Below are 55,525 nucleotides of genomic sequence, written 5' to 3' on the forward strand. Positions count from 1 at the left end.
GTCGCGGGTTCATATCGCACTCCTGCTCAGTGAAAACAAAAGCAGGTTAGAGCTCGCCAGCCAGCCCGGAAAGTACGGTGCCGTTTGAGCGGTTACACTTCTATGAAGACAGCGGACTGATCTGAGTAGGTCAAGATCAGGGCAACCACGCGGCAAGCCAGTCATCGAGGCGATTCTCCAATAGCCAATGGGCGCGCACCTGTTTCCGTAATCGGTCGCCCGTCTCCGCCAGCGCCTGCCGATCGGCGATCGCTTCGCGGATAGCCTTCATCCAATCGCGATAGCGGTTACTCACCCGCACTACTGGAAAATCCCCCTGGTAGGGATATACATCGGAACAGACCACAGGATAACCGAGAATTCCATATTCCAGGAGCCGCAGATGGCTCTTTGCCTCGTTGAAGGGATTGTCTTCCAGCGGCGCGATGGCGAGATCCAGATCCAGACTGGCGAGTTTGGCAGGATACTGCGGCAGAGGCACCCCGGTATGAAACTCCCGGACATAAGGCTTGAGGGCGTCCGGACAAAGCCCAAAAAAGATCCAGTCCACTTCTTCGGCGAGGTCACGCACCACGTCCGCCACCATTTCGAGGTCACCAGTGTGCCCCACCCCACCAGCCCAGCCCACGCGCGGTTTATCATTGCCGCGGCGCTGTGCCTGTAGCGAACCCCAAACGGCATCCTCGATACAATTGGATTGTACCCGGACCTCATCGCTAAAGCCCTTGTAGGCTTGTGCGAGCGGTTCCGTTGCCACCACCAGCCGGTTACATAGCCCCGCCGCTTTACGGAAACGCTTGGCGATATCCTTGTGAATGTGCGCCTTATGCAGGCTTTTGACCGGCAGATTGGTGATCAGGTCGTCGATCTCGAAGACGCGGAAGGCCCCGCTCAAGGCCTTGTGTCGCTCCAGCGCCTCGATCTGCGGCCACTCCATCTGTCGCTGCAAAACAATACTGTCGGGCTGCATCCGCTCCATTTCGGCAGGCTCGAAGATACGCATGGTTTCCCAACCCTGCGTTCGCCCTGCCCGGTTGAGCGCGCGCATCGGCGCGATGATGCGATACTCGCCGCAGCCTTCGCGATCCGCCGGATGCACCAGAATGCGCGGCCGCGGACGCCAATCGGGATCCCAGGTCAGGGCCGCCTCACTTTCGATGAGAAAGTCGGTACTCGCCAGGCTCAACTGGCGGTTAAAAGCAGGATCAGCAGCGATCTGCGGGAGCCATTTCCGGTAGAAGGCCATTTTCTCGCTGGCAAAGCGCTTTTCCTTTTCGGGGCTGGGCTTTTTCTCCACTTCGCCGCGCTGACTGGCGGAACCCTCGTGCAACAGGATGGCCCATGGGGTGAAGACGATTTTTTTGCCGCTCTCCCGAACCTTCAGGCAAAGGTCGATATCATTGTAAGAGACCTGGAATTTCTCCTCATCCAAAGCTCCAACCTGCTGGTAAAGTTCCTTGGCAATCAGCAGGCAGGCACCAGTCACTGCCGAGAGGTCTTGCGTGAGCATCGCCCGACCGTAGTAGCCTCGGTATTCTGCCGGTTGTCCGATGAAGGAATGTTCCGCCGGACCTTTCATCCCCAAAATTACGCCGGCATGCTGGATCTTGCTATCTGGGAACAATAATTTGGCGCCGACGATGCCGACTTCCGGCCGCAAGGCCTGACTGACCATTTCGTCCAGCCAGTCCTCATGCAGGGCTGCCGTGTCATTGTTGAGCAGCAGCAAATAGTCGCCGCGCGCCTGTTCAACCGCCCGGTTGTTCATCGCTGAGAAATTGAAGGCGCCAGGGTGCCGCAGTACCCGCAGGCGTCCGCCGAGGCTTTCTTCCTGCGCCTCCAGCAACTGCAGATAGTTTCTGGTTTCCTCGTCGTCACTGTCATTGTCCACGAGCAGAATTTCGTAGTGGGGGTAGCGCGTCTTCTCGATGATCGATTCCACGCAGCGTTGCAAAATGCCCAGCTGATTGCGCGTCGGGATGATGATCGAGACGGTGGGAGTTGCTGTCAGGGGATAGCGCACCCGGGTCGAGGGCGGGAATGGTCCCGGCAGGACCTCAGCGGCAATCTGCAGGCGCTGCAGGTGACGCTCCAGAGCTGCCTTGCTCGCCGCCAGAATCTCCTCGATGGACTGGCTGCAGTGTCCGCCTCCCTGCAGGCGGTGATAAAGGACAGCGGGAATATGTCCGATACCAGCATCCCCCGTTCGCTCCCAGGCTCGTAATACGAGATCGTAGTCCTCCGCCCCATCCGCCGCGGGGTGAAAGCCGCCCAGAGCCTCAAAGAGCTCCTTCTTGATGACGAGCAAGCCCCCCACATACGGCAGACTGCGCAGGTAATCGATATTAAAATCCGGCTTGCAGTGCGGGTTCACGTGTTGCCCGTCTGCAGTCAACGAATCTTCGTCGGTATAGATCAGCTGCCATTCGGGGTGCGTGGTAATGGACTGCTGTATGCGGAAAATCGCGTCCGGTGCCAACTCGTCTCCAGCATCCAGCAACGCGATCCATTCGCAGCCACTGGCAAGGAGCCGCTCGTTGAGGCCAGCAAGCCAGTTTTCGCTCGCGGGCGGAAGTTCCAGCAGCTCCGCCCTCGCCCACTGTGCCTTGATACTGGCAGTCGTGGCCGCCGCAGAACGGGAGGGATGCAGCAATACGCTAAGCGTAATCCGGGGAGACTGCGCGCTCGAAGCCTTCTCGGCCTCCGATACCTCCTCGGCCCAGCGACGCTCCATCGGTAGCCAACGCGCTTCGGGGAGCCAGGGCGAGATCTGACGCACCGGCTCCACCATGAGCGCGCCTGCGCTGTCGCGGACTTCAAACCCCGCTCCCTCGGCACTAAGGGTGAACAGTCGCTCGATCGCATGTGCCAAGGTGCCATCGACTTGGCCCGCTTCTTCCTCAAAATCGGTGAACTTGAGGTCAAGTGCAAGCAGCGGATCCAGCGCCTCTGGTCGGCACCAGAACATCGACCCGGCAAAATAGCCGTGCCGCGACAGATCCGGAGCGAGCCCGAAACGCTGCGACAGAGACGCAATTTGCGGCAAATTACCGTCGTTGTGCAGATGGAGCCAGAACCCGCGTGGGCCGACCAGACCTAGCTTGGGCTGCTGCGCGAACGCCTTCAGCGCGCGCGGCGCAGTTTCCAGCAGCTCGGCCAGTAGCTCGCGCCGCCAGCGGTTGCCGTCCTTGTGCTGCAGAAAGGGAATGTGGATGTTTTCCACATCGCGCAGATGCGGCGATTTCTTAGTGTGCAGAAACAGCAACTGGCTGTAGCTGCGCTGGCGGGCCATGCGCAGCAGGGCAAGACGCGGGGCAATGTCGCGCCCCCGGTTGGGATGGCGAATGACTACCGCTTCGGGCATGTCGCGCACGATGTCGGCCAGCACATCTTCGCGGCCTTCGCTCAGAGAAATATAGACATCGCAGGGCGGCGGCAGGGCCTTGAGAAAAGTCTGAAACTCGGGCCACAAGTCGGGGTAATATAGGTGCAGCAGGACGGCAGTGCCAACGCCTTGATGTTTGCCATTTGATAAAATTTCCAAGTCATATTGCAACTCGGAAATCTTTCCCATACTTTTCAACTTATCAGTAGCAAAACTTCTGCCCAAATCCAGCGGGGTTGCAGTATCCGAATATCTTGTGTTTACTATTTCTAGACGAGTTTGTATTCGACGGAGAATAATTTCTGAATTTTCTGACGGATACTTTTGACACAATTTTTCAAAGGAGTTTATCCACGTAAGGAATCCTACCCCATGTGTCAGCGATTTTTTTTCGTCCACTCTTTGCCTGATTTTGACAAGAGCATCATCGGACTTAACCACCGTACGATTCCGCGTCAATCGAAGCAAAAAATCCCAGTCCTCATACACTGGAAGGCTAACATCAAAAAACTCAGAAAAACTTTCAACCTTATAAGAAACAGACGGAAAAGGGATATAGTTTCCGCCAAGTAACCTTTCATAATCAAAAGGCATCCCGGCATATGGATTAGCGCGCCCAACCTCACTTCGAGTACCAGACTCAACCCTCTCATAAACATAACAACTTCCACAGATAAAAACATCAGAACTTCTTAAGTTTTCAACTACATAAAAAAAATAATTCTCCTCAAACTCATCGTCATCATCAAGAAATACAACAATTTCAGAACGCAATATTCGAAGTGCTGTATTTCTAGCTTCAGAGACACCATAACTTCGGTTGTGATCAATTAACCTTATCCGAGAATCAGAGAACTCGCTGAGCACATGCGAAATATCCAACCCACCATCATTTACCACACAAACCGTCCAATTGTTGTATGTCTGAGAAACCACAGATGATATTGCATCACGCAAAAATAATGGCCTATCTTTTGTCGCAATAACGACGCCAACTATCGGGTTCCAATCTTTATTTGACATATCTAAATCCAAAAAATAATCTATTATAAGATAAAAATCATTATTCTGAAATCCAGGCTTCAAAGAACATAGGCAGCCAATCCTCGTCCTAAAAAAGCTCAGCTATATATACTGGAACAAACTCAACCCCTGCACCTGCATAAAGGCCTTTTGTGCAGCCTGCAGGGCGGTAGAGCTTTCCTGGAACTGGGTAATCACCTGGGGGTAGCTGATGTCGGACAAGCTACTTTGGGTGGTCTGGAACTGCGTGGTAAGGCTACTATTCAGGGAACTGACCGATTGTGCCTCCTGCAAATTGGAACCGATCTGCGCCTGCACGCCGAGGATTTGTGTTTGTGCTTGACTGAGATTCTGCAAGACATTGCTGATGCCCTGCGCACGCTTGGCATTGGCGCCCGGGGAACCGCTCCCCGCCTGGAAGGCCTGGATAAGCTCACTAAAGGTCTGGAAGAGACTTTGCGGCTTGGATGCCGCCAGGGTAAAGCTTTGCGTCTGGCCATCGGCAGGCTGTCCTTGGGCCTGCACCGAGGCCATGGGGCTGCCCCCAGGGCCGGGGATGTTGATGCTTTGCCCGGGCGTGTAGACACCGGAGCTGACCACCCCGGAAGCCGTAAGACCCCCGCCGCCACTGGCGGTCCCACTGCTCACGGTGTAGCTCAGGGCACCACTGGCGTTGGCGCTGATGCTCACCTGGTACTCCGCACCCTGCGCCACAAAGGCATTGCTGGCCGCGCTCTGATCGATCACCGCACCGGGCCCCAAGGTTGCCGTGCCCGATCCCGCGCCATAGTTGCCACTATCTGCTGTCACCGAAAAGGTCCCATTACCACCTGGGATATTCATAAAGACCTGATTCCCGGCCTGCGATACCGGAAGATTCAATGAGGGGCCGATCTGCAAACTTTGCTGGCTGCTGTCGCCCTGATACAGCACCGTATTGTTGCCCTGTAGGGCAAAGGGCTGCTGATCGGTGGTGGAACCGCCATAGATGTATTGGCCGTTGCCATTTTGCGTATTGGCGAGCTGCACCAGCTGCTGCAGGTTGCCCTGCATGGTGGTGATGGCGTTCTGCAGATCGCTGGAGTTGACAGTGGCATTATTCATCTGCACGGCGAGCTGTTGGACCTGATTCATGAGCGTGCTGACGCTCTGCAAGGTACTCGAACTCAACTGCAGGTTCTGCTGCGCGTACTGATTGCTCTGCTGATAGCTCTGCAGATTGGCGATACGCGCGCCCAGATTGAGCGATTGCGAGTAGGCTGTTGGGTTATCGGCAGGATTGGTCAGGGCATTGCCCGTGGAGAGCTGCTGACTGAGCTGATTCAGCGTGCTCTGCTGCTGCAGCATGCCACTCAAGCCGGCTTGAAAGATCTGTTGTGTACTCACGCGCATCTTGCCTCTCCCATCACAATGCCTGGATCAGAGACTGAAACAGGGTATTCCCTACCGAAATCGCCTTGGCTGCAGCCTGATAGGCCTGCTGATACAGAATGAGATTGGCCGCTTCCTGATCCAGATTCACCCCGGAATACGACTGCTGCGCCGACTGCGCCTGGCTCAGGACGCTCGCCTGTGCCTGCGCCTGGTTCTGCGCCTGATTGGCCTGCGTGGTGACTTGGGTCAGCAGTTGCGCCGCCTGCGCGTTGGCATTGTTCGTGCCGCCATTGAAGATACCTTGCGTCGACAAAGCGGCCATGGCCTGCGCATTGCCATTACTGCCCGCCCCACCGGCGCTGATGGTAATGGTATCCTCCTTGCCTACCAGGGTACCCGAGAGCAGCATCTGGTAATAGCCGCCCGGCGGATCATTGGGGTAGGCAATGTCGATGGCGGTTCCCGAACTGCCCAGAGCGACCGTGCCGCTGGTAAGGATGGTACCATTGGCTTTAATGGTGAAGGCGGCGGAGCCACTACTGGCCCCACTGCTGAACTGCAGCTCTGCGCTCCCTGACATCGGGAAGCCGAGTCCATTCACCACCACTGCACCCGCGCCGCTGCTACTGACAAACTGGCCGGCGGAGAGCATCATGTTGCCCAGGTTAGTATTGACCAAAGCGCCGCTGGTCATGACGCCAGGGCTGCCTACATACGGGCTGGCGGCCGCAATCTGGCTGGGGTCGCTCATGACCGTCTGCATCCCGGTGGCGCCCAGGCGCGTCGGCTCCACCAAAAACTGATCACCTTGGGCAACCGTACCCGACACCTGCACCTGAAAACCTTTTCCAAAGTCGAGGGTCGTGACACCACCGCTGCTGACCGTTCCCGAGCTCGTGCTTATCACCGCCCCGGTACTCGCGTTGCTCAGTTGCCAGACGCCACTGGCACCCTTGCTCAGCACGTAGTCGCTACCCGTCAGCTGGCCGATATTGGTGATGGTCCCCTGGAGCACAGCGCCTGATGAGCCACTGCTGTTGCTGCTATTGGCAAAGATCTGCACACCACCCGTCTGAAAAATGGCGGTACCGGAGCTTCCTAGCAGATTTAGCCCCTGCGCCTGCTGCCCATTCACCTGCGCAGCGATACCATCCGCCAGCAAACCGAGGCCATTTTCCGCCGGCTGCAAGGATTGGGAACGCAGCTGTAGCAAACCACCGAGGATTCCGCCGCTCAGGTTTTTCGTGATGTCCACACTCCCCTGCGCACCCTCGTAGGCGACATCCAGATTTTGCTGATTATACGGACTCGGCTGGGTCTTCAGGGAAAAGGCCGTGGATCCGGCAACCAGCGTCTGCCCATTGGAAAGAAAGACATTGATCTGGCTGTTGTTCTGACGAACGACCTGGACCCCCACCTGAGTATTCAGCTCGGTCAGCAGCTGGTCGCGCTGATCCAGTAGGTCATTGGGAGTGCCATTACCCAAACCTGCTGAGTTGGCAATCTGCTGGTTCAACTGGGCGATCTGGGTGCTCAGCTGATTGATGCTGGACACACTCTGCTGCATCTGCTGATTGATGCCTTGACCAATCTGATTGAGCTGCTGCCCGAGGGACTGAAAGGTATTGCTCAGGGTCTGCGCATCACCCAACATCGCCTGGCGCGAAGGGATATCGCTGGGGTTGGCGGCCACCTGCGCCACCCCGGAGAAAAACTGCTGAATTTGCGTACTCACGCTACCACTACTGAGCACACCCAAGATCTGCTGCAAGCCTTGAGACAGGGTCGCCGCACCGCTGGAACTCGCACTTGCGGACCAAACCTGACCCTGCAGGAAGCTGCTGTACACCCGCTGCACATCGGCAATCTGCGTGCCATTCCCGTAGAACTGACCGCCTAGGTAGCTAGGGGTGGTGGTCGATTGGATGACGTTTTCCTGGCTATAGCCCGGAGTGTTGACGTTGGCGATGTTGTTACCCGTCACCTGCAGGGCTTGCTGTGCCGCCTGCAAACCACTCAGCGAGGTATTGATCAGACCGGAAACACCCGACATCTCACGCACTCCCCAAGGAATGACCGCGCCCGATGCGGTCGGCAAAACTCTCACTGGAAGACTGGGTCTGTGGTTCCAGCCGCGCGCGGATCTCCGCCATCCCCACCCGCAAGGCATGCTCAAAAGCGGCGACGACATCCTGCAATTCCAGTACTGCGGCCTGCAGGGCGGGACTGGCTTCCCGAGCTCCGGCTGCTGCCCGCAGATCCAGCAAATGCGCGAACAATTCCTGCTGCTCTGCCAGGCTAGTGGGATCACTTGGCGTTCCGGCCTGCAGCGCGGCCCGTGCCTGCCCCAGCACCGTCGTCAGACGTTGCAGGGTCTGCAGTTCTTCGCGTTCGCTGGCTTCCATGCCCATCTCCGTCGCTTCATAACGCTATTAACGTCACGCTGCTGGCAAAACTCAAGGGGTGAGCCCCGTGCCGGCCAACGCCGCCTGCATCACCGGTCCTTGCGCAAGCGCGGTGATCTTGGCCGCGTAGTTGGGATCGGTAGCGTAACCGCCGTTCTGCAAAGCCTGGGCAAAGCCGGCGATATTGCCGCCCTGCCCCAGGGCCGCGCGATAGCGGGGACTGTTCAACAGCAGTTGCGTGTAGTTTGCCACACTGGCGGCAACATTCTGGTACGCTCGAAAGCTCGCGTCCTCTACCGTGTTCACGCCATCGACAAATTCATGGGTGAGATTCTGCAGGGCACTCCCACCCCAGCCACTCTCCGCCTTGATACCGAAGAGGTTGTTTCCGGGCGCATGCGCCCCCCAGCCGGTCTCTAGTGCCGCCTGGGCGAGGATGGCAACCGGCGAAACATCCAATTGCACCGCAGCCTGCCGCACCGCAGGCAGAATGCTCTGCACAAAGGCCTTGGCTCGCTGCAGCAGGCTCTGACCAGGCTGACTCCAGTTGGGCGTGCCGGCGCTCTGGGTATTGGCCGTCGGTGCCGCGGGAATCGTATCTGGGGTATTCGCCGCCTCCGCCTTGGCCGCGGTTTTCGCATCCCAGTGCAGGTGGTAGCGGGTGGCGATCTCCTGTGCCAGGGTACTCGCCAGGCCAATGCCATGCCCCTGCGCCACCGTTTGCGCGATCTGCTGGGTGAATAGCGACTGAAACATCGGCCCACTGCTCTTGCCGAGCAGATCCGAACCAAAAGTAGTCTTACTCATCGAAGAGAGCATCTCATCAAGCAGCATCGCCTCAAACTGCTTGGCCGTAGCCAGGATAGCGGCAGGATTTTTGTCTTTGGCTTCCTGATGCAGCTGCTGAAGTTGGGCAAAATTCAGGGCATTGCTGCCGACCGCTGCGGCCGCGTGGCCATTCAGATTGACCGCCCGCGCCTGGGCGTACAAAGCGATGCCGTTGCTCGCACTCATCAGATCACCTCGAGCTGGGCATGCAGTGCGCCCGCCGCCTTCATGGCTTGCAAGATGGCAATTAGGTCTGTGGGGGTGGCGCCGACGGCATTCAGCGCCCGCACCACCGACTCTAGGTTCACTCCTGGCTCAAACATCAGCAATTTGGCCTGCGGTTGCTTGATTTTGACATTGGCCTGCGGCACAACCGCGGTCTGCCCCGCTCCCAAGGGATTCGGCTGACTCACCAGGTACTTCTGCGAAATGGTCACCGAGAGATTGCCATGCGCCACCGCGCAACTGCCCAGCGTGACATTTTGCCCCAGTACCACCGTACCGCTGCGCGCATCGATCACCACCTTAGCCACTGGAGTTTCTGGATCCACTTGCAAATTCTCTATCAATGCCAGAAAGTTGACACGCTGCCCCGGATCACTCGGCGCCCGGACCTCGACCACCCCGGCATTGAGGGCCTGGGCGGTGCCAGCGCCAAGACTGCGGTTGATGGCATCGACAATGCGCGCCGCCGTGGTGAAACTGGGGGTGTGCAAGTCGAGCTGGAGCGGTCCACCATTGTCGAAGCCGCTGGGCACCGCCCGCTCGACATTGGCACCGTTGGGGATGGTTCCCGCAGTAGTGACGTTCACCTGCGCCGAGGCACCGTTGCTGCTCGCACCAAAACCGCTGACGATAATACTCCCCTGGGCGACGGCATAGGTTTGCCCATCCGCACCCTTCAGTGGCGTCATCAGCAGGGTGCCACCCGCAAGGCTCGAGGCATTGCCCACCGCCGAGACGGTGACATTGATGGTCTGACCCGGCTGGGCAAAGGGCGGTAGATGCGCGGTCACCATCACTGCCGCTACATCCTTGGGCTGCAGATTGGTGGCCACCGAGGGCGGCAAATTGATGCCGAGGCGCTGGAACATGTTCAGCAAGGACTGCGTGGTATAGGGTATCTGCGTCGCCTGATCGCCGGTCCCGTTCAACCCTACCACCAGACCATAGCCTACCAGCTGGTTGCTGCGCACCCCCGACACCACAGCGAGGTTGCGGATGCTTTCTGCATTACTCGGCAATGCGGCAGCCAGCAACAAGGTGGCACTGAGAAGAGGCAGCAAGCAGCGAATGACCAGACGCGATTTCATCGACAATCTCTCCATACTCAGAATGGCCAGAGAGAAAGAAAGAATCGTGCCAACCAAGGCATTCGCGCCGCCGCGTAGATACTGCCGTCACCACTGTATTCCACCCGCGCGTCGGCAATCTGTGTGGAAAGAACGGTATTTTGCGGCGTTACATCGGCGGGGCGCACCACTCCGGCAACCCGGATGAACTCGTGCCCACCATTGAGCAATACCTCTTTGGAGCCCTCGATCACCAGATTACCATTGCCCATCACCCGCACCACGGTGGTTTCCAGGGTGGCGGTAAAGGTATTACTCTGGGACGTAGCACCGGTACCGCCAAATTTTTGGCTACTGTTCGCACCCATAGAGGGGCTGATCTGCGAGCCGCCGATATTGCCAAAGGCAGGTGTCAGGCCAAAGAAGTTGGTCAGCGCCGCACTCAGGGAGTCGGAGCGGTTGATGGCAGTATTCGTGTTGTTCGAGGCGCTGGAGTTCTCCTGAATCAGCACCGTGATCAGATCACCCACGCGGTTGGCGCGATTATCGGCAAAGAGGGAGACGTTGGTCTCCGGCTGCCAGATAGCGCCATTGGCGGGGTGCGCGTTCAGCGAGGCGGGCTCGGCGGGGATGGGCAGCGGTTTGATCGGCTCCATGCTCGGGTGCTGCATTTCCGCACAGGCAGTCAAGCCCAGCACCAAGAACAGCACAAAGAGCAGACGCCAGAGTCTTTGCAAGCGAAATCCAATCATTCCCCGCATGGCTAACCTCTCGTCAGATATTCTGGATGGCGTAGCCCAACATCGAATCCGAGGTCGAGACCGCCTTGCTGTTGATTTCATAGGCGCGCTGAGTGGCGATCATATCCACCAGTTCTGAAACCACGTTGACGTTAGAGGATTCGAGGTAGCCCTGCTGCACCGTGCCCAAGCCATTCAGACTGGGTTGGCCAGTCTGCGGCGCACCCGAAGAACCCGTCTGCAGGTAGAGATTGCCGCCAATGCTCTGTAGGCCGGTGGGATTGATGAAGTTGGCAAGCTGAATGGTACCCACCTGCTGCGGCGCCGCCTGCCCTGGCAGTACGACCGAAACCGTACCATCCTCGCCGATGGTGATGCTCTGCGCATTCGGCGGGATGGTGACAGGTGGCTGCAAGAGATACCCATTGGAGGTGACCAGCTGCCCCTGATTGTTCAACTGAAAGGTTCCGTCGCGGGTGTAGGCAATGGTGCCGTTCGGCTCCAGTATCTGAAAGAAGCCCTGGCCGTTGATGCCGACATCGAGAGCGTTACCAGTCTGCGTCAGGTTGCCCTGGGTCATCAGTCGCTCGGTAGCCACGACCCGCACCCCAGTACCCAGTTGCAATCCCGACGGATACTGGGTGGTCTGCGACGACTGCGCGCCGGGCTGTCGCAGATTCTGGTAGAGCAAATCCTGAAACACTGCCCGCGATTGCTTGAATCCGGTAGTATTTACATTCGCCAGATTATTGGCGATGACGTCCATCTTGGTCTGTTCCCCTTCCAGACCAGTGGCCGCCACATAGAGAGAGCGCATCATAAAATTTTCTCCTTATCGTCAGGAAAGCACGAGGATCTGGTTGGCCGTATTGCGATCCTGATCGATAGTCTGGATCAACTTGGTCTGCATTTCGAACTGCCGACTGTCCTGCAGCATCTGGATCATGCTGTGGATGGGATTGACATTACTACCTTCCAACGCACCCCCTTCCAGATCGACGCTCGGATCTTCGGTTGCCGCTTTTCCGTCACTCGTGCGGAACAGTCCATCGGCGCCCTTGCGCAGATCTTTTTCTGGTGGATTCACCAGCTTGATCTGGTTGATGACGAGCAGGCCGTTCGGCTGATTGCCTTGGGGTACGCCAGAAATCGTGCCATTGCTGCCAATGGTCAGGCCCGTCATGGGGGGCAAGGAGATGGGGGTACCATTGACGCCGAGCACCGGATGACCGGTAGTGGTTTCCAGGATACCCTGTCCGTTCACCTGTAGATTTCCGTCGCGGGTGTAAGCCTCTTTGCCGTCCGCACCCTGCACGGCAATCCAACCCTGCCCGTTGATCGCGACATCCAATGGCCGTCCGGTATGCACGATCGGCCCGCTCTGGAAGTCCCAGCTGTCATCGGTGGTTGCGGTATAGACCCGAGTCGGCAGGCCCGCCCCGGAACCGTACACCGGCAGAGCTCGGGACTCGGCGATTTCCGCGCGAAAACCGCTGGTATTGGCATTGGCGAGATTGTTCGCCACTACGTCCTGCCGCTGCAGCAAGGTCTTGGCGCCCGTCATAGCGATATAGAGCGTATCCACGACGATCTAACCCCTTTACAGACTGAGTAGGGTCTGCACCACGGTATTCTGCGTCTTGATGGTCTGCGCATTGGCCTGATAGGCCTGCTGCGCGACAATCAAATTGACCAGATCCTTGGAGAGATCGACATTGGATTGCTCTACTGCCCCGGACTGGAGAACGCCTAGATTGGTGCTACCCGGCGCGCCACTCAGCGGCTGTCCCGAGGCGTAGGTCTCCGCCCAGTAGTTGTTACCCAGATTCTGCAGACCATTATTGTTGGCAAAGCGGGTCAGACTGATCTGCCCCATGACTTGCGACTGGCCGTTGCTATAGCGCGCGTAAATATTGCCACTCGGATCGATGGACAGGCCGGAGAGCTGGCCTACACCGTAGCCATTGGTAGTGGCGGCAATCACTGCGTTCGGGGCGTTGTAATTGGTGCTACCGCTAAAATTCAACGCCAGGGTGGAAGGATTGGCACCATCGGCCCACTGTAGGTTGATGGTACCACTGCTGGGTGGCTGCACCTGCCCGGTCGAGTTGAACTGCAAAGTACCGAGCGAACCGCTACTGGTCGTACCGCTGGCAGTGCCCGTCGCCGAATAGTACACATTCCAAGTTTGACCACTGGTTGGACTGCTGGATGCCAATTGATAATAGGTAGTCACTAGTTGCGGAGTACCCAGGCTGTCGTAGACCGTGCTGGTCGTGGAGTAGTTGTAACTGTTCGGATCGTTTGTACTGAAAGGAGTGCCGCTGGAAATGGGGGTGTTGGTGGAATCCAAATTCAAAGAATAGCTCAAACCCGAAGATGCCTGTGGCGCCAGTGCTGCCTGGCTGATGGTGAGTGGGCCGCTGAGGCCGGTCAACTTGCCATTTTGCGCCTGAACACCGATCAGTTCGCCGCCATTGCCATCGACGATCACCCCACCGGAATTCAGCTGCAATTGTCCATTACGGCTATACACCGTCGCACCATTGTAATTGAACTGGAAAAACCCATTCCCATTGATCGCCACATCCAGCGGATTGCTGGTAGTCTGAATATTCCCCTGGGTAAATTGCTGCGCCACCGTCATCACCTGCGTACCAATCCCCACCTGCCCATAAGTAGGTGCGCTATTGGTCATGGCCGAGGCGTAGGCATCGGCAAACTCCGCGTTAGAGGACTTGAAACCCACAGTATTGGCATTGGAAATATTATTGCCCAGCACCTGCAAATCCGTGTTTGCCGCATTCAATCCACTCAAAGCTGTTTGGAAAGCACCCATGACCATCTCCTCAAATGATGTTTTGCACGGAACTGAAAGGAACCGAACCTTGTTGCCCGCTCAATTGTAAAGTAGGACCGGAGCTACCTAGGGTAACGCCATTCACCACGCCCAAACTGTAGGGCGTAGCCGTCACTGCTTGCGAACCATTAGCCGCCTGGACAACGAATTGATAATTTCCTGCTGGCAGCTCAACACCGTAGTTATCGGTGCCATTCCAGGTGAAGCTCTGCATACCAGAGCTTTGTGCCCCCTGTGGCAATACTGCCAGGGTCTGCCCCGCGGAGTTCTGCACCAGAACATCGACATTGCTGGCATCCGCACTGAGCTCATAGCCACCGGTTGCGCTACCGCCACTCAATTGTAGGCTGTTGCCCGAGGTGCTGACGGTTTTCCCAATCAGTGACGCAGCCTGCAATCCCTGATTTTGATTGATCTGCGCCATAAGGCTGCTCAGGGAGCCTTGAATAGCATTGACACCATTGGCCACACTGAACTGTGCCAGCTCGGCGGAAAGATCCTGATTACTCAGGGGATTCAATGGATCCTGATTGGTCAGCTGGGTTACCAGCAGATTGTAGAACGTGCTTTCACTGGCCAGACCACTGGCACCGGAACTGGCCGAGCCAGAACTGCTGGCACTATTGCTTTGCAGAGAAGCATAAAAAGGATTTACGGCAGAGGTAAGCGAATTGACACTACTCATTTTCAGGCTCCTAGGGTCAAGGTCTTTTGCAGGAGGGTCTTGGTGGTTTCCATCACGTTCACGTTGGCTTGATAGGCGCGGGACGCAGAAATCATGTTCACCAACTCATCCACCGGGTTCACATTGGGCATTTTTACGTAGCCCTGAGCATCGGCCAGAGGATTCCCTGGCTGGTATACCAATTTGAACGGCCCGGGTTTTTCGATGACTCCGGCAACCGCTACCCCATCGACGCCAGCCGGATTACTGCTCTGCGGTTGTGCAGCAAAGACTACTTCTCGCGCCCGATAGGGCTGACCGTTGGAACTGGTGGCCGAATTTGCATTGGCAAGATTACTAGCCACCACATTCAGACGATAACTTTGCGCCGTAAGCCCGGAACTCGCGACATTGAAAACCGAAAACAAGGACATGGCTTTTCCCTCTAGGCCAGGATCACTGCGTGGTGCCAGTGATCGCAGACAACAAATTTTTGATCTTTCCCGTCAAGAAAGTGACATCGGCCTGATACCGCACGCCGTTTTGCGCAAACTCCGACTGTTCACGGTTCATATCCACCGAATTGCCATCCAGCCCCACAGCACTCCCTCGCTGATACTGCACATAGCTCGCCAAGGCGAGGGAGCCTGGCGCGTCGCCAAATTGCCGCGCCTGATCGGTTTTCATGGGGAAGCCCATGCCCTGCCCTGCCTGCACCGCCCGCAGCGTCTTGGCAAAAGGGATATCCACCGCCTTGTAATTTGGCGTATTGGCATTGGCGATGTTGGCAGCAAGCAATTGTTGTCGATATCCAGACACGCGCAGGGCGTCTGCCAAAGGATTCAGGGTTTGATCCAAGAGACTGGGCATAGCATCAGGCCTCTACCGAAGATGACGTTGCACCCAAGCAAACGCCGTGCCTACCTAAGGGACTGCCTGCGCCACAGGTTCCTCCCAAATTTTATAGAGATCATCGGCGACAATGTTCCGCCGGCCACGGAATGCGGCAAGATTTTGCCGCCGATCAGAGATGTTTCTATGCAGAGTTCAAGGTCCACCCTGACAAACTTTCTGGCCTGGCTTTTGCTAATGATCCGCAACGCATCTGTAGCGACGAATGGGGGATTCTGGTGTTCCGATCTTTGCGCAACTTGGCCATTGCCGCTGCCCTGGTCTCTTACCTAGCACCCATCAATCAAGCCGATGCAGGTGAGAGCATGGCAGCCATTCATAGCGCCGTCATCCAGTTTGTGCGACAACACCTAGCAGGCAGCATGCGCAACAGCGAGATCGCCGTAGATGTACCTGCGGCAAGCGTCAACTTTCCGACCTGTACGCGGCTGCAGCTCGGGTACTTCGGCTACGCCAACCCCTTTGGCAATCAGACCGTAGCGGTGCATTGTCAAAATCCGCAGGCCTGGACCTTGTATGTGCCCATACAGATCCGCCAAGGAAGCAAGATCCTGATTGCGGCGCACAGTCTGAGTGCCGACAGTATCCTGCGCGCCGGCGACATTGCCGAGAGCGTGGCCAATCCTGGAGAACTTTCCGGTGCGCCGCTGCATGATCCGGCCCAAGCCATCGGCCAGCGCCTGCAGTATGGTGTCATGGCCGGGCAACCGATCCTACGGTCTATGTTGCAGCAGCCGGACCTGGTACATGCCGGGCAATTGGTAACTCTAGTTGCCCAAGGGGACGGGGTACGCATAGCGACCACCGCAGAAGCCATCGAGAATGGCAAAGAGGGACAGAGCATTCTGGTACGCAATGTACAATCTGGACGGGTACTGCATGCCATCGTGACTGGTAATGGGAATGTACGGGTATCCTTTTGACGTTGCGAGAAAAGGTTTCTTGCACGATTCAAGAGATTCTGCAATTGTGCCGTTATCCGTGAGATGAGCCGAGAGGAAAGCAGCCATGGATCCAATTCAGCCGAAAAGCGCAATTACACCGGTAACGGCCGACGCGCCGCGCGGCCAAACATCCGCAAAAACCGGTAGCAGTACACCGAGCAGCGTGCCGCAAGAGCAAGTGACGCTCTCGGCAACTGCGCAAGCCCTGCTGCAAGCCAGCGGTAACCAGAGCGAGTCGAGTCGCATCGAGGCCCTGCGCACAGCCGTGCAGAACGGCAGGTATGTCGTCTCACCAGCCAAAATCGGGCAAGGCCTACTGCAGGATCAGCAGCAACTGCTGGCGCGACCAACGCCCGGTGCACGGGCCTGATCCGTGTCTTCCAACGCCGAGATCATTGCTCTTCAGGTTGCCCGTCTCGAGGCATTGCGGCAGGTGCTGGAAAGCGAATCCGAGGCCTTGCTTCAAGGGGACTGGGTACGTGTGCAGGGGGCTGCCGCGCAAAAATTACAGTTATTCCGGGAAATCAGCTCCCTGGAAAGCCTGCGCCGGGGGCAGAGTGGCAGCCCCGACGAGTTACGCCAGCGCCAACGGCTACTCCAGGAAATTGACCAGATCAATCGCCGCAACGGCGCCAGCATTCAGGCCCTCGGCCGCTTCCAACAGGAGGCCTGGCAAGTACTATTTGGCACGGAAAACAAGCTCTACGACGATGCCGGCCAGATCGGCAAGGGCAACAACGGACACCGTTTGGGGAGTGCCTGATGCTGGTCCTGACGCGCAGAAAAGGCCAGGCCATCCGCATTGGTGAGGATATTCGCATCGTCGTCACACGCATCGATGACGGTCAGGTTCGCCTGGGTCTGGAAACTCCAGCGGGGATCTCGATCCTGCGCGAGGAGTTGTTTGAAGCGGTACGCAGTGACAACCAGGATGCCGCACAGAGCCAGCCCGGACAGCTGGAAGTCTGGCTCGCGGAATACGGCTCGGGTCAGACACAGGAGAATTCATGAGCGAGTCCCTCTATCCCACGCGCTTCGGTCAATTGCCGATCCGTGATGAACAGATCTGGCAATGCTCTCTGCCACTCTCCGGATTTGCCGACCTGCAGCGCTTTGCGCTGCTACACGTTGATAAGCAGGGACCCTTTTTATGGCTACAATCCCTCGACGACCCGCTAATCGCCTTTCTTCTCTGTGCACCCGAGCATTTTGGCCTGCACTATGACCCACCGGAGCCCTCCTGTGCCGATGGAGTGAACATGCTGCTGGTGATCCTCCCGCAAAAGGCTGAGGATCAGTTGCGGGTGCATCAGCTCGCTCCTCTTTATTTTTGTCCTGAACAACGATCACTGCGGCAGTGGATCGTCGAACAGGCACAGCCAGCCAGCGGTAGGGGCTCCGATTTACCCCCGGATTGCCTGCTGGCGCATGCTGTCCGTCTTGGTACCCTTAGCGACGCAGCGTCACAGCCGGGCTCGATGTAGGGCCTCGCGATCATAGCGCAGGGCATACTGCAGGAGTTGTTCCTGCAGTGCCTGCGGTGGCGACGCAAACGCCAGGCCTAGTTCCTGCACCACTGCACCCGCCACTCGCCGAGGACCGCCGAGATGTCGCAATGTCGCCGCAAGCGCATAGCGTTCTCCAGCAAAAGAGAAGCTGACCGCAGAAAAGCGCTCTTCAACGCTCAACGCATAATCTCGTGGCGGAGCTACGCGCACACGCAAGCCGCCAGCCCCCAGATCCAGCAGCTCCATAGGTAAGGCGCGTGCCCCTAAGCGCTGAATCTGACCGCGACAGTCGGCAGGCGCCGGGGCGCGTAAAAAGCCACGTCGTTGCCACTGATAGACCTGTTCCGGCATGGTCAAATGCACAGCGGGATAGCGCCGCCACTGACTCATCCCCAGGTAGCGCACTATGAAACCGGTGGGAATGCCGGCTAGGGCGCCAACGAGCAACAGCAGTTCCCCAACTCCCTCCAGCCGATCGGGAAGACCAGGCCAGGGATCAAATAGCAATCCGCGCCCCTCGGGCAGGATGTCGAGAAGCTCGCTTTCTGCCGCCCGCCCTGAAGTTCCTGCAAGAATGGTCCAACTTGGCTGCTGCAGGAGCGCAGTACTCAGTCGCCTGGCGGCGGTTTCCCCTTGCCGATATTTTTCCTGAAACAGCGTCTCGATGAGATGATGCTCTACTGGCATGACCGACCTCCGAAGAAAATTCTCATTTGCCAAGCAGCATCCATGCCGGCATGATCTTTGTGGTCGGACGAACGGGTTCAAGCATCGAAAAACGGAGGGCGAAATGGCGAGACGTTCTCGCAACAAAGAAGAGGAATGGGAAAATCACGAGCGCTGGTTGGTCTCTTATGCCGACTTCATCACGCTGCTTTTTGCCTTCTTCGTGGTCATGTACGCGATTTCCTCGGTCAACGAGGGAAAATACAAGGTCTTGTCGGAAACCTTGGTTTCCGCCTTTTCCGGACACCCATGGTCACCGACACCGATCCTTCAGAAGCAACCCAGCCAGGACGCAACAACGACTACAGCCGTGCAATTACCCCCACTCCCCCGAATTGCCAACACCATTCCCGTGCCAAAGCAGGCAGCGAGCCCAGTCAAAAGTCCCCGCGTTCCCCCACACGATTCTGACGCCGGCCGACTGGATACTCTACAACAGGAAATGGAAGCCCTGCTCCAGCCTCTCATCAAAGACGGTAGCGTAGCGATCCATCGCAGCGACCTAGGGGTGGTCATCGATTTGAACGCGAAGATTCTCTTTTCCTCGGCGCAGGCCAGCCTGACCCCGGCGGCAGAGCAGACCCTGACCCAGATCGCGAGAGTTCTGAAATCGGTTCCCTATCAAATCCAGGTCAATGGCTTTACCAACGACCTCCCCATCAACACTCGGATCTATCCTAGCAACTGGGCCCTCTCTGCAGCACGGGCCGTCGCCGTGGTGGAACTCTTCAGCGCCCATGGCGTCGACCCGCGGCATCTGGTTGCCGCTGGCTACGGCAAGTATCATCCGGTTGCTCCGAACGACACTGCCGAGGGATTGGCCATGAACCGTCGGGTGAGTATCGTTGTCGTGGCGCCACAGCACCCAGCCAAGGCTGGCATGGACCCCATCATGGCAGGGGCCATCGATCAGCGCGGCTAATAGAGGAGAGGGAGATGACGCAGCAATCGTCAAAAAACCAGCAGGCAGTCGCCAGGACGCTGCGGTGGCTTTTCATTTTACTTTTGATTGTCGTCATTATTTTGGCGCTCTTTCTCTACTTGGGTACGGCGCGGCAGCTACGGGCCGTGGGCATCCATTCTGTGTATCTGCAGCTGCCAGCTACAGTGACCCCCAGTAGCAGCAGCACGCCAGCGAATCCTACCGGGGCGACCGCGAGCCCCACATCTGCGGCGCCGACCGCCACAGTGAGCGCCATTACTAAAAGCGCTGCTCCCGCCAAACAGGCCACCCTGGCGCTACCGGGAACCAACTGCGAGGTGGCCGGATGGTATGTACAGCTAGGCGCTTTCGGCAAACTCTCGCAGGCGCAGAGCCTCGCGCAGGAGGTGCACAAGGCTGGTTTTCCGGTCTGTGTTGGCAACCTTGCCAACAACAAACTGTATCGCGTTCTGGCCGGACAGCCCCAAAAAAACCGCTTGGACGCCAACCTGCAGGTGCAAAAACTGAAGTCTGCCAAGGTCTCGCCAGCCGACAGCTATCCGCAGTACTGGAGCAACCTCTCTCCATCCTGAGTCTCTCAAGTTTTCCCGCCACCGTGCCGTATTGAAGTTAGAGAGGGTACGGCGCATGGCGGGAATGTCTTTTGCTTGCGCCTACTGAAGTGCTTGAGTGATTCATTTCCGGAGGCGGAGCCAGCCCATGGGCATAGACGCAGTAGACAAAAACATCAGCATTCTCATTGTCGACGATTTTTCGACCATGCGGAGGATCGTTCGCAATCTTCTGCGCGAAATCGGATTTACCAACTTTGACGAGGCAGAGGACGGCGTGCAGGCGCTACAGAAGCTGCATGGTCGTCCCTTCGATTTCGTCGTTTCGGACTGGAACATGCCCAATATGCAAGGCATCGACCTACTCCGTGCCATCCGCGCAGATGGCCAGTTGCGCCACATTCCGGTCCTCATGGTCACCGCCGAGGCCAAACGCGAGAACATTCTCGAGGCCGCCCAGGCCGGGGTAAACGGCTACATCGTCAAGCCCTTCACCGCCGAAACCCTGCGCGAAAAACTCGACGCCATCTTCAAGCGGCTGCAGGCAGCCCAGGGGGCGAGCCAATGACGGGTCAGCCGGCAGAGCGTTCCCTGAACGAAATCGAGCTGCTACTCCGCGAGGGGCTGCGGCGCATCGCCAACACCGCCGGAGAGGATCTCGCTGGCGCCAAGGATCCCCTGGAAGAGGCCTTGCGCCTGACGGAAGAGCAGACCATGGCCACACTGGTTGCAGTGGAGTTGGCGCAAGGCGCTCTCCAGCGCATACGTAGTGCCCACCATACCTTCATCGACCCCGAACTGGGGCAGATCGATCAGGCATTGCAGCGCATCGTCGCCAGCCAGCAGGGGCAGGACCTTGCCGGACAGCGGCTGAAAAAGGCCATCAACCTGCTGCGCGCCGTCGAAAACCGCATCAGCCAGACTCTTCTTGAGATGGGTATGGAAGGGCAGTCGTCCGCTGCCACCGAGCCGGGCGAGAACAATCCGGACATCGATCAGGATGGCGTCGATGCCCTTCTAGCAGAATTGGGGATTTGATCATGGATATGGATATTCTCCAGGACTACCTCGCCGAAGCCCGCGAGCTTCTGGAAAAGGCACAGGAAGAAATCCTCTGCCTGGAAGACCAGCCGGAAGATGACGAGCTACTCGCTAGCCTCTTCCGTGCCTTTCATACCCTGAAAGGCGGAGCCGGCTTTCTGGAGGCACAGAATCTGGTCGACTGGACACACCACCTGGAAGACCTGCTCGACAAACTACGCAGCCATCAACTCTGCGTCAGCAGTGACATGATCGACGCCATCCTGCGTGGACTGGACGTGATCGATGGCATGCTGCAGGAGCTAGCCCAAGGTGACGACCCAGCCCCCGGCCCCGAAGATCTCGGGACCCGGATCCGCGACTTGGCCGCTGGGGTTGCCACGCCACAAAGCAGCCCTCCTCCAGAAGCGTCTGAGCAAAATCTGGCATCCGCCTCCGTGGAGCCAGCCCCTTCCGGGACCCTCTATGCCGAGCAGCGCCTCGACGAGCAGGGGAAATCCGGCGTGTACGTTGCGCAACACAATGAAAATTGCGACACGCCGGAAGCTACTTCCGAGGATGAAATTTCACAAAGCGAGTTCGAGGCCGTTTTGGATCAACTCTATGGCACGCAGGCACCGGGGATGGACGCGCCCAAGTCCGCTACAGACAATATCTCCGAGAGCGAGTTTGAAGCCGCCCTCGACCAGCTGTATGGGCCCGGAGGAGCGCCCGGCCTGCCCGCAGCAGACACCACCCAGCAAAACAATCCGGCGGCCAGGATGCACGATGTGCCGACAGCAGAAGCGGCGTCGCCTAGTCCATCTACAGCTCCAGCTGCAAGCGCCGGCGAGGCGCCAAAACCCCTTGCGGGGGGCAACCCCAAAGCGGCGCCGCGGACCGTGACGAGTGCCGCTAGCGAAATGGAGAATACCCTGCGCGTCGATGCCGCGCGTCTGGATGCGGTCATGAATCAGGTGGGTGAGCTCGTATTACTGCGTAACCGCCTCGGCTCCGCCATCAGCAGACTGCTCGACGAAAATGAAGATCTTGGGCGCATCGCCCGGGAGTTAGACCTGAGCGTCAATGATCTGCAGGTCAATGCCATGCGCCTGCGCATGCAACCCTGTAAGCGCATCTTTCAGCAATTGCCGCGGGTGGTGCGGGATGCCTCGCGGCAACTCGGTAAAAACGTGCAGCTCGAAATCATCGGGGAAGAGGTCGAGATCGACAAGGCAGTGGTGGATGCCCTCTCCGGCCCCATGACCCACCTCATTCGCAATAGTCTCGATCATGGTATCGAAACACCGGAACAGCGCCGCGCGCTCCACAAGCCGGAAACGGCCACGATTCGCGTCGCCGCCATTCATCTGGGTGACCGGGTGCGCATCGAAGTCAGTGACGATGGCCGCGGGATTGACCGGCAGATGGTCGTACAGAAGGCCATAGAGAAAGGTGTGCTCAGCTCTGAACAAGCAGCGCGCCTATCCGAACAGGAGGCCCTGGAGCTGATCTTTCGTCCAGGCTTCTCCACCAAGGAGCAGGCCACCGAACTCTCCGGGCGCGGAGTGGGCATGGATGTCGTGAAAGAGACCGTGCACAAGCTGCGCGGCCAGCTCGATATCCGCACCAACCTGGGGGCAGGTACCACGATTTCCATGGAATTCCCGCTTACCCTGGCCATTCTGCCGGTTTTGTATCTGCGGTTGCGACGAGAGATCTATGCGCTTCCGGTAAGCGCCATCGCCAGCCTGGTCGAGATCCAGGAAACCCGTATTCACCGCATGCAAGGGCGCAGCTTGTATCGCCTCGACGACGGTGAAGTCACCCCGATGATCGATTTAGGGGCCCTTTTGTATGAACAAAACTTGCAACTCGCCAGTGAATCGGTGGAGGGGATTCTGACCGAGCGGGGTCTGCTCCTGGTTTCCGAGGTCCTTGGCAACGAAGATTCCGTCGTCAAACCCCTTGATTTTCTAGACAAAGAGAACTGGTATCAGGGAGCTACCATTTCCGGACGCGGGAGTGTGGTCTTGATTCTCGATGCCCAGGCTTTGAGTCGCCATGCAATCGAACGGATGGGAGCAGCACGATGACTCCAGAACAGCTCATACGCCAACAACAACGGGTCATGGAGGTCGTCAATGCCTCGTTTCGGGCACGGCAAGACATCGATCGCGCCTTGCGCGACATCGATCGCCGCGCCCTCAATGCCATGGTTCTCGTCAAAAAACATGGCAACGCCCTGGCAGGTTACGGTGTCGTAGCGCAGGCCTTCCGTGAACGTGCCGCGCTGTTGCGTGAGTCTGCCTCCCATCTGCAGGAAAACATCGCGCCGCTGATCGAAGCGCAGATGCGCATCCTGCAGCAACAGCGCCTGCTCCAGAACTTCGAGCAAATGACGCAAAGCCATGGCGAAGCCCTGCACGGCCGGTGTGTAGGCCTGAAGAACACCCGACAGGATTTTCAGAAAATCATTACCCAAGAGCGGGAGGATGCCCGCCGGATCCTTCGTCTTTTGCTGGAGGAGGTGCGCATTCTGCAAGAGGGGGTGGAGGAACAGGAATATGTGGTGACGAACGGCCGCATCGAGGCCGCGCTCGTCGAGGGGAGTGGCGTGCCGCTGATGCGGGTGTCGCGCGACATGGGGGAAGCCGTACGGATCGTTGCGCGCGCCGTACGCGATTATCGTCAGCAACTGGAGCGGTTACAAAATGAAAGCTACTAAAGTCTTCGAGGCCAGGGATCATCGCTGGTGGATTCTCTACGACCAGGAGGAAAGTCGTGTCATTGATTCCAATGTCTATGTCATGGAATCCCAGGGGCAAGCCTTCCTCCTCGACCCCGGTGGTTTTGAAATTTTTCCGCAGGTTTTTGCTGCCCTCGTGGAAGCCGTCCCACCCGCCAGTATCCAAGGCGCCTTTGTCTCGCATCAGGATCCGGACATTGCCTCCAGCCTACCGCTGTGGCACGCCTGTAACCCGAAAATCCAATGGCATATTCCCGCCCTCTGGGAGGGTTTCATCCGCCACTATGGTGCCCTGGAAGCCCCGCTGCAGGACATTCCCGACGCCGGAGGCAACATCCTGATTGGCGGACGCCGGCTGGAGTTCATCCCGGCGCATTACCTACACTCGTCTGCCAACTTTCATGTCTACGATCCGGAGGCGAAAGTACTCTTCAGCGGCGACGTCGGTGCGGCCCTGCTGCCGCCGGGCCACGGTGCCTGGGTGGATCGCCGCGATGCTGACGGCAAGGCCTTTGCCGCCCACATCGAGAAGGCGCGCTATTTCCACCAGCGCTGGATGCCCTCCAACCGCGCCAAGAACGACTGGATCGAGCGGGTGAGCAAACTGGAAATCGACTACCTCTGCCCGCAACACGGCGCCATCTATAGTGGTCCTCAAGTACAACGGTTTCTGGACTGGTTTGCCGCCCTCCCCGTGGGTAGCGGCATTGCATGAAAAGCTCCCGGGCAGAGCAAGGAGAAAAACCATGCACGATCGTCATTCCCTTTACCGTTTTCCGAGGAGCTAAGTCATGTCAATAGAGATGCCCAGTGATTCTGTGTTGCAACAGATCTGGCAGAGCCTGGACCGAACGAGTGCGTTGATCGTTTTCACCCCCAGCGGCATCGTCCAGGATGCCAATGAAAACTTTCTGCATGCTGTAGGATATCAAAAAGCAGAGATTATCGGACAACACCACCGCATCCTCTGTTTCCCTGCCTACGCGCAAAGTCCCGAGTACCAGCAGTTTTGGCGAGATCTCGCGGAGGGAAGGCCGCAACACGGTATCTTTGAACGCCGCACGAAAAGCGGAGTCTCTCTTTTTCTGGATGCAGAATATCTTCCCGTTCTGGATGCAAGCGGCAAGGTAGAGCAAGTCATCGAGATTGCGAAAGACGTAACGTTCTCCAAACAGCAGAGCAATCTGATTGAGAAAATCGTACAAAGGATTAGCAACGATGCCAAAAAAAATAGCAGTACATTGACCGCCACCAGCCAAGAGACACTGGCGTCCATGCGCAATGTGGAAGCATCGGTGCGCGAGATTGGCGGAATCCTGCGACAAAACCAGCAGGCGACGGAGAACCTGCAGAAGGATGTGGGCACAATCCAGGGGATTGCCCAGACCATTCGGGAGATTGCCTACCAAACTAATCTGCTGGCTTTGAATGCAGCGATTGAGGCGGCCCGGGCCGGGGAACATGGACGGGGATTTGCCGTGGTAGCGGATGAGGTACGAAGTCTTTCCAAACGCGTTCAGGAGGCCACGGAAGATGTGCAAAAAAACATTGTTTCGATTCAGACCTCCTCGCAAGGCATTAGCGTTTCCAGTCAAAAAGCAAATCAGCAATCGCAAAATGCCGAGGCCGTGACGCAGCGCCTCTCGCAAACACTGGAAAACTTCCGGCAGATGTCCGTGTTGCTCTCCACGGAGTCTGCCATTGCAGATCACGAGCTGTTCGCTCTGCAAATGGAAGAAGACCTGAGTCGTTCTAGTTCAGATCAGCTTGTTTCCGATGTTCCTGACGAACACCAGTGCGATTTTGGTCGATGGTATGACGGTGCCGGTCAGGAGCTGATGGGAAATAATCCACAGTTCCAGGCGATTGCGGCTCCCCACGCTGCTCTACATGCAGCGGCCAAGGCGCTGAAAGCCGCTGCGGAACGCGGAGATCAACAAGCAATCGAGCGGCAACGGAGAGCGCTGGAAGAAGCGAAGGATCAAACCATCCAGGGCCTGGAGAAAATGGCTTACGAAGCGGCGGAGAAGCTTGGAGATGCAAAATGAATGGATCGACCTTACAAAACGTAGATGAACGGACCCAACTGGCGGGCACCAACAAGTTCGAGCTGCTCGTTTTCCGCCTCGGAGCCGACGCTGCCCTGGGCAGTCAGGAGCTCTTCGGCATCAATGTCTTCAAGGTCCGCGAGGCCTTGGTCATGCCGAAGATCACCCCCATGCCGGGGGCGCCGGAGCATGTCCTGGGAGTCGCCAACATCCGTGGGCAAATCCTTCCCGTCATCGATCTGCCCAGTGTCGTCGGTTGTCAGGCGAGCGGACTAAACATCCTGTTGGTCACCGAATATGAACGCTCCGTACAAGGGTTTGCCGTGGAGGACGTCGAGGAAATCGTTCGCCTCGACTGGAGCCGGGTGCTTTCCGCCGAAGGTGCGGCGGTCGGCGGGCTGGTCACCAGTCTCGCGCGACTTGACGAAGACGAGGAAAAGGCCCGGCTGGCATTAGTACTCGACGTCGAACATATCCTGCGTCAGGTATTACCCTCCCGCTTCAAGAGCGGCGATGAACTCGGTCAACAGCACCACGTGGAAATCCCGGCAGGCTCAGTCATTCTCTACGCCGATGATTCCGCAGTGGCCCGCAGTCAGATCGAAAAAACCCTTCGCAGCCTGGGCCTCCCCTTCATCGGCACCAAAACCGGCAAGGAGGCCTGGGAGCGTCTGCAACAGCTGGCCAAGGACGCGCGCGCCGAGGGCCGCGCCATCACCGACAAGGTCGCGATGCTCCTCACCGACCTGGAAATGCCAGAGATGGATGGTTTCACCCTGACGCGTCGCATTAAGGAGAACGAAAACCTGCGCGCGCTGCCAGTGGTCATCCACTCCTCACTCTCGGGTAGTGCCAACGAGGCCCATGCCCAGAGTGTGAACGCCGATGGCTACGTGGCCAAATTTATACCCGATGACCTGGCGCGGGCCATCACCAGTGTCATCCATCGCCGATAACACGAGGCCAGAACCATGATAAACCATCCAGACTCTCTCGCTTCCCTACTCGATGCCTGCCTCGATGGTGATCCCGAAACCATCCGCTTGCTGCGCGAAGATGAGGAATTCCAGAGCTCGATAACGCCGATCTGTGAGCAACAGCGGCAACGACTGCAACAATATTGCCAGGTGCTCGATCAGCAGACGCTGGCTTATCAGGGAACAAACAACATCCATCTTCTCGGGTTGGCGTTTCAGAAAAGCCTGCAACGCGCCGAACTCGACAGCCAGTCTCTGCTCGATCAGGCACAGGCGCTCATTCGCGCGGTCAAGGATTCTGCGGCTGCGGTAGCGGCCAACCAGGACCTCGCCGAACACACCCTGCGCGATGTACAGTTGGGAAATGAGCGTCTCTCCGAACTCATCGGTGAAATGGATCTCGTCGAGCAGGCGGTGAATGGCATGGGCAAAACGGTCCAGGCCTTTCTGGAGCAGACCCGGACCATCACCACCCTGGCGGTGAAGGTGCAGGAGATTGCCAAACAGACCAATCTGCTGGCGCTCAACGCAGCGATCGAGGCCGCCCGCGCTGGCGAACATGGGCGGGGCTTTGCCGTCGTGGCAGACGAAGTCAAAAAGCTGGCGCAGAGCTCCTCTCGGGCCGCGAGCGACATCCGTAATGCCGCCACCAGCATCAATGAGGGCGCTGCCGAAGTCGAGGATCGGGTGTCTTCCAGTATCCAGCACCTGCGTCGTGGCGGCGATTCTCTCGAGACGGTTGCCGAGGTGTTGGGTATGGCCAATCATTCCGCCCAGGGAACCCAGGACAATATACAGAACATCATTGCCGGCAGCGCCCAGGAAATCGCCGCCGCCGAGGCGATGGGTGTGCACATGCAAACACTGGGTAGATCGATGCGCGACTTCGATGACAGTTTCAAGGAAATTCGAGACTGCCTCGGAAAGGTACAAAATGACCTCGAGCAGGCCGCCGAAGACGCCACGGCAGGGCACGTGCCCGTTGCCGTGCGTCTCAGTATCGCCAAGAGCGACCATGTGCGCTGGGTAGGAAAGGTTCTCGAAGCCATCAGCACCGGTGATACCAGCCTCGGGGCAGACGAGCTCAAGGACGAACACGCCTGTAGTTTGGGGAAATGGATGGACAATCTGAACGATGTATCACTGACACAGAGCACGGAGTTCGCCGCCCTGCAGCAGGTGCACCCACAGGTACACAAGCTGGGACTACGCCTGGTCCAATCCGTGCGAGAAAACGACACCGCCGAGATTGGCAAGGGCGCGGAACAACTGAAAAGCCTGAGTCAAATGGTACAGACTCAGCTCGACAAGTTGCGCGACAAGGTTCTGGCCGCAGTAGCGGGGATCTCTGGGGAGTAAGTTCGGGTGGCAAAACAGGAGCTGGCGGCAAATGAAGAGGCAGAAGTCGCCACTGCCCCAGTACCACTTTGGCCAAAATTCCGCCTTTGGGCTATTGCCCTCGCTGCCGCCATTGCCGCCGCCAGTGGTACCTCGCTGCTTCCCCCGGCAATTTCTTCCACAGCACCATTTTGGGCTCCCTATCTTCTCGACGCCCTGCGTTTTCTGGTCCTGTGGTATGTCGCCAGCGTCGTCGTACGTAGCCTGTTTTTCCTGGCGGAATGGCTGCTCGAAGCGCTGCTGGCCACTCGTCCATTCAGCTCGTCCAGCGACTGACCCGCTGCGACGGGGCGGTCAATGACGCGCCGTCCACCAATCGCGCCCCAGACCAAAAATCGTGACTACCAGTGCCAGCAACAGCAGATTAGCAATCCAGCGCCAACGCACCCAGTTACAAATGGCGGCCAAATGGAGCAAGGCGTCCACGCCTGCGGTCGACCCATGTAACGCAAGCTGTGCCTTGGCGTTGGTCTCGAATACCACCCCTAAATAGCGCATCACCATTAAAAACAAGGCGATGGCAAAGAGACTCAGGCCAGTATAGATCCAGGAGGAACGACGGCGCCAACGCATCGGCTAGACAGATTTCCAGAAATGGAGTTGCTGCATCGCTGCCGCCAGCAGCGCATCCGCACGCTCTGCCGTCGCTGCCTCTACATAGCAACGCAACTCCGGGGCATTACCCGAAGGACGCAAATGGAGAATCTCATCGGCATCACTCTGCATCCGAACTCCGTCAGTCAGGTCCATTGCCGTGCCGACAAAACCCAAGCCCGAGAAATCCTCATTGAAGGCCGCCAGATTGCCGCCTCCCTCTTGGTAACGGGCCAGCAGTTCGCGGCTCCGCTCCGTGGGGAAATTCTGCACCCGATCACTACTGGTATAGCGCTGTGGCAGCTCCTGCAGAAGGCCGGAGAGCGGCGCACCAGCTTGCGCTGCGGCGATCAGAGCGGCGAGCATGGGCAAGATGGCATCCCGAGTGGGGAGGGGTTCTAGCCTGCGGCCCTCTTCCCGCAAAGTAGAGGCGAGCAGAAACCCGCCATTCGCCTCATACCCCATCACCCGGGCGTAGCCCTCTGCCAACAACTGATCCATACCGGCAATCACATAAGGCGACCCGATGCGGGTGCGTAAAGTCCGCCGGAACTTTCTACTGCTTTCGAGTCCGGTATTGCTCGAAATGGGTGTCACCACCCCGTCGGCACCCAACAACGCCGCACAAATTTGCCCCAGCTGATCGCCACGCCACCAAGCCCCAGTCTCGTCGGCCAGCATCGGCCGGTCGGCATCGCCATCGGTGCTGAGTAACGCCTGCAGGCCATGCCCCGACACCCAGTGTTCGGCCAGGACACGATCTTCCGGGCGCAGGGCCTCGGTATCCATGGGCACAAATTCCTCCGAGCGCCCCAACAGCACCGTTTCTGCACCCAGGGCCTGCAGAAGCCCCGGCAACAGGTCCCGCGCCACTCCCGAATGCTGGTACACACCGATCCGCCAGTTGCGCAGAGGTTCCCCTACAAAAAAATCGAGGTAGCGACGGCGGTATTGAGTAAGCCCGAACTCTTCGGCATCGGGCAACTGCGACCGTTGGCGCAGCGCCCCTGCTGGCGTGAACTTCTCTGGGTCGGAAGAAGGTAAAGCCCTCAGGATCCCAGCCTCGTCGGCCTTACTGAGCTCGGCTTTTGGCCGATTGAACTTGATACCATTACGGTCGAAGGGGATATGGCTGCCAGTCACCATGAGCGACGGCAGCCTGGCCTGAAAACCGGCAAAGGCCAGGGCCGGCGAAGGGATACGTCCGAGATAGCGCGGCGTTCCACCGGTTTCCAGCACGCCCTGCCAGGCCGCTTCGAGGATGGCGCTCGTGCTAGGGCGCAAATCTCCAGCCAGAAAGACCTCCGCACCTGATTCAAACTCTCCCAGCGTCTGCAAATACCGCAGGAACGCCGACACGTACCCAACCACCACTGCGTCGGTCAACTCCGTCACCAATCCCCGCAAACCACTCGTACCAAATGCCGCCATAGTTTTCTCCCTAGATTCTCTGGCAAGCATATCATGCTAGGCGGATCCCATACTCCGCCAAGCCACTTTTGTTAATCCAAAGACGTAATGTCCTCTTTGTCCAATTGTAAAATATCCCCTTTTGGTTTTGGGGGCGGTGACAGAGGAGATCATTACGATGACGCAGAAGGCGGTGGACCGGCTGGAGGTGATGCAGCAGTTGGTCAGTCGGACACTACGGCAGCAAGAGGCGGCACAGCAGCTCGGGCTGAGCGTGCGGCAGGTCAAGCGCCTGCTGATCCGATTTCGAGAGAAAGGGGCGCCTTATATCGGGCGCAATCCTTCTTGTCGGGCCGACACTTGGGATGGCGCGTTACGCTGTTCGACGCCTATCGCCCTCTGGCGGTTCAGCACTTCATGGTCTGGAATCTATGCCCGACTCGCCCCCAAAGTATACCGCTTTGGGGGGATTCCCGATCCGGATCCCTGCTGTCCGCCGCCCCACAGCACGGGTGCCGCCATAGACTGTAAACTGGTGGATGGAGAAGGTCGGGATATACCCATGCGCGGTCCTGTCGATGACTTTTGGTCTCGGTCATGACCCAGGCGGGGTTTGCGCAGCATGTTGGAGAATGGTGGCACTTCTCCATCGGAGGTCAGATGTGGGCGCATGCGATGGGCGCAAAGCACGCGCTTTATGGACGAATCCTCAGCTGATCTTATCATCCGCCACATGATAACGCGGGTCTTCTGCCACGTTAAAGACGACCAGATCCTTTGCCTTCTCCAGCAAATCCCGACAGTCACCGCTCAAATGGCGCAGATACAGCTTCTTGCCCCGCTTCTTGTAGCGCTCCGCCAGCGCATCAATAGCCTCGATGGCGGAATGATCGACAATCCGTGCCCCGCCGAAGTCGATGATGACCACGTCCGGATCTTCCGCCGGGGTAAAGAGATTACGGAAGGCGCTCACCGAGGCAAAAAACAGCGTTCCTTGCAGGGTGTATATCTTATGCCCCTCCGTATCGATGCTAGTTTTGACTTCAATCTGCTTGGCGTGCTGCCAGGCAAAGACCAGCGCCGCGATGATGACTCCCGCCACTACCGCCAAGGTAATATTGACCAGCACCGTAATGGCGGCGACCAGAATGCCGATGACTATGTCCGTACGCGGCACCTTGCCGAAAAAGCGCAGACTGCTCCATTCAAAGGTCTTTTCCACCACCACGAACATCACGCCGACCAGTGCGGCAATGGGCACCTGGCTAATCCAGTCTGAGGCCAGCACAATAAAGGACAGCAAGAAAATAGCCGTGGTAATGCCCGAAAGGCGTTTGATGGCGCCGTTACCGACGTTGATGATGCTCTCCCCCAGCATGGCGCAGCCGCCCATGGCGCCAAAAAAGCCGCTGACCACATTGGCAAGACCCTGCGCCATGGACTCCCGATTCGGCTTGCCGCGGGTGTCGGTCATCTCGTCAATCAGATCCAGGGTCAACAAGGTTTCCACCAAACCGTTGGCGGCCATAACCAGGGCGTAAGGGAAGATGACAACCAGCGTATGCCAGGTCAATGGCACTTCCGGCAAATGAAAGCTGGGCAGACCGCCGGCCAGCGATGCCACATCGCCGATGGTCACCGTAGGAATCTTGAAGACGACCACGAGGAGGGTGGTCACTAACGCACCTGCGAGCGTTGCCGGGATCGCCTTAGTGATGCGCGGCGTCAGGTAAATAGCTACCATGGTCAGGGCGACCAGTCCGATCATGATATAAAGCTGCGTACCCTGCATCCAGACCATGGCGCCTTGGGCATCCTTGACCTTGAAATGCTCTAGCTGCGCCATGAAGATCACGATAGCGAGGCCGTTGATGAAACCGAGCATGACCGGGTGTGGAATCAGTCGCACGAATTTACTCAGCCGCGCCGCCGCGAAGAAAAGTTGCAGCAGGCCCATCAGGACGACGGCAGCAAACAGGTATTCTACCCCGTGGGAAACCACCAACGATACCGCCACCACCGCCGTAGCACCGCTGGCGCCGGATACCATACCTGGTCGCCCACCCCACAGCGAGGTGACAAACACCAGGATAACCGCCGCGTACAAGCCGGTTAACGGCGAAACATGGGCGACAAAGGCGAAGGCGATGGCTTCCGGCACCAGAGCCAGCGCCACAGTAATGCCGCTAAGGATATTGATCTTGTTTTCTTCAAATCGGGACAGGCTTTGCATCGGACTGCTCCACTTGAGGCAAATGCGTCTCCATGCCGGGTTGGGCGCTTAGGCCCGCAGTGCGGCAGGAAGCAGCAGTAGAGTTCGAAAATGAGAAAGGCGAAAGCTTCGCCTGAGTGCGGTTAGCAGTGACCGCAATAAAGAATGGGGTTGAAACTCACATCGGAGGATGGCACTGATTCATTGGCTTAATGACTAAATACCGTACCAGAGTCCTGATTTATAATCAAACCTGGTTTGCCTCCCATGTTAGGCTTTCCGCAGGGCCAGCCCCGCGGTGGGAGAAAAGCGCATTCAGTGGGCAAGAACGAGCACAATGATGGTCGCGTTCCACCACAGCTGCAGAAAGATTCGCAGCTACATGGCGAACGGGCGCACCGGAGCGCACCGGAGCGCTTGACAGCAAAGTATACCCATCCTACATTCCGCAACTCTGTTGCGCTGGTACGCATGCATGCCTGCCTTTTCTGTCTCGACTGATCCCGTTCTGGAAGTCTCCAACCTGGGCGTACGCCTCGGCGGCAGACAGGTATTGCAGGACATCTCTTTTACCCTGAAGAAGGGGAGCGTCTCCGCCCTGATTGGTGAAAATGGTGCGGGCAAAACCACCCTCTTGCGCAGCATCCTGGGCATTCAGACCTGGCAGAAAGGTAGCATCCGAGTGCTGGGCAAGACAGCACGCGGACAACTTTCGCAGATTGGCTATGTTCCGCAAAAGATCGCTTTCGATCCGTACCTACCCCTGCGCACCCGAGATCTGGTGGCTCTGGGGCAAACGGGCCGTCACTGGTGGCAACGGTCGGATACTGCAGCGGTGGCTGACGCGCTTGCCGCGGTGCAGGCCGAAAGCTTTGCTGAACAACGGGTAGGGATGCTTTCGGGCGGGCAACAGCAGCGCGCCGTCATTGCCCATGCCCTCGCCCGTCGACCGCGCCTGCTTCTCCTCGATGAGCCTCTTGCCAACCTCGACTTCGCCAGCGCCAGCCGCCTGGTGGAGCTACTGGGTGTACTGGCCCGTAAACAAGGGATCAGCGTCCTGGTCACGGCGCACGACATGAACCCCTTGCTGCCCATACTCGATCATCTCGTGTATCTGGTCGGTGGCCGGGCTGCGGCGGGCAACGTGGCCGAGGTCGTGCGCAGCGATGTATTAAACCGGCTCTATGGTTACCCAGTAGAAGTATTGCAGCATCGCGGACGCCTACTGGTCCTGCCCGAAAACCCGCAGCAGGGCCTGGAAATCCCCTGCCACGTCCACGAACATCTGGATCAGCATGACTGATCCCCTGCATCTGGCGAGCTTTCTGCACAATTCCGCGGTGCAGACTGCCCTATGGATCGGTGCACTGGCGGCAATCCTGAACGGCAGCATAGGGATCTTTACCGTGCTGCGGCAGCATAGCTTTGCCGGTCACGCCCTGGGGGACGGTAGTAGTGCTGGAGGAGCGGTGGCAATCTTTCTTGGGAGTGCCGCCCTGTGGGGATTCCTCGGCATGGCCTGGTTGGCGGCCCTGGCCATGGGGGCATTGGGCCTGCGACGCGCCCGTGAACGCGATCTGGCCACCGGTGTAGTGCTCGGGGCGACACTGGGAATTTCCGCACTCTTCCTCTACTTGGACGTGAGCAGCACGCAAGCCAGCGGCGCCACAGTGGAGGTCATGTTTGGGTCGATCTTTGCGTTGGATCCGCAACTGCTCTGGCCAACGATCCTTCTCGTGGGAGTCGCCATTGCTTTGATCGTCCTGCTCTACCGCCCGCTCTTGCTGATTGCTGCCAACCCCGATCTCGGGCGTGCCGCAGGATTGCCCGTACGCCGCCTGGAACTGCTCTACCTGCTGCTGCTCGGTACCGCGGCGGCCCTGTCGGCCCTCTCCATTGGCGTCATCCTCGCCACCGCGCTGCTGCTCGGCCCTGCGGCAAGTGCGTTGCGTCTGGCCCGCAGGCCCTGGCAGAGCTTCCTCTACGCCCAAGGAATCGCCCTCACCGCCGTGCTGGGCGGCATCTACCTCGCGTTCATGAGCTATTATTGGTCGGATGGTGCCAGCTGGCCGGTAAGCTTTTTCGTCGTACTCCTGATTCTCCTGCTGTACCTGGCCAGCGCAGCTCTGGCCTCCCGGCGACGGACCAAGCGCTGATGTTTTCCAGTTTTCTCCTGCACACCTGGATTGCCGCCACCCTGCTGGCCATTGCCGCCGGCAGCCTCGGCTATTTCGTCGTTCTTCGGCGCAGCGCCTTTGCCGCCCATGCCTTGCCCCTGGCTGCCTTTCCCGGTGGTGCCTTGGCCAGTCTGCTGGGTTTTGCCCCCCTCTGGGGACTGGGCGGTTTTGCCATCATCGGCGTCCTCTTTCTTCGCATTTTTTCTCTTTTGGGACGTCGCGACGTAGCGATGGGGCTGCTGCTGAGCAGCTTTCTGGCCCTGGGCGGACTGTTTTTGAGCCTGGGTCGGGAATATGCTGCACGGGTCTACGGCCTGCTTTTTGGCGAAGTGCTAGGCATCTCCTCTGCCAGTCTCCTGCCTCTGGCCCTGCTCGTCAGCGTCGTATTGCTGCTGCTCCTCTGGCAGTTTCCCATTTTGCTTCTGGAATCCACCCAACCTGAGCTCGCGAACGCACACGCCATCTCCAGCGCACGTATAGAGTGGTTTTTTCTCCTTCTCCTCGCCCTGGTCAGCGCCGCCGCCGTGCCGGTGGTCGGCACCCTGCTGGTGTTCACCCTGTTGGTGAGTCCCGCCGCTGCCGCCCAACGACTGTCGCGCCGTCCATATCACGCCTGGGCGCTCGCCATCCTCTTTGCCGAGCTGCTGAGTTGGTCATCCATCGCCCTCTCCTACTGGTCCAACTGGCCATTGAGTTTTTTTGTTGGCGTTCAGGGGGCGCTACTCTTCCTGTTCAGTCGCATCTTTGCCAGGAGCTGAGCGGCTTCCCTCCTCGCGCGCTAGGTGGCATCATCTATGGCCATCGAGAGAAAGATCACGAACGCGCTATCGAGGGAAGTCATGAGCACAAGCGGCAGTAAACGACCCGATCGCTTCATCATCAGCGGTGCCCTGCATGGCGTCACTCCGGACGCACGCAAGAAACTAGAAGAATTTGAAAAACTCGGGGGGCATATCGACTACCTGCCGGAAAAGGCCCTTGCCCTGATCCAGTATGATGGCCGTTGCGGTGCGGAACTGGAAGAACACATGGTGGCAGTGTTGCAACAAGCCGGCGCGTCCTGTGCATCGCATGGCGTCATCTGCCACGGGAAGGACCATTGCGAACCCCTCAACCTGCATGTCGGCCCGCTGGCGCAGGATCATCCCCGCCGCGGTGAGTCACTGAGCAAACACCTCGCACGCTGGCTACACCTCAAACAAAAGTAAACCCGATGCACCTGCGTCACTGGCTCGGGGCTGGACTGCTACTTATCTCCTGTCTCGCCCATGGCGCCCTCACTCCGCAGCAAGAGCAGTTGCTGCAAAATGCCGCCGATGCCTTCGCCCAGGGCAACTATCGTCCCGCGGCGGCCGCACTTCCCCAGCTTGCCAATACCTACATGGGCCCCTGGGTAGCCTATTGGTCCCTGCAGCCACGGCTGCGTACACTGCAAGCAATGCAATTTCAGTCCTTCGCCAATGAGTTCCCGCATGGGGCCGCTTATCTGCTGCTACGCCGACAATGGCTACTGGAGTTGGGACGGCGACACGACTGGCAGAACTTCGCCGAGCTCTATCGGGCTGGTCCCGCGCCAAAAAACCTCAGCGTCCGTTGTTATGCGGCGCACAACCCACTGTTACAGACTGGCAACCCAGCCACGCTATGGGATGCGGCGACAGCGAGCAATGGCGCCTGTAATCGGATGGCACGAACGGCCCTTGCCCAGGGGCAAATTTCGCACACGCTGCTCTGGCATAAACTGGCGGAGATGATTCGTGGCGAGCATCTCCACAGTGCCGCGACTTTTGCCAGTTTTCTTCCCGGTCCTGCGGCGTCGGCCTTGAACAAACTCCTGCAAAGCCCCAATACCTGGCTGGCAAGCCAGGGCAGCTCTGCGTTACAGAGCTATGGCGCGCACGACGGCGCCGAACTGCTACATCTCGCTCTGCTCGCGATGCTGCCAAACGACTCCGCGCGCGCGGTGGCCCAGAGTCAGACCCTGCCCGGTCTTTCGCCTGCGCAGCGTGCTTCGGTGTGCTATAGCGCAGCGCTGCAGGCTGCGCGTAAGTTCCAGACGAGCACTGCCAATGCCTGGTATCAGGCCGCACTAAGCGTCGACTCCAGCTTCCGGCCCAATGCGGAAACTCTCCATTGGATGGTGCGCTCAGCCCTGTTGCAGCAAAATTGGCCCTTGGTGCTTGCCGCCGTAGGGCGCTTACCGGCAGATCAGGCACAACAAAGCCAATGGCAATTCTGGAAGGCGCTGGCATTGCAAAAAACTGGAAAGGGCGCATTGGCGCGACAGCTCTGGCAACAGATCGCTTCCCCCTTCGATGCCTATGGACAGCTGGCCAGTGCAGCCCTGGGCCAAAGTCTGCGTCTCCCCGCGCGCAGCCAGAGCCCTGCGGAGCTGGTCGCTGACGCATTCTCCCAGCCAGCTGTTGCAGGGACGAAAAACAACAGCCTGCGGCGCGCCCTGAAACTCTATCAGCTGGGACTGTATTTCGATGCCCTGTGGGAATGGGGGCAGTACCTCGATACCCTCCCGGATGCCACTGCCATCAAAGCGGCAGCCCACCAGGCTGCACAAAATCAGGCCTGGCTGCTGGTCATCAATGCTAGCACGCGCATCGGCAACGATGCCGACTGGCAACAGGGTTACGTGCTTCCCTATCGTCAGGACATCGTCGCCAGCGCCAACCGTAATGGTCTTTCCCCCTCCTTCGTCGCCGGTGTGATCCGCCAGGAATCCGGATTTGCACCCGGTATCCGCTCTTCCGTGGGCGCCCAGGGGATCATGCAGGTCATGCCAGCCACCGCGGCCTGGGTGCAAAGCCGCTATCCGCAAAGTGCTGCCGCTGATCTGCAGACGGCGGCCGGTAATATCCAGATTGGCACCACCTACCTGGCCTACCTGCGTTCGCAGTTCGGCGATTCCCCCGTACTTCTCGCCGCTGCCTACAACGCCGGACCGGGAGCGGTGAATCGCTGGTTGCAAAAGATCACCCTCGGCGAGGGTCCATGGGCAGGATTGATCTTTGCCGCCAATATTCCCTATCAACAGACCCGCGACTATGTCACGACCGTCCTGAGCAATGCCATCGTCTATCGCATGCTTCTTTCCGAAGCAGCGGCATCCCCCCTGTCCTACTGGCAGCTGGCCAGATAGCGGTGCGAAGTACCGGCGTGAACACCCCAGCAGCAATTTCCCAAAGATGAGCGTATCCCTGCGCAATGTCGCCAAGGTAGCCAGCAATACCTTTTTATCGCGACTGCTCGGTTTCGCTCGGGACGTGATCCTTGCCCATTTGTTTGGTGCGGGGATGGCTGCCGATGCCTTCTTTGTCGCCCAGCGCCTGCCCAACCTCTTTCGCAGGCTTTTTGGTGAAGGGGCATTCTCGCAGGCCTTCGTGCCGGTGCTAGGCGAGTATGTGCAGGAGCGCAGCGTGCAAGAGACTAGGGCATTCGTCGCTGACATCAGCGGCTGGCTGCTACTGACCCTGGTGATCGTTACCGCGGCAGGGGTCCTGGGTGCTGGTCTGCTCGTCTACCTTCTTGCCCCCGGCTTTGCCGCTGATCCGGCCAAATTCGAGCTCACCGTCCTCCTCACCCGCATCACCTTCCCGTACTTGCTGCTGGTGTCTCTGGTCGCGCTTTCCGGCGGTATCCTCAACACCTATGGACACTTTCAGGTGCCTGCTTTCACCCCGGTATTTCTCAATCTCGGGATCATCGCTGCGGCACTTTTCTGGGCCCCCCACCTTGCCCAGCCGGTGATTGCCGTCGCCTGGGGCATGATCTTTGGTGGGATTGCGCAACTGCTGTTTCAGATTCCGGCGCTCTACCGGGTCGGCCACCTGCACCGGCCACGTCTGCGCCGCAACGATCCCGGCGTAGGCCGCACCCTGCGCCTGCTCGGACCCGCGGCCCTGGGTGCTTCCGCAGCGCAGATCAATCTCTTCATCAATACGGTACTGGCGTCTCTGGTTGGCGCCAATGTCGTGTCCTATCTGTACTATTCCGATCGCCTGGTGGAATTTCCCCTAGGCGTCTTCGGGGTAGCCCTGGGCACCGTGGTGTTGCCTACCCTCAGCCGCCAGAGCAAAACGGCGGAGTTTCCCCGCACCCTGGACTGGGCCTTGCGCTGGACCTGGCTCATCGCCCTGCCCGCCACCATTGGCCTGCTGGTACTCGGCAAACCCCTGCTGATCACCCTCTTTCGTTATGGCGCTTACAGTGCCCAGGATATGGAAGAAAGCTACCTCAGCCTGTTTGGCTATGGCCTCGGCATTCTGCCGATCATTGCCGCGCGAGTCCTCGCCCCGGCCTTCTATGCCCGCCAGAATACCAGGACCCCCATGCGCTTTGGCATCATCAGTGTCGGTGTCAATATTCTCATCAGCCTCCTCCTGGCCTGGCCCCTGCACCAGCTCGGCCTGTCGCTGGCGACCAGCATCGCTGCCCTGGCCAATGCCCTGTTGTTGGCACGCCGTCTGTGGCGGGACGAGATCTATCGCCCTGCCCCCGGTTGGCGTGTCTTTCTGGTAAAAACCAGTTGCAGCGCCGTGGCCCTCGCCGTCAGCCTTTTCCTGCTGCGCGGTGCCACGAGCGATTGGCTACACTGGTCCGCCGCAGCGCGGGTTGCCCACCTCTTGCTGCTCATTGCCGGGGGGGCTCTGCTCTACCTGGTTCTCCTCTGGGCCCTGCGCCTGCCGGAACTGCGCCAGTTACGTCGACGCTGAACGGGGTATTCGGGTACACTACAGCGGTTTTTTGCCCGGATGCCTTTTTGCCACCATGATCCAGCCCTTTCGTCTCCACTCGTTGCCACGGCAGGCAATGGCAACGGCACAGGCGCTGACCATTGGCAACTTTGATGGTGTCCACCTCGGGCACCAACGGTTACTTGCCGGTATGGCGGAGTGCGGATTGCCACGCAGCGTACTCACCTTTGAGCCCCTCCCACGGGAGCTGTTTCTCGGTAACAAGGCACCCATCCGCCTGAGCAGCCTGCGCGAAAAGACAGCAACACTCCGGCACTACGGGGCAGACCAAGTCGTTTGCGCACGCTTCGATACTGCCCTGGCAGCCTTGTCGGCAGAGGACTTCGTCGAGCAAATCGTGGTTCGACGTCTGCGGGTGCGGGAGCTGTTCGTCGGCCATGATTTCCGCTTCGGCGCCCAGCGCCGTGGCGATTTTGCGCTGCTGCAGCAAATGGGCAGGCGATACGGTTTTGTGGTGCACGAGCAGCCCCCCTATCTGCTGGACGGGCAGCGGGTCAGTAGCACCGGCATCCGCCAGTTTCTCGAACAGGGTGACTTGGCGCAGGCGGCACGCTGGCTTGGCCGCCCCTATACCGTCTGTGGTCGAGTACGGCGGGGCGATCAACTGGGACGCGAACTGGGCTTCCCCACGGCCAATTTACCCTTGGCGCATCGCCCCCTGCCCTTGCGCGGCATTTTTGCCGGCCGGCTCTACAGCCCCATTGGCCACTGGAATGCTGCCATCAGTATTGGCCTGCGCCCCACCGTGAATGGCAAAAGTCTCGTATTGGAGGCCCATTGCCTCGACGCCGAGAGCCCGAACCTCTACGGCAAAATGGTTGGCGTCGAACTGCTGCACAAGTTGCGGGATGAAGAAAAATACCCCAATCTCGATACCTTGATCGCCGCCATACAGCAAGACGTACAAAATGTACGGCAATTTTTTTCTACCCATGACATCGAAAGCCCATGGATTATAAAAGCACTCTAAATCTTCCCAAAACCGATTTTCCCATGCAGGGCAAACTGCCCCAGCGTGAACCGGAGCTGCTGGCCCGCTGGCAGGAGCTGGACCTGTATCAACGCCTGCTGCTGGCTCGCGCCGACGCGCCGAGCTTTGTCCTGCATGATGGCCCTCCCTATGCCAACGGCAAGATCCATATCGGGCACGCCGTCAACAAGGTACTCAAGGACATCATCAACAAGTCGCGACTGGTCGAAGGCATGCGGGTTCCCTACGTGCCCGGCTGGGATTGCCACGGTCTGCCCATCGAGATCCAAGTGGAAAAGACCCACGGGCGTCCCGGTGAGAAGCTGAGCGCCGCGGCCTTCCGTGAGGCCTGTCGTGCCTATGCGGCGGAGCAGATCGAAGGACAGAAGGCCGACTTCATCCGCCTGGGTATCCTCGGGGACTGGGAACATCCCTATCGCACCATGGATTATACCGCCGAGGCCGACATCCTGCGCGAACTGGGCAAGCTTACCCTCAAGGGGCAGGTTTATCGCGGCGCCAAGCCCGTGCACTGGTGCGTCGATTGCGGCAGCGCCCTGGCGGAAGCCGAGGTCGAATATCGCGATCGCAGCGATCCCTCCATCGATGTTGGCTTCCTCGTGGAGGACCGTGCGGATCTCTGTCAGCGTTTGGGCATTTCACTGTTCGACAGCGAAGCAGAAGTCGTCATCTGGACCACCACCCCCTGGACCTTGCCGGCAAATCAGGCGGTCGCCGTGCATCCCGAGTACGACTACGTTCTCCTGCAGGCTGGCGCGCGCGTCTTGCTGCTGGCTGCCGAGCTGGCGGAAGCCGCCCTGGCCCGCTATGGACACCCAGATGCCCAGTGCATCGCCACGATCCGGGGCCAAGCCTTGGAGGGACTGCGCCTGCACCATCCCTTCCAGCCCAGAACCGTGCCGGTCATCCTCGGCAGGCACGTCACCCTCGATGCCGGCACTGGCTGTGTCCACACCGCTCCCGCCCATGGCGTGGACGATTATCTGGCCGCCGAGGACTATCACCTGCCCATCGATAGTCCGCTGCAGGGTAACGGTCACTATCGTGACGATCTCGGCGACGGCCTCGCCGGACTCTCCACAGCCGAGGCCAATCGCGCTGTACCGGCCCTCCTGCACGAACGTGGACGTCTGCTACACCAGGAAAAGATCGAACACAGCTATCCGCATTGCTGGCGCCACAAGACGCCCCTGCTTTTTCGCGCCACGCCGCAATGGTTCATCGGCATGGAGCGCAATGGGCTACGCGAGCAGGCCCTGCAAGCGATCGCCGAGACCCGCTGGATTCCCGCCTGGGGAGAAGAGCGCATCGCTGACATGGTACGTAAGCGGCCAGACTGGTGTATCTCGCGCCAACGCGCCTGGGGTGTACCGGTGGCCCTCTACGCCTGCGCCCAGTGTGGCGAGCCCCTGCGCGACGCCGACGTCTTCCAGCGCATTAGCGCGGCCGTAGAGGCCGGTGGCGTCGATGCCTGGTTCAGCGGCACAGACCAAGATTTTCTTGGCAATGCCCCGCATCAGTGTGCTGCCTGCGGCCACGAGCAGTTTCACAAGGTCAGCGACATCCTCGACGTCTGGTTCGACTCCGGCTCCACCCACGCCTTCGTCCTCGAACGACGCCCGGAACTACACAGCCCCGCAGATCTCTATCTGGAGGGTGCGGATCAGCACCGCGGCTGGTTCCAGTCGTCCTTACTCGAATCCGTCGCCAGCCGCGGGCGGGCGCCTTACCTAGCAGTGCTCACCCATGGCTTCACCGTCGATGGTGAAGGACGCAAGATGAGCAAGTCCGTGGGCAATGTCATCGCCCCGCAGGAAATCATCGACCGCTATGGTGCCGACATCCTGCGCCTATGGGTAGCATCCGAGGATTATCGGGGGGAAATTCCGATTTCCGACAATATCTTGCAGCGCTTGGGCGAGAGCTACCGGCGCATTCGCAATACCGCCCGCTACATCCTCGGCAATACCCACGATTTCGATCCGCGTACAGACGCCTTGCCGGCATCCGAACTCCTGGAGATGGATCGCTGGATGCTGGGACGCTGTGCCCAGGTACAGCAGGAAATCCATAGCGCCTACGAGCAGTTCCAGTTCCACCGCGTGGTGCAGGCCATGCACAACTTCTGCTCCATCGATCTCGGCGGTCTGTATCTGGATGTGCTCAAGGATCGTCTGTATACCACCCAGACCCAGTCCCGGGCACGGCGCTCGGCACAGACCGTGCTGGCGAAGATGCTGGATGCCTTGTTGGTCTGGATGGCTCCCATTCTCAGCTTCACCGCCGAGGAAATTTGGCGACATCTGCCCTGGAAGAATGCCGAGAGCGTGTTTTTTGCCTGCTATCCCGATTTTGGCGAAGGGCAGGACGCGGATCTGGATGCACGCTGGCAGCGCCTGCTCGCACTGCGCGAGGCCGTGAATGCCGCCCTCGAACAGTTGCGGCAGGAGAAAAAAATCGGCTCCGCCCTGGATGCGCAGGTCACCCTCTCCGCCAACGCCGACTGGCTGGCATTGCTGCGGCCGATGGCGAAAGAGCTGCGCTTCCTGCTGCTTTGCTCCGATCTACAACTGCGCGACCTCGCCGTCGACGCGGAAGAGGCCCTGCCGGGCTTGCAGATCACGGTGGCCGCTTACGATGCCACGAAATGCCCGCGCTGCTGGCACCGCCGCAGCGACATCGGCGAGCATCCCGAGCATCCGGAACTCTGTAGTCGCTGCGTGGAGAATGTCGCGGGTAGCGGCGAAACACGGGAGTACTGCTGATGCTGCGCTATCTCTGGTTGAGCGTCTTCGTCATTTTCCTCGATCAGGGGGTGAAGCTCTGGCTCAGTCACATCTGGCGGCTTGGGCAAGGCATCGTCGTCATTCCCGGCATCCTAAATTTTCGCCTGGTGCACAATACCGGTGCTGCTTTCAGCTTCCTCGCTGGCGCCGGCGGCTGGCAGCGTTGGCTGCTAATCGTCATTGCCGTGATCGTTGTCGTGGTGCTCGTCGCCATATTGCGACGCCTGAAACCGGGCGCGCATTGGACCGCCATCGCCCTTGCCCTGATCCTGGGCGGCGCCCTGGGCAATCTCATTGATCGCATCCGACTGGGCTATGTGGTGGACTTCATTGGTGTGCACTGGGGAAACCTGTATTGGCCCTATTTCAACATTGCCGATAGTGCCATCACCATTGGCGCTCTGATGCTCATTGTGGATGCATTCCGGCGCCACTAAAGCCCTTTTGTCGTGCAAATACGACAAAACGACCAACGGGCCATCCCGTAAACGTAGGCAACCCTTTGATCAAGAATAGAATATAATTTTGGCCCGATACTTGCTTTACCCTCTGCATACTGCAAGAGGGACACTGCAATGGACAATCGGGCGAATTTACTGGCAGCACTTCGGCGGGTACGACACTACCCAAACTACCATTCCTTCATGGCCACCCAAGAACGCGAACGCATCAAACGTGATCTACAGAAGCGTTTGCTGCGTCTGCGTCGCAGCCATCGGTCGCAGGGCAGCGGTTTTGCCTTCTTACGCAAGGCCGTCCTGTCGCAAATCCTCTACTGACCTCTACTGCGGCTCATTACCCGGCCGCCACTTGATGCTGCAGCCCATGCAGGGCTGCACCTTGCTTGGGGCATCCTCCCCAGCAAGAACGGCGCGCACTGCCGTGTCGAGATCCTTACCCGTAACGGGCTCGTCGTTTTTGGGCCGTGCGGCATCGAATTGGCCGTGATAAAAGAGTTTTCCCGCCCGATCAAACAAAAAGATATCTGGGGTGCAGGCGGCATGAAATGCCTTGGCCACCGACTGATCGGCGTCAAAGAGATAGGGAAAATCATAGCCTGCCCGAGCCGCCTCGGCAGGCATCTTTTCCGGCGCATCGTCGGGATAGGCCCCCGGATCATTGCTGTTGATCGCTACCACTGCCAAGCCAGCGCGCTGCCATCCCTTCGCCAGCTCCGCCAGCTTCTGGGCGATATGGATGACATAGGGGCAGTGATTGCAGATGAACAATACGAGCAGAGGCTTGCCCTTGGCTTGCGCCGTCGACCAGCTGCCCTCCTTACCGCCAAAAGGCAGGGTAAAATCCGGCAATGGTGTCCCCAGGGGTAAATCGAATCCGGTCATAGCCATCGTGTGTATCTCCTTGTTACTTAGCAAATCATGCGGGCGAAAGGTGGCCGAAGGCCAGCTGCGCCTCGTCCCCACTGGCCCCGTCCTCCAGACGCCACGCCCCGCCGCCCAACAGGCGCAGGCAACGCGAATGGTAGCGCCAGAGGCTCGAGCGGTGGCCAACGCTGATGATAGCAGAATCGGGAAGGGCATCAGCGAGCAGACGATACAGCTCTCCCTCGGCACGTTCGTCGAGGGCGGAGCTTGCTTCATCGAGAAAAATCCAGCGCGGCTTTTGCAGCAGGATACGGGCAAAGGCCAAGCGTTGCTGTTCGCCCAATGAGAGGGTGTGGGACCAAAGTCGGGTCTCCTCCAGTTGACCGATCAGGCTGCCCATACCCACCCGTTGCAATGCCTCCGTCAGCACCCGATCACTACTGTCCTCCAGTCCATAAGGGTAGACCAGGACATCGCGCAGCGTGCCCATGGGCAGGTAGGGACGCTGCGGCAAAAAGAGAGGCCGCTCGCCAGCAGGTAGCCCCACCGCGCCATCCCCATAGGGCCAGATTCCGGCCAAGGCGCGAATCAGGGTGCTTTTGCCGCTACCGGAGGCTCCCATGATCAGCAGATGTTCGCCAGGTGCCGCCTGCAATTGGAGTCCATGCACGAGATCCCTCCCATCCGGCAGCCGCACGTTGAGATCGGTAACCTCCAGGCGCGGGGTATCCCGTCGCTCGATATGATAATGCTTGTCCTGGATCTCATGCACCTCGCCCATGGACTGCCGGAAAAAGCGCAAACGATCGACCACCGCGTGCCAGTTGGCCAGGGTCGTATAACTGCTGACGATAAAGGACAGCGCCCCCTGTACTTGGGCGAAGGCGGACATGATCTGTTGCAGACCGCCGACGCCAATTTCCTTGTTGACGAAATACGCAGGCAGGCAAACGACCAGCGGGAAAATAATGGCAATCTGGCCGTAGGCCGAGGTCCACCAGTTCAGGCGCATACTCCGCCAGATGATCCGCCAGAAATTGGCGTAGACCTCGGCAAAGCGCTGGCGGAAGAGTTTTCCCTCCCGCTCCTCGCCGCCATAAAGGGCGACGCTTTCACTGTTTTCCCGCAGGCGCATCATGCTGAAACGAAAGTCGGCTTGATAGCGCTCCTGCATGAAGTTCAAGCGAATCAGAGGCCTACCAATTAGGGCGGTGATGATGGTACCGAAAACCGAATAGATCAGCGCCGCCCAGACCAGATAACCAGGAATGGAAAAGGTCTGCCCATGGAAGGGGATCCAGATCATTGCCGACAGCTCCCAGAGCATGAAGATGAAGGTCCCCAGGGTCACCACCGAACTGAACAAACCAATGACGATGTTGAGGGTCTGGTTGGTAAATGACGCCAGATCCTCACTTATACGTTGGTCCGGGTTGTCAGTACCATCGCCCAACACCTGCATATGGTAGTAGGTACGTCGCGCCAGCCAGGCATCCAGATAGGAGTGGGTGAGCCAGCGCCGCCAGCGGATGATGATCATCTGGGTGAAGAAACTCTGGGAAACCGCAGCAATGATGTAGGCCGTAGCCAGGCCACAGAAGACGAGAATCTGCTGCCAGGCCGCGCTCGCCTGATAGTGCTGTACCGCATTCCAGAACACCGCATACCACTCAGTAATGCGGTAGGAGATAAATACCATCAATAGATTGAGGCCGATGATCAGGGCAAAGACGCCGCGTGCCAGCCAACGATCCTCCGAACTCGTCCAGTAGGGCTTGCTGATTTGCCATAGATCGCGAAAAAACTCGCGATTGAACTGCCGCATACTCGCTCTCCGCCAGGTTGCCCAAAAAACCGGCCCCGGGCGCAGATTTTGCTAATCTGAGGGGGCCAATCCATAGTGACGAGGAGCATAGCATGGCCGAAGACAAAAACCATTCACGTCGCCGCTTTCTCGGCGGCCTGATCGCCGCAGGCGCGGCATCGGCAGTGGCCGTAGCGGCACAGGGCCAGGGCATGGGAATGGGCATGATGGGACCATCGAAGAACAAGGTGGTCTATCAGCTCAACCAGTCTGATCCGGCCTATATCCTGGATATCTTACATAGCGCGGCGGTGGTGCTAGGGCATTTCAACAATGACGTCGATATTGTCATCGACTGTTTCGGTCCCGGCATCTGGCTCCTGGTCAAGGCCGAGAAGAACCAGCAGCACTACAGTAAGTTCATTCGGGAGCAGGTTTCCAGTCTGCACATGTACGGTGTGGTGTTTGACGCCTGTGAACAGACCATGAAAACCATCAAGATCGGCAACGAAGATCTGATTTCCGAAGCCACTCCGGTATTCAGCGGTGCTGTCGAGCTGATCACGCTACAGCAGAAGGGATACGCCTACATCGCTTGGTAACGGGAAACTAGAGCCGCCGGTGCTGCAACACCGGCAGGCGCGCACGGATCTGCGCCAGTTGGCCGAGCTCCAGTTCCGCCAGAACGACACCCGCGCCACCTTCCTGAACCGCCAGTACCTGGCCCCAGGGGTCGACGATCATGCTGTGACCCCAGGTCTCTCGTCCGTTGGCATGTTTGCCTCCTTGGTCGGCGGCCAGAACGAAGGCCTGATTTTCGATGGCGCGGGCGCGCAAGAGAGTCTCCCAGTGGGCGCGTCCGGTCTGCACGGTGAAGGCGCTCGGCACGACCAGGAGGGATGCGCCAACATAGTGGCGATAGAGCTCGGGAAAACGCAGGTCATAACAAATCGATAAACCGACACCGCCCCAAGGACTGTCGACCAGCACCGGCTTGGCGCCCGGCGCAATGGTTGCAGATTCTCGATAACTTTCGCCGCCCGCAAGGTCCACATCAAAGAGATGGATCTTGTCGTAGCGCGCCTGCACTACACCCTGGGCGTCATAGACCAGAAGACTGGCGAAGCAACGACCATCCGTGGCACGCAGAGGGATACTTCCGCCCAGCAGCCAGATCCCATGGCGCGTTGCCTGTTCTGCTAAAAAATCCTGGATGGGACCGCTGCCGGGTTCCTCCATGAGGGCCAATTTATCGGTGTCGCGTAGCCCCATGAAGGCAAAATTTTCCGGAAGCAGAATCAGCTTGGCACCGGCGACACTAGCGTCGTTGATCGACTCAGCTGCCGCTGCGAGATTTTGCTCTAGATCAGCACCGGATACCGTCTGGATGACCGCACATAAAAGTTTGCTATCTGTCATCCCGTCCCTCAAGCCGTTCAGACGCCCTGTCCGGCGAGCCAGCGCTGAATGTCGGCAGCGCCCATGGCGCCGCTCTGTCGTGCTACCTCACGCCCGCCGCGAAACAGCACCATAGTCGGGATGGAGCGAATCTGATAGCGCGCCCCGGTCTGCCCGTCCGCTTCAGTATTGAGCTTGGCAAAGAGGCAGCGTCCCTGCATCTGCTGCGCAGCCTGGGCGAAGGCCGGCGCCATCATGCGACACGGCCCACACCAGGGAGCCCAAAAATCTACCAGTACGGGTAGATCGTTGCGCTCGATATAGCGTTGAAAGGCAGCGCCCTGCAACTCCACCGGATGCTCGGCAAAGAGTGGCTGGTGGCACTTGCCGCATTTGGGATGCTGCCCCATACGCTCCTGAGGGACTGCATTGACGGCGCCACAGTGAGGACAAACGATGTGCATCGGAACACCTCCCTTTCAGATTCGCAACAGGGGATCCAGTTCTCCGCGCCGATCGAGGGCCAGCAGGTCGTCGCAGCCACCGATGTGACGCTGGGCGATGAAGATTTGTGGCACAGTACGCCGACCTGCGGCACGTTGGATCATTTCTGCACGACGATGCGGCTCCTGGTCCACCCAGATGATCTGCGCCACGACATGTTTCTGTTGCAGCAAGGCCAGAGCGCGCCGGCAGTACCCGCAGGCATGGGTCGCATAGACGATGACTTCCGCCATTACTTTTCCACCGGCAGGCCGGCGCTCCGCCATGCCTGAATCCCACCCTTGAGACTGTACACCTTCTGAAAACCCGCCTTGTGCAGGATCGACGCCGCCCGTGCCGAGCGCATGCCGCTGGCGCACTGGCAAATCACGTGATGCTCCTGATGCTTTTCCAGATCCTTGAGATACTTGTTCAATTCACCGACCGGGATGTGCTTGGCCGCAGAGAGATGGCCACGTGACCATTCATTCTGCTCACGCACATCGATCACCAAGGCATCATGCTGATTGATGAGCTGCACAGCACGCTCCGGGGTGATCTCTTCGACACCCGCCAGTTTGCGGCTGAGTGGCCCCTTGAAAATCAGTACGAGAAAGCCCAGGGCCAGCAAGAGCAGGGGCCAATGGGTAGACAACTCCGCGCCGATGTTCACTACTTATCTCCCACAGCTAGGGGAATCGCTGACTCCCAGTTTATGCAGGATATTCACCAGCGGACAGAAGCCCGAGATGCCACTCTGGAAAAGGTTAAACCCAACAAAAAGGGTGAATACCAAAAACCACTCACTCACAAAGATCGGGCTGCTCGGTGCGCCCAGGGCAACACTCAGGAATACAAAGGCACCCGCCACCACCCGAACCCAATTTTCTGTCGTCATTTCAGGAAACCTCCGGCGTTTTGCGCTCCAAATGTCGTTCCCACAGGAAGTAAAGCAGCGGGATCACGATCAGTGTCAACATGGTGGAGGCGAAGGTGCCAAAAATCAAGGACACTGCCAGACCACCGAATACCGGATCGCTGACCATGATCGCCGAGCCGAACATGATGGCCAGCGCCGTCAGCAGAATCGGGCGAAACCGCACGGCACCGGCCTCGATCACGGCTTCGTCCAAGGGGTATCCCTCGCGCCGGTACTCGATGATGAAATCGATCAACAACAGAGAGTTACGCACCACCACCCCCGCCAGGGCAATGACGCCAATCATCGAGGTGGCGTTGAACGGCGTATTCAGCAGCCAATGACCGGGGAAGACGCCGATCAGGGTCAGAGGAATCGCACCCATGACAATGATCGGCATGATGAAGGACTGATAGTACGCCACCAGCATGAGGTAAATGAACACCAGGGCAACGATGAATGCCGCCCCCAGATCGCGAAAGACGTCCAGGGTGAGGCGCATGTCACCGCCCCATAGGATCTGGTAATGGGTAATGTCATTCGGCTGCGCCGGCATGAAACCCAGGTTACCCGTATACAGGTGCACGCCGTCCAGAGTTTTGCCATTGAGCATGTTGTTGAGCGTATAGGTGGCATAGACCGGACTGGAACCCAGCAAATCTCCGGTCACGTAGACCACCTCGTGCTGATCACGATCGACAATCGGCTTGGCTTGGGTAGTTTTCTCAATGGTAACGATGCTCGCCAGCGGCACCTGTTTCCCTGCCTGATTGCGGACGCGCAGACTCAATATCTGCGACTCCCAGGCACGATCAGCGGGAGATACCCGAAGAATGATATCCACTGGTTCGCGCGCGCTCGGGACAGCGATGGTGCCGATCTTGGTCCCGGCGATGTAATCGTGTACCAGTTCCGCCACCTGTGCGGGCGCGACCCCCGCCAGCAACGCCTTTTCCGTCAGAACGTGAATGCGATATTCGGGGACCGTCCCGGTGACTGAGTCGTCGACATTGATCATGTCGTAGACCTTGCGGAAACGCTCTTCGACCTGCCCCGCCAGCTGCCGCAGCTTGTCATAGTCGGGCCCATAGAGCTCTGCCACCACCTGGGCACGTACAGGTGGCCCCGGTGGCACCTCGAAGAGCTTGATCACCGTACCCGGAAAGCGCTGCTCCAGTGGAGCAATCTTTTTGTAGATATCGACACTGACCGCATGGGACATCGGGCGCTCGCTGCGCGGCACGAGGTTGACTTGGATCTGCGCATAATTGCTGCCTTTGCGCATCATGTCGCCACGCACCAGTCCGGCAAAGTCCACCGGCGCGGATCGCCCTACATAGTTCTGGAAATTTTCGACGTACGGATTCTGCGCCAGTACCTGCCCCACCGCCTGCACCACTCGCCCGGTTTGGGCGAGCGCCGTCCCCGCGGGGGTATCGACCTGGATCATGAAGTCACTGACATTGCCCGCCGGCAACATCTTGACGTTGACCCCCAAGGCGCTCAGAGGACCATTCATACCGGAGGGCCGGACAAACTGCCACGCCGGCATCAACATCACGAGGAACAGCAATACGATGACTACCAAAAAAAAGAGATTGCGCCGCCCACTGGAACGCAACAAGGGCGTGAAGACCCGCAGATACGCGCGCTGCAAGACATCGCGCTGCGCGTGCCCATCGTCATGCTGCTGCACCGCGGCATGACGCTCGGCCTTGCCACGCAGGAAGCGGTAGGCCCCCCAGGGAACCACGGTGTAGGCGAGCAACACCGACGCGATCATGGCAATGGGAACGAAGATCGGGATAGGCAGCATGAACGGCCCCATCATGCCGGTAACGAAGGCCATCGGCACGAAGGCGAGGATCACCGCCAGGGTCGCAATATTGGTCGGATTGCCGATCTCGTTGGTGGCGAGCACCACCTTATCGGCAAAGCTGTGCCTTTCCCCGCCATGACTGAGGTGGCGATGGATATTTTCGATGACGACGATGCCACCATCGACCAGGAGGCCCAGGGACAGGATAAGAGCGAACAAGGTAATACGGTTGATGGTCTGTCCAAGGATCCAGCCAATCCCGAGAACCACTCCCAGGGTAAGGGGCACGGTAAGGATGACGATAGCGGCCTCGCGCCAACCCAAAAAGATCAGCAGAATGACGGCGACCACGCCCACTGCGATACTCAGATGCTCAAAGAGCGTGCTCACCGCGTCATCGGCGCGCGCGCCGTAATCGCGAGTGACGGATACATGCACTCCCTGCGGAATGGCTTCTGTCTCCAGGCGTTGTAATTTGGCCTTGAGGGCATCGGCAACGACCACGGCATTGGTTCCCGGTCGTTTGGCCAGAGTGATGGTGACTGCAGGCATGCTGGTACCGGCGGGTAGCCCGAGATCATTGGCCGGACCGGTGTTGTCGGTCACCAGGGTATTCGTTTCCGCCGCCCCTTCTTCCACCCGCGCCACGTCATGCAGATAGATCGGCCGGTTGTCATGGGAGCCGATGATCACATCACCTACCGCCGAGGCCGAACCAAGCGCCGCGTTGACGCGCAGGGGAATGCGCTGATTATCGGCAACCAGATGCCCTGCGGGCATCACCAGGTTACTGCCCTGCAACGCCTGCTTCAGTTGCGGCAGGCTTACCCCGCTACTAGCCAGCTTTTGCGGATCGATCCAGATATTCACCGCCTCTTGGGCACCACCAATCAGCTCGGCATTGGCTACGTCAGGCACATTCTGCAACTGATCCATGACGCGCATGGCCACGGCACGCAGTTGTACCTGATTCAAATGTGAGGAACTCAAGGTGACATCGAGGATAGGGACATCGTTGATGCCGATGGACTTGACCAGCGGCTGCATGGTCCCGGGCGGCATGCGGTCGATGTTGCGGCTGAGCTGATTGTAGAGCTCGAGGAGACTCTTTTCCTCATTGGCACCCACCTGGAACTGCACGGTGACGATGCCCATGTCATTCACTGCATAGCCGTAAGTATGATGCACGCCGGGCAGAGAGGCCATCAGGGCCTCCAGCGGGCGCACTACGAGATTATGCACTTCCTCGCTGTTGGAGCCCGGACGCATGACGAAGATCTCCGCAGCCGGCACCACGATTTCCGGGTTATACAGGCGCGGAGTCACGAGCACCGCCATCGCCCCGAACAGGGCAATGGCCAGCATGATCAATACCGTGATCTTGGAACGGTAAAAGCCGCTGGCCAGGCGACCGGCCAGATTCATCTTTGCTACATTCTCAGTCATGCGCAGCCCCGGCACTCTCGATCCGGTCGCCGTTGTCGACGGCTTCGATGTTGCTAACGACGATTCGCTCGCCGGCGCTCAAGCCCGCCAGGATTTGCACCTGATCACCAATCTTTTGCCCCGGACGCACCATGCGATACTCTGCCACGCCCTGGGAATTAACGACGAAGACACCGGGGATACCCGCCCGGTTGAGCAACGCGCCCCGCGGAATACGCAGTGTCGTTGTTTCTCCGACCTGGGGAATCTGTACCTGCACAAAAGCCCCAGCCTGGATGTCACTGCCCGCAGGCAGGCTCAGTTTTACCAGATGGCTGTGGGTCACCGGATCGGCTACGGGTACCAGGTCGCGCACCGTCGCCCTGAGCGACTTGCCATCGTAGTCCACGACCAGCCGTTGACCCATATGGAGAGTGGCAAAGGTAGCGCTACCGACATTGCAATCGACTTCAAGCTGCTGCGGATTGGCCAGGGCCAGAACCGGATGACCGGGGGCAACCAGGTCACCATTTTGCAGATACTTCTGCGTGATCACACCGGCAAACGGCGCCCTTACCCAAGCATAGCGCAACTGGGCGGCAGCACTGCCAGTGCCAGCGCGCGCCGCGGCAACCTGCGCTTTGGCCATCTGGTATTGACTCTGTACCTGATCCCACTGCTTTTGCGGAATGGCCTGGGCCTCGTAGAGCTTCTTGAAGCGCTCATAATTGGACTGCGCATTGGCAAAATTGGCCTCGGCCTGGGCGAGGCTCGCCTGCGCCTGCGCCACTTGACTATCGACATCCGCTGGATCCACCTGAAAGAGCAACTGGCCCGCACGTACGGACTCACCCACATGTACCTGCAGACCACGTAGATAGCCGCTCAAACGTGAACCCAACTGTATCTGCTGACTGGCCATGACCGTGCCCGGCACAGTCTCATAGCCAAGCCCCTTGCCAGCTGCGAGGGTCAGGGTCTGTGCCCGCACCAACTCGCCAGCAGCGCCGACATGGGGCGGCTTCTGTCCACAACCGGCCAAGCCCAAACTCAAGATGATTCCGACCGTCAAAAACTGTTTCTTCACTTGGTTTCTCCCGTCGTTGCAGCACCGGTCAGCGTCTGTATATCCATTTTGCCCAAGGCGAGCAGAAGTGCACCACGTTCCACGGCCTCTGCATAGCGCGCCTGGACCAGCTCCGCGCGCGACTGATCAAGGGAAGCCTGGCCACGCAACAGGCCGGTCAAGGTTTCAACGCCATTCTGGTAGCGCAAGCGCACCAGACGTTGCGCTTCCTCACTCTGGCGCACCGCCAACTTCCGGGCCTTGACGCGCTGCGACGCGAGCTTCGTAGCCAGGAGGGACTTCTGTAACTGCAGCCGGGTATCGTCCTGGGCCTTTTGCAGATTGGCCAATGCCACTTGCACCTTCGCCTGGGCGGCATCCATCTGCCCGGAGCGCGACAAATCCAGCAGATTCCACGAAATCTGCCCGCCCACTGTGTAGGAAGGCACTGCATTGCCCAGGGTCGTACCGTTCCACTCCTGCTTGGCCATAGCATTGACATGGGGGAGATAGGCAGCACGGGCAACACCGATACCTGCTCGCGCGGCCCTGACTTTTTCCTGCAGGGCACGAATACCGGGATTGTTGGCAATGGCCTCTTGCTCCAGGGCGTAGGTATCACCGGCAGGCTGTGGTGGTAACACCGGGGCATCCACCTGGATCGGGGTCGAGATCGGCTGACCGATCAGCAACGCCAAATTGGCACGTGCATTGGCGACATTGTCCTTGGCCTGTTGCACTGCCAACACTGCCTCTTCCTGGTGCACTTGCGCCGACAACAGATCACTTTTCACCACGACACCTTGGTCCAGCAATTGTTGTGTGGTCTTGACATAGTTGTCGGCAGCACGCAGTGCCTTTTCTGCGACTTCCTGACCCGCCTTGGCGGCAATCAGTCCGTCATAGGCCTGCAGCACGGTGAAGGTGAGCTTCTGCTGAGCAAATTGGTCTCCCGCCTGCGCCGCACGCAACATCGCCTCCGCTTCGCTGATGCCACTGCGCACCGCGCCACCATTCCAGATCGGGATGGCGAGGGAGATCTCGGTGCCAAGATTGTGATAACCGCCCGGATGATCGAGATTGTTGGGCGCAGTATAAAGAGACTGCGGTTCGGAAGGATTGAACTGGCTGGCGCCAAAGTCGTTGAAAGTAGCGACGCGCTGCGAGAGCTTCATGCCAAAAACGGTCAGGGCGTTGTTCGACTGCACCCCGGAAAAACTCGCCGTAAGTTTCGGCAGCAGGTTACCATCGGCGGAGCTCAGCGCTCCCTTGGCCTCGGCTGCCTGGGCTTCGGCCAGCAGGGCCTCGGGGTTACGCTTCTGTGCGTCCTGCACGCACTGGGCAAAATCAATGGCATAGACTGCAGGGGCAGCGACAGATGTCAGCAGGGCGGCCATGATGGCAGCCCAGGGACGTCGGCGATTCCAGCAGCAATAATCTTTCTTCATCTGTTGACCTCTGCCAAAAGAGGCACAAGCGCTAAAGCAGATTAGTATATTATAATATTCTTCGAATGAAAAGCGTCGGCACTAGTGGATGCTACAGAACACCTCACTCATCATCGAGATCAGGCGCAGGGTGCGCGGATCACCAACCCGGTAATATACCTTATTGGCATCCTTGCGCGCCTTGAGGATGTCCTTTTCGCGCAGGATCGCCAGGTGCTGAGAGATATTGCTTTGCGTAGTGCCCACGGCAGCCACGATATCCTGCACACTCATCTCCTCCGAGCCCAAAACGCAGAGCACCTTGAGGCGCAAGGGATGGGCCATAGCCTTGAGCGAGCGTGATGCCTGCTCGATATCTTCTTCGCGGGTGGGTAGGTCTTCCATTCTTGATCCTCTAATCGTCAGCGTTTACCAGGTCTCGGTCGTTACATTCTGAACCACAACCGATCACCTTGCCTTTTCTCGGTTATCTTCTATAGAATGGAGCATTCGCGGGTGTAGTTCAATGGTAGAACCTGAGCTTCCCAAGCTCATGACGTGGGTTCGATTCCCATC

Annotated in this window: 57 protein-coding genes, 1 tRNA gene and 4 pseudogenes (1 of these 62 cut by a window edge); 33 read left to right on the forward strand and 29 right to left on the reverse strand. The window is 58.7% G+C overall.

Annotated features, from left to right (window positions below; all coding sequences use genetic code 11):
- Positions 1-136: 136 nt before the first annotated feature.
- The 14 genes and pseudogenes from AC2VNM_RS07315 to flgB form a co-directional block, all read right to left on the reverse strand.
- Positions 137-3,574 (reverse strand): rhamnan synthesis F family protein, encoded by a 3,438-nt coding sequence (locus AC2VNM_RS07315; protein WP_483166114.1) that lies wholly within the window; start codon positions 3,572-3,574, stop codon positions 137-139.
- A gap of 450 nt (positions 3,575-4,024) precedes the next feature.
- Positions 4,025-4,408 (reverse strand): annotated as a pseudogene (locus AC2VNM_RS07320) (glycosyltransferase family 2 protein); the annotation flags it as partial.
- Positions 4,409-4,510: 102 nt separating this feature from the next.
- Complete coding sequence (gene flgL / locus AC2VNM_RS07325) at positions 4,511-5,800, reverse strand: flagellar hook-associated protein FlgL (RefSeq protein ID WP_483166111.1); 1,290 nt, start codon at positions 5,798-5,800, stop codon at positions 4,511-4,513.
- 13 nt (positions 5,801-5,813) lie between these two features.
- Entirely contained in the window at positions 5,814-7,835 is a 2,022-nt protein-coding gene (flgK, locus tag AC2VNM_RS07330; RefSeq protein WP_483166110.1) for a flagellar hook-associated protein FlgK, read from the reverse strand.
- 1 nt (position 7,836) lies between these two features.
- On the reverse strand, positions 7,837-8,187 hold the full coding sequence (locus AC2VNM_RS07335) for a hypothetical protein (protein ID WP_483166109.1): 351 nt from the start codon (positions 8,185-8,187) through the stop codon (positions 7,837-7,839).
- A 51-nt stretch (positions 8,188-8,238) separates the two neighbouring features.
- The gene (gene flgJ, locus AC2VNM_RS07340) at positions 8,239-9,201 is read right to left on the reverse strand and encodes a flagellar assembly peptidoglycan hydrolase FlgJ (RefSeq protein ID WP_483166108.1); all 963 of its coding nucleotides are present in this window, start codon (positions 9,199-9,201) and stop codon (positions 8,239-8,241) included.
- On the reverse strand, positions 9,201-10,328 hold the full coding sequence (locus tag AC2VNM_RS07345) for a flagellar basal body P-ring protein FlgI (RefSeq protein ID WP_483166107.1): 1,128 nt from the start codon (positions 10,326-10,328) through the stop codon (positions 9,201-9,203). Before AC2VNM_RS07345 ends, flgJ begins: the two co-directional genes overlap by 1 nt.
- A gap of 17 nt (positions 10,329-10,345) precedes the next feature.
- Complete coding sequence (locus AC2VNM_RS07350; RefSeq protein WP_483166106.1) at positions 10,346-11,068, reverse strand: flagellar basal body L-ring protein FlgH; 723 nt, start codon at positions 11,066-11,068, stop codon at positions 10,346-10,348.
- A gap of 13 nt (positions 11,069-11,081) precedes the next feature.
- Positions 11,082-11,867: a flagellar basal-body rod protein FlgG gene (flgG, locus tag AC2VNM_RS07355; RefSeq protein WP_308388919.1), complete on the reverse strand. Its 786-nt coding sequence runs from the start codon at positions 11,865-11,867 to the stop codon at positions 11,082-11,084.
- Positions 11,868-11,885: 18 nt separating this feature from the next.
- Positions 11,886-12,632: a flagellar basal-body rod protein FlgF gene (gene flgF, locus AC2VNM_RS07360; RefSeq protein WP_483166105.1), complete on the reverse strand. Its 747-nt coding sequence runs from the start codon at positions 12,630-12,632 to the stop codon at positions 11,886-11,888.
- A 15-nt stretch (positions 12,633-12,647) separates the two neighbouring features.
- Positions 12,648-13,886 (reverse strand): flagellar hook protein FlgE, encoded by a 1,239-nt coding sequence (gene flgE, locus AC2VNM_RS07365; RefSeq protein WP_483166104.1) that lies wholly within the window; start codon positions 13,884-13,886, stop codon positions 12,648-12,650.
- A gap of 10 nt (positions 13,887-13,896) precedes the next feature.
- The gene (locus AC2VNM_RS07370; RefSeq protein WP_483166103.1) at positions 13,897-14,592 is read right to left on the reverse strand and encodes a flagellar hook assembly protein FlgD; all 696 of its coding nucleotides are present in this window, start codon (positions 14,590-14,592) and stop codon (positions 13,897-13,899) included.
- A 2-nt stretch (positions 14,593-14,594) separates the two neighbouring features.
- Entirely contained in the window at positions 14,595-15,005 is a 411-nt protein-coding gene (flgC, locus tag AC2VNM_RS07375; RefSeq protein ID WP_483166102.1) for a flagellar basal body rod protein FlgC, read from the reverse strand.
- Positions 15,006-15,027: 22 nt separating this feature from the next.
- Complete coding sequence (gene flgB / locus AC2VNM_RS07380; RefSeq protein WP_483166101.1) at positions 15,028-15,441, reverse strand: flagellar basal body rod protein FlgB; 414 nt, start codon at positions 15,439-15,441, stop codon at positions 15,028-15,030.
- A gap of 131 nt (positions 15,442-15,572) precedes the next feature.
- Here flgB and flgA point away from each other — a divergent pair, with 131 nt between their 5' ends.
- The 5 genes from flgA to fliW all read left to right on the forward strand — a co-directional run bounded on the left by flgA (position 15,573) and on the right by fliW (position 17,911).
- Positions 15,573-16,406 (forward strand): flagellar basal body P-ring formation chaperone FlgA, encoded by an 834-nt coding sequence (gene flgA, locus AC2VNM_RS07385; RefSeq protein WP_483166100.1) that lies wholly within the window; start codon positions 15,573-15,575, stop codon positions 16,404-16,406.
- A gap of 85 nt (positions 16,407-16,491) precedes the next feature.
- A complete protein-coding gene (flgM, locus tag AC2VNM_RS07390) occupies positions 16,492-16,797 on the forward strand; it encodes a flagellar biosynthesis anti-sigma factor FlgM (protein ID WP_483166099.1) in 306 nt (101 codons plus the stop codon).
- A 3-nt stretch (positions 16,798-16,800) separates the two neighbouring features.
- The gene (locus AC2VNM_RS07395) at positions 16,801-17,190 is read left to right on the forward strand and encodes a flagellar protein FlgN (RefSeq protein ID WP_483166098.1); all 390 of its coding nucleotides are present in this window, start codon (positions 16,801-16,803) and stop codon (positions 17,188-17,190) included.
- Complete coding sequence (locus tag AC2VNM_RS07400) at positions 17,190-17,438, forward strand: carbon storage regulator (RefSeq protein WP_483166097.1); 249 nt, start codon at positions 17,190-17,192, stop codon at positions 17,436-17,438. Before AC2VNM_RS07395 ends, AC2VNM_RS07400 begins: the two co-directional genes overlap by 1 nt.
- Complete coding sequence (gene fliW / locus AC2VNM_RS07405; RefSeq protein WP_483189660.1) at positions 17,435-17,911, forward strand: flagellar assembly protein FliW; 477 nt, start codon at positions 17,435-17,437, stop codon at positions 17,909-17,911. Before AC2VNM_RS07400 ends, fliW begins: the two co-directional genes overlap by 4 nt.
- Here fliW and AC2VNM_RS07410 read toward each other — a convergent pair.
- The gene (locus AC2VNM_RS07410) at positions 17,891-18,622 is read right to left on the reverse strand and encodes a PilZ domain-containing protein (RefSeq protein WP_486913073.1); all 732 of its coding nucleotides are present in this window, start codon (positions 18,620-18,622) and stop codon (positions 17,891-17,893) included. The two genes, fliW and AC2VNM_RS07410, sit on opposite strands and share 21 nt — an antisense overlap.
- A 103-nt stretch (positions 18,623-18,725) precedes the next feature.
- On the opposite strand from AC2VNM_RS07410, the gene motD reads away from it, so the two are divergent.
- The 14 genes and pseudogenes from motD to AC2VNM_RS07480 all read left to right on the forward strand — a co-directional run bounded on the left by motD (position 18,726) and on the right by AC2VNM_RS07480 (position 28,623).
- The gene (gene motD / locus AC2VNM_RS07415; protein ID WP_483166094.1) at positions 18,726-19,583 is read left to right on the forward strand and encodes a flagellar motor protein MotD; all 858 of its coding nucleotides are present in this window, start codon (positions 18,726-18,728) and stop codon (positions 19,581-19,583) included.
- Between the two features lie 14 nt (positions 19,584-19,597).
- Complete coding sequence (locus AC2VNM_RS07420) at positions 19,598-20,176, forward strand: SPOR domain-containing protein (RefSeq protein WP_483166093.1); 579 nt, start codon at positions 19,598-19,600, stop codon at positions 20,174-20,176.
- Positions 20,177-20,303: 127 nt separating this feature from the next.
- Positions 20,304-20,723 carry a chemotaxis response regulator CheY gene (gene cheY, locus AC2VNM_RS07425; RefSeq protein ID WP_483166092.1) on the forward strand — a complete coding sequence of 140 codons (420 nt, stop codon included), beginning with the start codon at positions 20,304-20,306 and terminating at the stop codon, positions 20,721-20,723.
- Complete coding sequence (locus AC2VNM_RS07430) at positions 20,720-21,193, forward strand: hypothetical protein (protein ID WP_483166091.1); 474 nt, start codon at positions 20,720-20,722, stop codon at positions 21,191-21,193. Before cheY ends, AC2VNM_RS07430 begins: the two co-directional genes overlap by 4 nt.
- 2 nt (positions 21,194-21,195) lie before the next feature.
- Positions 21,196-23,271, forward strand: coding sequence for a chemotaxis protein CheA (locus AC2VNM_RS07435; protein WP_483166090.1), 2,076 nt, complete (start codon positions 21,196-21,198; stop codon positions 23,269-23,271).
- Positions 23,268-23,903 (forward strand): hypothetical protein, encoded by a 636-nt coding sequence (locus AC2VNM_RS07440; protein ID WP_483166089.1) that lies wholly within the window; start codon positions 23,268-23,270, stop codon positions 23,901-23,903. The genes AC2VNM_RS07435 and AC2VNM_RS07440 overlap by 4 nt, the downstream gene beginning before the upstream one ends.
- Complete coding sequence (locus AC2VNM_RS07445; protein ID WP_483166088.1) at positions 23,890-24,639, forward strand: oxygen-binding di-iron domain-containing protein; 750 nt, start codon at positions 23,890-23,892, stop codon at positions 24,637-24,639. Before AC2VNM_RS07440 ends, AC2VNM_RS07445 begins: the two co-directional genes overlap by 14 nt.
- 88 nt (positions 24,640-24,727) lie before the next feature.
- Positions 24,728-25,090, forward strand: a pseudogene (locus tag AC2VNM_RS07450) (PAS domain-containing protein); the annotation flags it as partial.
- 108 nt (positions 25,091-25,198) lie between these two features.
- Positions 25,199-25,525, forward strand: a pseudogene (locus tag AC2VNM_RS07455) (methyl-accepting chemotaxis protein); the annotation flags it as partial.
- Between the two features lie 69 nt (positions 25,526-25,594).
- The gene (locus tag AC2VNM_RS07460) at positions 25,595-25,972 is read left to right on the forward strand and encodes a CZB domain-containing protein (protein ID WP_483166113.1); all 378 of its coding nucleotides are present in this window, start codon (positions 25,595-25,597) and stop codon (positions 25,970-25,972) included.
- Positions 25,969-26,928, forward strand: coding sequence for a chemotaxis protein (locus tag AC2VNM_RS07465; RefSeq protein ID WP_483166087.1), 960 nt, complete (start codon positions 25,969-25,971; stop codon positions 26,926-26,928). Before AC2VNM_RS07460 ends, AC2VNM_RS07465 begins: the two co-directional genes overlap by 4 nt.
- A gap of 414 nt (positions 26,929-27,342) precedes the next feature.
- Positions 27,343-27,729 (forward strand): annotated as a pseudogene (locus tag AC2VNM_RS07470) (methyl-accepting chemotaxis protein); the annotation flags it as partial.
- A 96-nt stretch (positions 27,730-27,825) separates the two neighbouring features.
- Positions 27,826-28,308 (forward strand): CZB domain-containing protein, encoded by a 483-nt coding sequence (locus AC2VNM_RS07475; RefSeq protein ID WP_483189691.1) that lies wholly within the window; start codon positions 27,826-27,828, stop codon positions 28,306-28,308.
- 6 nt (positions 28,309-28,314) lie between these two features.
- A complete protein-coding gene (locus AC2VNM_RS07480) occupies positions 28,315-28,623 on the forward strand; it encodes a hypothetical protein (RefSeq protein ID WP_483166086.1) in 309 nt (102 codons plus the stop codon).
- 18 nt (positions 28,624-28,641) lie between these two features.
- Here the strand turns inward: AC2VNM_RS07480 and AC2VNM_RS07485 are convergent, their stop codons facing one another.
- Together AC2VNM_RS07485 and AC2VNM_RS07490 are read right to left on the reverse strand one after the other, a co-directional pair.
- On the reverse strand, positions 28,642-28,920 hold the full coding sequence (locus AC2VNM_RS07485; protein WP_483166085.1) for a hypothetical protein: 279 nt from the start codon (positions 28,918-28,920) through the stop codon (positions 28,642-28,644).
- A gap of 3 nt (positions 28,921-28,923) precedes the next feature.
- Complete coding sequence (locus tag AC2VNM_RS07490) at positions 28,924-30,372, reverse strand: phosphomannomutase (protein WP_483166084.1); 1,449 nt, start codon at positions 30,370-30,372, stop codon at positions 28,924-28,926.
- 157 nt (positions 30,373-30,529) lie between these two features.
- Between AC2VNM_RS07490 and AC2VNM_RS07495 the strand changes: the two genes are divergently transcribed.
- Positions 30,530-30,952 (forward strand): helix-turn-helix domain-containing protein, encoded by a 423-nt coding sequence (locus tag AC2VNM_RS07495; protein WP_483166083.1) that lies wholly within the window; start codon positions 30,530-30,532, stop codon positions 30,950-30,952.
- Entirely contained in the window at positions 30,949-31,068 is a 120-nt protein-coding gene (locus AC2VNM_RS07500; protein ID WP_483166082.1) for a hypothetical protein, read from the forward strand. The genes AC2VNM_RS07495 and AC2VNM_RS07500 overlap by 4 nt, the downstream gene beginning before the upstream one ends.
- On the opposite strand, the gene AC2VNM_RS07505 is transcribed toward AC2VNM_RS07500, so the two are convergent.
- On the reverse strand, positions 31,061-32,584 hold the full coding sequence (locus tag AC2VNM_RS07505) for a SulP family inorganic anion transporter (protein WP_483166081.1): 1,524 nt from the start codon (positions 32,582-32,584) through the stop codon (positions 31,061-31,063). The two genes, AC2VNM_RS07500 and AC2VNM_RS07505, sit on opposite strands and share 8 nt — an antisense overlap.
- Positions 32,585-33,038: 454 nt before the next feature.
- On the opposite strand from AC2VNM_RS07505, the gene AC2VNM_RS07510 reads away from it, so the two are divergent.
- The 10 genes from AC2VNM_RS07510 to AC2VNM_RS07555 all read left to right on the forward strand — a co-directional run bounded on the left by AC2VNM_RS07510 (position 33,039) and on the right by AC2VNM_RS07555 (position 44,062).
- The gene (locus tag AC2VNM_RS07510; RefSeq protein WP_483166080.1) at positions 33,039-33,866 is read left to right on the forward strand and encodes a metal ABC transporter ATP-binding protein; all 828 of its coding nucleotides are present in this window, start codon (positions 33,039-33,041) and stop codon (positions 33,864-33,866) included.
- Entirely contained in the window at positions 33,859-34,719 is an 861-nt protein-coding gene (locus AC2VNM_RS07515) for a metal ABC transporter permease (RefSeq protein ID WP_483166079.1), read from the forward strand. Before AC2VNM_RS07510 ends, AC2VNM_RS07515 begins: the two co-directional genes overlap by 8 nt.
- Positions 34,719-35,498 carry a metal ABC transporter permease gene (locus tag AC2VNM_RS07520; RefSeq protein ID WP_483166078.1) on the forward strand — a complete coding sequence of 260 codons (780 nt, stop codon included), beginning with the start codon at positions 34,719-34,721 and terminating at the stop codon, positions 35,496-35,498. The genes AC2VNM_RS07515 and AC2VNM_RS07520 overlap by 1 nt, the downstream gene beginning before the upstream one ends.
- Positions 35,499-35,579: 81 nt before the next feature.
- Complete coding sequence (locus tag AC2VNM_RS07525) at positions 35,580-35,948, forward strand: hypothetical protein (protein WP_483166077.1); 369 nt, start codon at positions 35,580-35,582, stop codon at positions 35,946-35,948.
- A 5-nt stretch (positions 35,949-35,953) separates the two neighbouring features.
- Positions 35,954-37,891 carry a lytic transglycosylase domain-containing protein gene (locus AC2VNM_RS07530; RefSeq protein WP_483166076.1) on the forward strand — a complete coding sequence of 646 codons (1,938 nt, stop codon included), beginning with the start codon at positions 35,954-35,956 and terminating at the stop codon, positions 37,889-37,891.
- Positions 37,892-37,937: 46 nt separating this feature from the next.
- On the forward strand, positions 37,938-39,464 hold the full coding sequence (gene murJ, locus AC2VNM_RS07535; protein WP_483166075.1) for a murein biosynthesis integral membrane protein MurJ: 1,527 nt from the start codon (positions 37,938-37,940) through the stop codon (positions 39,462-39,464).
- A gap of 55 nt (positions 39,465-39,519) precedes the next feature.
- Positions 39,520-40,476, forward strand: coding sequence for a bifunctional riboflavin kinase/FAD synthetase (locus tag AC2VNM_RS07540; RefSeq protein ID WP_483166074.1), 957 nt, complete (start codon positions 39,520-39,522; stop codon positions 40,474-40,476).
- Positions 40,455-43,262 carry an isoleucine--tRNA ligase gene (gene ileS, locus AC2VNM_RS07545; protein WP_483166073.1) on the forward strand — a complete coding sequence of 936 codons (2,808 nt, stop codon included), beginning with the start codon at positions 40,455-40,457 and terminating at the stop codon, positions 43,260-43,262. Before AC2VNM_RS07540 ends, ileS begins: the two co-directional genes overlap by 22 nt.
- Positions 43,262-43,720 (forward strand): signal peptidase II, encoded by a 459-nt coding sequence (gene lspA, locus AC2VNM_RS07550; protein WP_483166072.1) that lies wholly within the window; start codon positions 43,262-43,264, stop codon positions 43,718-43,720. Before ileS ends, lspA begins: the two co-directional genes overlap by 1 nt.
- Positions 43,721-43,858: 138 nt before the next feature.
- A complete protein-coding gene (locus tag AC2VNM_RS07555; protein WP_483166071.1) occupies positions 43,859-44,062 on the forward strand; it encodes a hypothetical protein in 204 nt (67 codons plus the stop codon).
- 3 nt (positions 44,063-44,065) lie between these two features.
- Here the strand turns inward: AC2VNM_RS07555 and AC2VNM_RS07560 are convergent, their stop codons facing one another.
- On the reverse strand, positions 44,066-44,632 hold the full coding sequence (locus AC2VNM_RS07560) for a thioredoxin family protein (RefSeq protein WP_483166070.1): 567 nt from the start codon (positions 44,630-44,632) through the stop codon (positions 44,066-44,068).
- 28 nt (positions 44,633-44,660) lie between these two features.
- Complete coding sequence (locus AC2VNM_RS07565) at positions 44,661-46,433, reverse strand: ABC transporter ATP-binding protein/permease (protein WP_483166069.1); 1,773 nt, start codon at positions 46,431-46,433, stop codon at positions 44,661-44,663.
- A gap of 92 nt (positions 46,434-46,525) precedes the next feature.
- On the opposite strand from AC2VNM_RS07565, the gene AC2VNM_RS07570 reads away from it, so the two are divergent.
- Complete coding sequence (locus AC2VNM_RS07570) at positions 46,526-47,014, forward strand: DsrE family protein (RefSeq protein ID WP_483166068.1); 489 nt, start codon at positions 46,526-46,528, stop codon at positions 47,012-47,014.
- 7 nt (positions 47,015-47,021) lie between these two features.
- Here the strand turns inward: AC2VNM_RS07570 and AC2VNM_RS07575 are convergent, their stop codons facing one another.
- The 9 genes from AC2VNM_RS07575 to AC2VNM_RS07615 all read right to left on the reverse strand — a co-directional run bounded on the left by AC2VNM_RS07575 (position 47,022) and on the right by AC2VNM_RS07615 (position 55,354).
- The gene (locus AC2VNM_RS07575) at positions 47,022-47,831 is read right to left on the reverse strand and encodes a carbon-nitrogen hydrolase family protein (protein ID WP_483166067.1); all 810 of its coding nucleotides are present in this window, start codon (positions 47,829-47,831) and stop codon (positions 47,022-47,024) included.
- A gap of 17 nt (positions 47,832-47,848) precedes the next feature.
- Positions 47,849-48,274 (reverse strand): thioredoxin TrxC, encoded by a 426-nt coding sequence (gene trxC / locus AC2VNM_RS07580; protein WP_483166066.1) that lies wholly within the window; start codon positions 48,272-48,274, stop codon positions 47,849-47,851.
- A 15-nt stretch (positions 48,275-48,289) separates the two neighbouring features.
- On the reverse strand, positions 48,290-48,547 hold the full coding sequence (gene grxC, locus AC2VNM_RS07585) for a glutaredoxin 3 (RefSeq protein ID WP_483166065.1): 258 nt from the start codon (positions 48,545-48,547) through the stop codon (positions 48,290-48,292).
- The gene (locus AC2VNM_RS07590) at positions 48,547-48,966 is read right to left on the reverse strand and encodes a rhodanese-like domain-containing protein (RefSeq protein WP_483166064.1); all 420 of its coding nucleotides are present in this window, start codon (positions 48,964-48,966) and stop codon (positions 48,547-48,549) included. Before AC2VNM_RS07590 ends, grxC begins: the two co-directional genes overlap by 1 nt.
- Before the next feature lie 3 nt (positions 48,967-48,969).
- The gene (locus tag AC2VNM_RS07595; protein ID WP_483166063.1) at positions 48,970-49,191 is read right to left on the reverse strand and encodes a YgaP family membrane protein; all 222 of its coding nucleotides are present in this window, start codon (positions 49,189-49,191) and stop codon (positions 48,970-48,972) included.
- 1 nt (position 49,192) lies between these two features.
- The gene (locus AC2VNM_RS07600) at positions 49,193-52,477 is read right to left on the reverse strand and encodes an efflux RND transporter permease subunit (RefSeq protein ID WP_483166062.1); all 3,285 of its coding nucleotides are present in this window, start codon (positions 52,475-52,477) and stop codon (positions 49,193-49,195) included.
- Entirely contained in the window at positions 52,470-53,543 is a 1,074-nt protein-coding gene (locus AC2VNM_RS07605; protein ID WP_483166061.1) for an efflux RND transporter periplasmic adaptor subunit, read from the reverse strand. Before AC2VNM_RS07605 ends, AC2VNM_RS07600 begins: the two co-directional genes overlap by 8 nt.
- Positions 53,540-54,970, reverse strand: coding sequence for a TolC family protein (locus tag AC2VNM_RS07610; protein WP_483166060.1), 1,431 nt, complete (start codon positions 54,968-54,970; stop codon positions 53,540-53,542). The genes AC2VNM_RS07605 and AC2VNM_RS07610 overlap by 4 nt, the downstream gene beginning before the upstream one ends.
- Before the next feature lie 81 nt (positions 54,971-55,051).
- Positions 55,052-55,354: an ArsR/SmtB family transcription factor gene (locus AC2VNM_RS07615; RefSeq protein ID WP_483166059.1), complete on the reverse strand. Its 303-nt coding sequence runs from the start codon at positions 55,352-55,354 to the stop codon at positions 55,052-55,054.
- Between the two features lie 107 nt (positions 55,355-55,461).
- Here AC2VNM_RS07615 and AC2VNM_RS07620 point away from each other — a divergent pair.
- A tRNA-Gly gene (locus AC2VNM_RS07620) sits at positions 55,462-55,525 on the forward strand (it continues 10 nt past the right edge of the window).

The sequence above is a fragment of the Acidithiobacillus sp. TH-A67 genome (assembly GCF_057473545.1).

Coding starts and splice junctions, on each gene's coding strand:
- flgJ (WP_483166108.1), bottom strand. CDS start 9,201: ATGAGTGCGAGCAACGGCATCGCTTTGTACGCCCAGGCGCGGGCGGTC.
- AC2VNM_RS07440 (WP_483166089.1), top strand. CDS start 23,268: ATGACTCCAGAACAGCTCATACGCCAACAACAACGGGTCATGGAGGTC.
- flgK (WP_483166110.1), bottom strand. CDS start 7,835: ATGTCGGGTGTTTCCGGTCTGATCAATACCTCGCTGAGTGGTTTGCAG.
- flgB (WP_483166101.1), bottom strand. CDS start 15,441: ATGCCCAGTCTCTTGGATCAAACCCTGAATCCTTTGGCAGACGCCCTG.
- AC2VNM_RS07430 (WP_483166091.1), top strand. CDS start 20,720: ATGACGGGTCAGCCGGCAGAGCGTTCCCTGAACGAAATCGAGCTGCTA.
- AC2VNM_RS07315 (WP_483166114.1), bottom strand. CDS start 3,574: ATGGGAAAGATTTCCGAGTTGCAATATGACTTGGAAATTTTATCAAAT.
- fliW (WP_483189660.1), top strand. CDS start 17,435: ATGAGCGAGTCCCTCTATCCCACGCGCTTCGGTCAATTGCCGATCCGT.
- AC2VNM_RS07540 (WP_483166074.1), top strand. CDS start 39,520: ATGATCCAGCCCTTTCGTCTCCACTCGTTGCCACGGCAGGCAATGGCA.
- flgG (WP_308388919.1), bottom strand. CDS start 11,867: ATGATGCGCTCTCTCTATGTGGCGGCCACTGGTCTGGAAGGGGAACAG.
- AC2VNM_RS07560 (WP_483166070.1), bottom strand. CDS start 44,632: ATGGCTATGACCGGATTCGATTTACCCCTGGGGACACCATTGCCGGAT.
- AC2VNM_RS07600 (WP_483166062.1), bottom strand. CDS start 52,477: ATGACTGAGAATGTAGCAAAGATGAATCTGGCCGGTCGCCTGGCCAGC.
- AC2VNM_RS07400 (WP_483166097.1), top strand. CDS start 17,190: ATGCTGGTCCTGACGCGCAGAAAAGGCCAGGCCATCCGCATTGGTGAG.
- AC2VNM_RS07595 (WP_483166063.1), bottom strand. CDS start 49,191: ATGACGACAGAAAATTGGGTTCGGGTGGTGGCGGGTGCCTTTGTATTC.
- AC2VNM_RS07610 (WP_483166060.1), bottom strand. CDS start 54,970: ATGAAGAAAGATTATTGCTGCTGGAATCGCCGACGTCCCTGGGCTGCC.
- AC2VNM_RS07490 (WP_483166084.1), bottom strand. CDS start 30,372: ATGGCGGCATTTGGTACGAGTGGTTTGCGGGGATTGGTGACGGAGTTG.
- AC2VNM_RS07370 (WP_483166103.1), bottom strand. CDS start 14,592: ATGAGTAGTGTCAATTCGCTTACCTCTGCCGTAAATCCTTTTTATGCT.
- AC2VNM_RS07465 (WP_483166087.1), top strand. CDS start 25,969: ATGAATGGATCGACCTTACAAAACGTAGATGAACGGACCCAACTGGCG.
- flgC (WP_483166102.1), bottom strand. CDS start 15,005: ATGTCCTTGTTTTCGGTTTTCAATGTCGCGAGTTCCGGGCTTACGGCG.
- trxC (WP_483166066.1), bottom strand. CDS start 48,274: ATGCACATCGTTTGTCCTCACTGTGGCGCCGTCAATGCAGTCCCTCAG.
- AC2VNM_RS07445 (WP_483166088.1), top strand. CDS start 23,890: ATGAAAGCTACTAAAGTCTTCGAGGCCAGGGATCATCGCTGGTGGATT.
- AC2VNM_RS07505 (WP_483166081.1), bottom strand. CDS start 32,584: ATGCAAAGCCTGTCCCGATTTGAAGAAAACAAGATCAATATCCTTAGC.
- flgE (WP_483166104.1), bottom strand. CDS start 13,886: ATGGGTGCTTTCCAAACAGCTTTGAGTGGATTGAATGCGGCAAACACG.
- AC2VNM_RS07500 (WP_483166082.1), top strand. CDS start 30,949: ATGACCCAGGCGGGGTTTGCGCAGCATGTTGGAGAATGGTGGCACTTC.
- AC2VNM_RS07475 (WP_483189691.1), top strand. CDS start 27,826: ATGCGCGACTTCGATGACAGTTTCAAGGAAATTCGAGACTGCCTCGGA.
- AC2VNM_RS07345 (WP_483166107.1), bottom strand. CDS start 10,328: ATGAAATCGCGTCTGGTCATTCGCTGCTTGCTGCCTCTTCTCAGTGCC.
- AC2VNM_RS07335 (WP_483166109.1), bottom strand. CDS start 8,187: ATGGAAGCCAGCGAACGCGAAGAACTGCAGACCCTGCAACGTCTGACG.
- AC2VNM_RS07525 (WP_483166077.1), top strand. CDS start 35,580: ATGAGCACAAGCGGCAGTAAACGACCCGATCGCTTCATCATCAGCGGT.
- AC2VNM_RS07485 (WP_483166085.1), bottom strand. CDS start 28,920: ATGCGTTGGCGCCGTCGTTCCTCCTGGATCTATACTGGCCTGAGTCTC.
- murJ (WP_483166075.1), top strand. CDS start 37,938: ATGAGCGTATCCCTGCGCAATGTCGCCAAGGTAGCCAGCAATACCTTT.
- cheY (WP_483166092.1), top strand. CDS start 20,304: ATGGGCATAGACGCAGTAGACAAAAACATCAGCATTCTCATTGTCGAC.
- AC2VNM_RS07515 (WP_483166079.1), top strand. CDS start 33,859: ATGACTGATCCCCTGCATCTGGCGAGCTTTCTGCACAATTCCGCGGTG.
- AC2VNM_RS07565 (WP_483166069.1), bottom strand. CDS start 46,433: ATGCGGCAGTTCAATCGCGAGTTTTTTCGCGATCTATGGCAAATCAGC.
- AC2VNM_RS07460 (WP_483166113.1), top strand. CDS start 25,595: ATGTCCGTGTTGCTCTCCACGGAGTCTGCCATTGCAGATCACGAGCTG.
- AC2VNM_RS07520 (WP_483166078.1), top strand. CDS start 34,719: ATGTTTTCCAGTTTTCTCCTGCACACCTGGATTGCCGCCACCCTGCTG.
- AC2VNM_RS07570 (WP_483166068.1), top strand. CDS start 46,526: ATGGCCGAAGACAAAAACCATTCACGTCGCCGCTTTCTCGGCGGCCTG.
- AC2VNM_RS07575 (WP_483166067.1), bottom strand. CDS start 47,831: ATGACAGATAGCAAACTTTTATGTGCGGTCATCCAGACGGTATCCGGT.
- AC2VNM_RS07555 (WP_483166071.1), top strand. CDS start 43,859: ATGGACAATCGGGCGAATTTACTGGCAGCACTTCGGCGGGTACGACAC.
- AC2VNM_RS07410 (WP_486913073.1), bottom strand. CDS start 18,622: ATGCCAGTAGAGCATCATCTCATCGAGACGCTGTTTCAGGAAAAATAT.
- AC2VNM_RS07510 (WP_483166080.1), top strand. CDS start 33,039: ATGCCTGCCTTTTCTGTCTCGACTGATCCCGTTCTGGAAGTCTCCAAC.
- grxC (WP_483166065.1), bottom strand. CDS start 48,547: ATGGCGGAAGTCATCGTCTATGCGACCCATGCCTGCGGGTACTGCCGG.
- flgL (WP_483166111.1), bottom strand. CDS start 5,800: ATGCGCGTGAGTACACAACAGATCTTTCAAGCCGGCTTGAGTGGCATG.
- AC2VNM_RS07495 (WP_483166083.1), top strand. CDS start 30,530: ATGACGCAGAAGGCGGTGGACCGGCTGGAGGTGATGCAGCAGTTGGTC.
- lspA (WP_483166072.1), top strand. CDS start 43,262: ATGCTGCGCTATCTCTGGTTGAGCGTCTTCGTCATTTTCCTCGATCAG.
- AC2VNM_RS07615 (WP_483166059.1), bottom strand. CDS start 55,354: ATGGAAGACCTACCCACCCGCGAAGAAGATATCGAGCAGGCATCACGC.
- AC2VNM_RS07420 (WP_483166093.1), top strand. CDS start 19,598: ATGACGCAGCAATCGTCAAAAAACCAGCAGGCAGTCGCCAGGACGCTG.
- flgM (WP_483166099.1), top strand. CDS start 16,492: ATGGATCCAATTCAGCCGAAAAGCGCAATTACACCGGTAACGGCCGAC.
- flgA (WP_483166100.1), top strand. CDS start 15,573: ATGCGGCAAGATTTTGCCGCCGATCAGAGATGTTTCTATGCAGAGTTC.
- ileS (WP_483166073.1), top strand. CDS start 40,455: ATGGATTATAAAAGCACTCTAAATCTTCCCAAAACCGATTTTCCCATG.
- motD (WP_483166094.1), top strand. CDS start 18,726: ATGGCGAGACGTTCTCGCAACAAAGAAGAGGAATGGGAAAATCACGAG.
- AC2VNM_RS07350 (WP_483166106.1), bottom strand. CDS start 11,068: ATGCGGGGAATGATTGGATTTCGCTTGCAAAGACTCTGGCGTCTGCTC.
- AC2VNM_RS07435 (WP_483166090.1), top strand. CDS start 21,196: ATGGATATGGATATTCTCCAGGACTACCTCGCCGAAGCCCGCGAGCTT.
- AC2VNM_RS07530 (WP_483166076.1), top strand. CDS start 35,954: ATGCACCTGCGTCACTGGCTCGGGGCTGGACTGCTACTTATCTCCTGT.